This is a genomic window from Methylobacterium sp. 37f (assembly GCF_023093475.1).
GTDB lineage: Bacteria > Pseudomonadota > Alphaproteobacteria > Rhizobiales > Beijerinckiaceae > Methylobacterium.
The window spans coordinates 1-52968 of the sequence record NZ_JAGHKN010000016.1 but is presented as its reverse complement, the minus strand read 5'-3'; the positions used below and the strand labels follow the sequence as shown (position 1 = coordinate 52968).

General features: G+C 70.3%; 59 protein-coding genes and 1 tRNA gene (1 of these 60 only partly in view). 25 read left to right on the top strand and 35 right to left on the bottom strand.

Translation table 11 applies throughout. The annotated features are described in order from the left end of the window. Together J7U37_RS12915 and J7U37_RS12910 are read right to left on the bottom strand one after the other, a co-directional pair. Window positions 1-434, bottom strand: partial view of an AAA family ATPase gene (locus J7U37_RS12915; RefSeq protein ID WP_247635972.1) — the 5' portion only. It extends 577 nt beyond the left edge of the window; the window shows 434 of its 1011 coding nt (coding positions 1-434); it begins with the start codon at window positions 432-434; its stop codon lies beyond the left edge, outside the window. A gap of 323 nt (window positions 435-757) precedes the next feature. After that, window positions 758-1003 carry a hypothetical protein gene (locus J7U37_RS12910; protein ID WP_056187587.1) on the bottom strand — a complete coding sequence of 82 codons (246 nt, stop codon included), beginning with the start codon at window positions 1001-1003 and terminating at the stop codon, window positions 758-760. Between the two features lie 142 nt (window positions 1004-1145). Between J7U37_RS12910 and J7U37_RS12905 the strand changes: the two genes are divergently transcribed. From J7U37_RS12905 to J7U37_RS12885, 5 genes are all read left to right on the top strand, one after another. Continuing rightward, window positions 1146-2060: an alpha/beta hydrolase gene (locus J7U37_RS12905; RefSeq protein ID WP_247635971.1), complete on the top strand. Its 915-nt coding sequence runs from the start codon at window positions 1146-1148 to the stop codon at window positions 2058-2060. Between the two features lie 374 nt (window positions 2061-2434). Next, window positions 2435-4126 carry a methyl-accepting chemotaxis protein gene (locus J7U37_RS12900; RefSeq protein ID WP_247635970.1) on the top strand — a complete coding sequence of 564 codons (1692 nt, stop codon included), beginning with the start codon at window positions 2435-2437 and terminating at the stop codon, window positions 4124-4126. 165 nt (window positions 4127-4291) lie between these two features. Then, complete coding sequence (locus J7U37_RS12895; protein WP_056187596.1) at window positions 4292-4993, top strand: orotate phosphoribosyltransferase; 702 nt, start codon at window positions 4292-4294, stop codon at window positions 4991-4993. Between the two features lie 58 nt (window positions 4994-5051). Then, complete coding sequence (locus J7U37_RS12890) at window positions 5052-5768, top strand: MgtC/SapB family protein (RefSeq protein WP_247635969.1); 717 nt, start codon at window positions 5052-5054, stop codon at window positions 5766-5768. 139 nt (window positions 5769-5907) lie between these two features. Then, complete coding sequence (locus tag J7U37_RS12885; protein WP_247635968.1) at window positions 5908-6591, top strand: SDR family oxidoreductase; 684 nt, start codon at window positions 5908-5910, stop codon at window positions 6589-6591. A 15-nt stretch (window positions 6592-6606) separates the two neighbouring features. On the opposite strand, the gene J7U37_RS12880 is transcribed toward J7U37_RS12885, so the two are convergent. Then, window positions 6607-6969: a hypothetical protein gene (locus J7U37_RS12880; protein WP_247635967.1), complete on the bottom strand. Its 363-nt coding sequence runs from the start codon at window positions 6967-6969 to the stop codon at window positions 6607-6609. 271 nt (window positions 6970-7240) lie between these two features. Between J7U37_RS12880 and J7U37_RS12875 the strand changes: the two genes are divergently transcribed. After that, complete coding sequence (locus J7U37_RS12875; RefSeq protein ID WP_247636008.1) at window positions 7241-8104, top strand: C40 family peptidase; 864 nt, start codon at window positions 7241-7243, stop codon at window positions 8102-8104. Here J7U37_RS12875 and J7U37_RS12870 read toward each other — a convergent pair. From J7U37_RS12870 to J7U37_RS12855, 4 genes are read right to left on the bottom strand one after another with little or no spacing between them, the layout of a single operon-like run. Next, complete coding sequence (locus tag J7U37_RS12870) at window positions 8082-8543, bottom strand: low molecular weight phosphatase family protein (protein ID WP_056187609.1); 462 nt, start codon at window positions 8541-8543, stop codon at window positions 8082-8084. The genes J7U37_RS12875 and J7U37_RS12870 overlap by 23 nt on opposite strands. 56 nt (window positions 8544-8599) lie before the next feature. Then, on the bottom strand, window positions 8600-9097 hold the full coding sequence (locus J7U37_RS12865; protein ID WP_056187612.1) for a UPF0262 family protein: 498 nt from the start codon (window positions 9095-9097) through the stop codon (window positions 8600-8602). A gap of 7 nt (window positions 9098-9104) precedes the next feature. Continuing rightward, on the bottom strand, window positions 9105-10400 hold the full coding sequence (gene hisD, locus J7U37_RS12860; protein ID WP_247635966.1) for a histidinol dehydrogenase: 1296 nt from the start codon (window positions 10398-10400) through the stop codon (window positions 9105-9107). Then, window positions 10400-10894, bottom strand: a complete 495-nt coding sequence (locus J7U37_RS12855; protein WP_056485667.1) for a DUF2948 family protein — start codon at window positions 10892-10894, stop codon at window positions 10400-10402. The genes hisD and J7U37_RS12855 overlap by 1 nt, the downstream gene beginning before the upstream one ends. A 312-nt stretch (window positions 10895-11206) precedes the next feature. Here J7U37_RS12855 and J7U37_RS12850 point away from each other — a divergent pair, with 312 nt between their 5' ends. Continuing rightward, window positions 11207-12280 carry a glycosyltransferase family A protein gene (locus J7U37_RS12850; RefSeq protein ID WP_247636007.1) on the top strand — a complete coding sequence of 358 codons (1074 nt, stop codon included), beginning with the start codon at window positions 11207-11209 and terminating at the stop codon, window positions 12278-12280. A 99-nt stretch (window positions 12281-12379) separates the two neighbouring features. Continuing rightward, window positions 12380-12733: a hypothetical protein gene (locus tag J7U37_RS12845; protein WP_247635965.1), complete on the top strand. Its 354-nt coding sequence runs from the start codon at window positions 12380-12382 to the stop codon at window positions 12731-12733. A 43-nt stretch (window positions 12734-12776) separates the two neighbouring features. Here the strand turns inward: J7U37_RS12845 and murA are convergent, their stop codons facing one another. Together murA and J7U37_RS12835 are read right to left on the bottom strand one after the other, a co-directional pair. Then, window positions 12777-14066 carry a UDP-N-acetylglucosamine 1-carboxyvinyltransferase gene (gene murA / locus J7U37_RS12840; RefSeq protein ID WP_056187622.1) on the bottom strand — a complete coding sequence of 430 codons (1290 nt, stop codon included), beginning with the start codon at window positions 14064-14066 and terminating at the stop codon, window positions 12777-12779. A 158-nt stretch (window positions 14067-14224) separates the two neighbouring features. Beyond that, window positions 14225-14416: a hypothetical protein gene (locus J7U37_RS12835; protein ID WP_056485671.1), complete on the bottom strand. Its 192-nt coding sequence runs from the start codon at window positions 14414-14416 to the stop codon at window positions 14225-14227. Window positions 14417-14790: 374 nt separating this feature from the next. Between J7U37_RS12835 and hemA the strand changes: the two genes are divergently transcribed. Further along, on the top strand, window positions 14791-16185 hold the full coding sequence (hemA, locus tag J7U37_RS12830) for a 5-aminolevulinate synthase (protein WP_156634219.1): 1395 nt from the start codon (window positions 14791-14793) through the stop codon (window positions 16183-16185). A 10-nt stretch (window positions 16186-16195) separates the two neighbouring features. Here the strand turns inward: hemA and J7U37_RS12825 are convergent, their stop codons facing one another. After that, on the bottom strand, window positions 16196-16729 hold the full coding sequence (locus J7U37_RS12825) for a TspO/MBR family protein (RefSeq protein WP_247635964.1): 534 nt from the start codon (window positions 16727-16729) through the stop codon (window positions 16196-16198). Between the two features lie 144 nt (window positions 16730-16873). Between J7U37_RS12825 and J7U37_RS12820 the strand changes: the two genes are divergently transcribed. Together J7U37_RS12820 and J7U37_RS12815 are read left to right on the top strand one after the other, a co-directional pair. Next, window positions 16874-18055: an aminotransferase class I/II-fold pyridoxal phosphate-dependent enzyme gene (locus J7U37_RS12820; RefSeq protein WP_247635963.1), complete on the top strand. Its 1182-nt coding sequence runs from the start codon at window positions 16874-16876 to the stop codon at window positions 18053-18055. A gap of 71 nt (window positions 18056-18126) precedes the next feature. Then, window positions 18127-18549, top strand: coding sequence for a hypothetical protein (locus J7U37_RS12815; RefSeq protein WP_056187637.1), 423 nt, complete (start codon window positions 18127-18129; stop codon window positions 18547-18549). 4 nt (window positions 18550-18553) lie between these two features. Here J7U37_RS12815 and mdoH read toward each other — a convergent pair whose 3' ends face one another. Then, on the bottom strand, window positions 18554-20452 hold the full coding sequence (gene mdoH / locus J7U37_RS12810) for a glucans biosynthesis glucosyltransferase MdoH (RefSeq protein ID WP_247635962.1): 1899 nt from the start codon (window positions 20450-20452) through the stop codon (window positions 18554-18556). A 163-nt stretch (window positions 20453-20615) separates the two neighbouring features. Between mdoH and J7U37_RS12805 the strand changes: the two genes are divergently transcribed. Together J7U37_RS12805 and J7U37_RS12800 are read left to right on the top strand one after the other, a co-directional pair. Next, complete coding sequence (locus tag J7U37_RS12805; protein ID WP_247636006.1) at window positions 20616-22154, top strand: glucan biosynthesis protein; 1539 nt, start codon at window positions 20616-20618, stop codon at window positions 22152-22154. A gap of 75 nt (window positions 22155-22229) precedes the next feature. After that, on the top strand, window positions 22230-24629 hold the full coding sequence (locus J7U37_RS12800) for a Tex family protein (RefSeq protein ID WP_247635961.1): 2400 nt from the start codon (window positions 22230-22232) through the stop codon (window positions 24627-24629). A gap of 112 nt (window positions 24630-24741) precedes the next feature. Here the strand turns inward: J7U37_RS12800 and J7U37_RS12795 are convergent, their stop codons facing one another. From J7U37_RS12795 to J7U37_RS12770, 6 genes are all read right to left on the bottom strand, one after another. Then, complete coding sequence (locus tag J7U37_RS12795; protein WP_056187647.1) at window positions 24742-25302, bottom strand: DUF4337 domain-containing protein; 561 nt, start codon at window positions 25300-25302, stop codon at window positions 24742-24744. A gap of 71 nt (window positions 25303-25373) precedes the next feature. Further along, window positions 25374-26462, bottom strand: coding sequence for a sulfate/molybdate ABC transporter ATP-binding protein (locus tag J7U37_RS12790; RefSeq protein ID WP_247635960.1), 1089 nt, complete (start codon window positions 26460-26462; stop codon window positions 25374-25376). Further along, entirely contained in the window at window positions 26425-27309 is an 885-nt protein-coding gene (gene cysW, locus J7U37_RS12785; protein WP_056187653.1) for a sulfate ABC transporter permease subunit CysW, read from the bottom strand. Before cysW ends, J7U37_RS12790 begins: the two co-directional genes overlap by 38 nt. Further along, entirely contained in the window at window positions 27302-28174 is an 873-nt protein-coding gene (cysT, locus tag J7U37_RS12780; protein WP_247635959.1) for a sulfate ABC transporter permease subunit CysT, read from the bottom strand. The genes cysW and cysT overlap by 8 nt, the downstream gene beginning before the upstream one ends. Window positions 28175-28237: 63 nt before the next feature. Continuing rightward, the gene (locus tag J7U37_RS12775; RefSeq protein WP_244477024.1) at window positions 28238-29233 is read right to left on the bottom strand and encodes a sulfate ABC transporter substrate-binding protein; all 996 of its coding nucleotides are present in this window, start codon (window positions 29231-29233) and stop codon (window positions 28238-28240) included. Window positions 29234-30147: 914 nt separating this feature from the next. Continuing rightward, window positions 30148-30336: a hypothetical protein gene (locus tag J7U37_RS12770; protein ID WP_056485692.1), complete on the bottom strand. Its 189-nt coding sequence runs from the start codon at window positions 30334-30336 to the stop codon at window positions 30148-30150. Between the two features lie 428 nt (window positions 30337-30764). Here J7U37_RS12770 and J7U37_RS12765 point away from each other — a divergent pair, with 428 nt between their 5' ends. Next, window positions 30765-30992 (top strand): hypothetical protein, encoded by a 228-nt coding sequence (locus tag J7U37_RS12765; protein WP_056187662.1) that lies wholly within the window; start codon window positions 30765-30767, stop codon window positions 30990-30992. 215 nt (window positions 30993-31207) lie between these two features. Here the strand turns inward: J7U37_RS12765 and J7U37_RS12760 are convergent, their stop codons facing one another. The 4 genes from J7U37_RS12760 to zapE form a co-directional block, all read right to left on the bottom strand. Next, window positions 31208-31615, bottom strand: a complete 408-nt coding sequence (locus J7U37_RS12760) for a hypothetical protein (protein WP_056485695.1) — start codon at window positions 31613-31615, stop codon at window positions 31208-31210. A 284-nt stretch (window positions 31616-31899) separates the two neighbouring features. Beyond that, entirely contained in the window at window positions 31900-34263 is a 2364-nt protein-coding gene (locus J7U37_RS12755) for a xanthine dehydrogenase family protein molybdopterin-binding subunit (protein ID WP_247635958.1), read from the bottom strand. Further along, the gene (locus tag J7U37_RS12750; protein ID WP_056187671.1) at window positions 34260-34775 is read right to left on the bottom strand and encodes a (2Fe-2S)-binding protein; all 516 of its coding nucleotides are present in this window, start codon (window positions 34773-34775) and stop codon (window positions 34260-34262) included. The genes J7U37_RS12755 and J7U37_RS12750 overlap by 4 nt, the downstream gene beginning before the upstream one ends. 434 nt (window positions 34776-35209) lie before the next feature. Continuing rightward, window positions 35210-36400 (bottom strand): cell division protein ZapE, encoded by a 1191-nt coding sequence (gene zapE, locus J7U37_RS12745; protein ID WP_056486173.1) that lies wholly within the window; start codon window positions 36398-36400, stop codon window positions 35210-35212. 338 nt (window positions 36401-36738) lie between these two features. Here zapE and J7U37_RS12740 point away from each other — a divergent pair, with 338 nt between their 5' ends. The 3 genes from J7U37_RS12740 to J7U37_RS12730 all read left to right on the top strand — a co-directional run bounded on the left by J7U37_RS12740 (window position 36739) and on the right by J7U37_RS12730 (window position 38183). Continuing rightward, window positions 36739-37308 carry a GNAT family N-acetyltransferase gene (locus tag J7U37_RS12740; RefSeq protein ID WP_056187674.1) on the top strand — a complete coding sequence of 190 codons (570 nt, stop codon included), beginning with the start codon at window positions 36739-36741 and terminating at the stop codon, window positions 37306-37308. A gap of 123 nt (window positions 37309-37431) precedes the next feature. After that, on the top strand, window positions 37432-37764 hold the full coding sequence (locus J7U37_RS12735; RefSeq protein ID WP_247635957.1) for a hypothetical protein: 333 nt from the start codon (window positions 37432-37434) through the stop codon (window positions 37762-37764). Window positions 37765-37961: 197 nt separating this feature from the next. Continuing rightward, window positions 37962-38183, top strand: a complete 222-nt coding sequence (locus J7U37_RS12730) for a hypothetical protein (protein ID WP_056486176.1) — start codon at window positions 37962-37964, stop codon at window positions 38181-38183. Between the two features lie 6 nt (window positions 38184-38189). Here the strand turns inward: J7U37_RS12730 and J7U37_RS12725 are convergent, their stop codons facing one another. From J7U37_RS12725 to J7U37_RS12715, 3 genes are all read right to left on the bottom strand, one after another. Next, entirely contained in the window at window positions 38190-38867 is a 678-nt protein-coding gene (locus J7U37_RS12725) for a spermidine synthase (protein WP_056485707.1), read from the bottom strand. 109 nt (window positions 38868-38976) lie between these two features. Then, the gene (locus tag J7U37_RS12720; protein ID WP_056485710.1) at window positions 38977-40650 is read right to left on the bottom strand and encodes a formate--tetrahydrofolate ligase; all 1674 of its coding nucleotides are present in this window, start codon (window positions 40648-40650) and stop codon (window positions 38977-38979) included. A 228-nt stretch (window positions 40651-40878) separates the two neighbouring features. After that, window positions 40879-41100, bottom strand: coding sequence for a heavy-metal-associated domain-containing protein (locus J7U37_RS12715; protein WP_056187687.1), 222 nt, complete (start codon window positions 41098-41100; stop codon window positions 40879-40881). 299 nt (window positions 41101-41399) lie between these two features. On the opposite strand from J7U37_RS12715, the gene J7U37_RS12710 reads away from it, so the two are divergent. Together J7U37_RS12710 and J7U37_RS12705 are read left to right on the top strand one after the other, a co-directional pair. Next, window positions 41400-42863, top strand: coding sequence for an EAL domain-containing protein (locus J7U37_RS12710; RefSeq protein WP_247635956.1), 1464 nt, complete (start codon window positions 41400-41402; stop codon window positions 42861-42863). A gap of 161 nt (window positions 42864-43024) precedes the next feature. After that, entirely contained in the window at window positions 43025-43939 is a 915-nt protein-coding gene (locus J7U37_RS12705) for a TIGR01459 family HAD-type hydrolase (RefSeq protein ID WP_247635955.1), read from the top strand. Window positions 43940-43953: 14 nt separating this feature from the next. On the opposite strand, the gene J7U37_RS12700 is transcribed toward J7U37_RS12705, so the two are convergent. Together J7U37_RS12700 and J7U37_RS12695 are read right to left on the bottom strand one after the other, a co-directional pair. Continuing rightward, on the bottom strand, window positions 43954-44487 hold the full coding sequence (locus tag J7U37_RS12700; protein ID WP_056187692.1) for a protein phosphatase CheZ: 534 nt from the start codon (window positions 44485-44487) through the stop codon (window positions 43954-43956). A gap of 40 nt (window positions 44488-44527) precedes the next feature. Further along, entirely contained in the window at window positions 44528-44911 is a 384-nt protein-coding gene (locus J7U37_RS12695; protein ID WP_018046001.1) for a response regulator, read from the bottom strand. A 244-nt stretch (window positions 44912-45155) separates the two neighbouring features. On the opposite strand from J7U37_RS12695, the gene J7U37_RS12690 reads away from it, so the two are divergent. From J7U37_RS12690 to J7U37_RS12670, 5 genes are all read left to right on the top strand, one after another. After that, the gene (locus tag J7U37_RS12690) at window positions 45156-46346 is read left to right on the top strand and encodes an 8-amino-7-oxononanoate synthase (protein ID WP_247635954.1); all 1191 of its coding nucleotides are present in this window, start codon (window positions 45156-45158) and stop codon (window positions 46344-46346) included. Window positions 46347-46714: 368 nt separating this feature from the next. Next, window positions 46715-46790 (top strand) — tRNA-Ile (locus J7U37_RS12685). Window positions 46791-47042: 252 nt separating this feature from the next. Continuing rightward, entirely contained in the window at window positions 47043-47303 is a 261-nt protein-coding gene (locus J7U37_RS12680) for a hypothetical protein (protein ID WP_247635953.1), read from the top strand. Between the two features lie 117 nt (window positions 47304-47420). Beyond that, the gene (locus J7U37_RS12675; RefSeq protein ID WP_247635952.1) at window positions 47421-47948 is read left to right on the top strand and encodes a hypothetical protein; all 528 of its coding nucleotides are present in this window, start codon (window positions 47421-47423) and stop codon (window positions 47946-47948) included. A gap of 109 nt (window positions 47949-48057) precedes the next feature. Continuing rightward, window positions 48058-48414 carry a helix-turn-helix domain-containing protein gene (locus tag J7U37_RS12670; RefSeq protein ID WP_247635951.1) on the top strand — a complete coding sequence of 119 codons (357 nt, stop codon included), beginning with the start codon at window positions 48058-48060 and terminating at the stop codon, window positions 48412-48414. A 13-nt stretch (window positions 48415-48427) separates the two neighbouring features. On the opposite strand, the gene J7U37_RS12665 is transcribed toward J7U37_RS12670, so the two are convergent. From J7U37_RS12665 to J7U37_RS12625, 9 genes are all read right to left on the bottom strand, one after another. Next, window positions 48428-48934 (bottom strand): hypothetical protein, encoded by a 507-nt coding sequence (locus tag J7U37_RS12665; RefSeq protein WP_247635950.1) that lies wholly within the window; start codon window positions 48932-48934, stop codon window positions 48428-48430. Window positions 48935-48969: 35 nt separating this feature from the next. Then, the gene (locus J7U37_RS12660; protein ID WP_348772993.1) at window positions 48970-49161 is read right to left on the bottom strand and encodes a hypothetical protein; all 192 of its coding nucleotides are present in this window, start codon (window positions 49159-49161) and stop codon (window positions 48970-48972) included. An 81-nt stretch (window positions 49162-49242) separates the two neighbouring features. Continuing rightward, window positions 49243-49971 (bottom strand): phage terminase large subunit family protein, encoded by a 729-nt coding sequence (locus J7U37_RS12655; protein ID WP_247635948.1) that lies wholly within the window; start codon window positions 49969-49971, stop codon window positions 49243-49245. Continuing rightward, window positions 49968-50189: a hypothetical protein gene (locus tag J7U37_RS12650; protein WP_247635947.1), complete on the bottom strand. Its 222-nt coding sequence runs from the start codon at window positions 50187-50189 to the stop codon at window positions 49968-49970. Before J7U37_RS12650 ends, J7U37_RS12655 begins: the two co-directional genes overlap by 4 nt. After that, entirely contained in the window at window positions 50186-50551 is a 366-nt protein-coding gene (locus J7U37_RS12645; protein WP_247635946.1) for a hypothetical protein, read from the bottom strand. The genes J7U37_RS12650 and J7U37_RS12645 overlap by 4 nt, the downstream gene beginning before the upstream one ends. Further along, window positions 50548-51090 carry a hypothetical protein gene (locus J7U37_RS12640; RefSeq protein ID WP_247635945.1) on the bottom strand — a complete coding sequence of 181 codons (543 nt, stop codon included), beginning with the start codon at window positions 51088-51090 and terminating at the stop codon, window positions 50548-50550. The genes J7U37_RS12645 and J7U37_RS12640 overlap by 4 nt, the downstream gene beginning before the upstream one ends. Before the next feature lies 1 nt (window position 51091). After that, window positions 51092-51367, bottom strand: a complete 276-nt coding sequence (locus J7U37_RS12635) for a hypothetical protein (RefSeq protein ID WP_247635944.1) — start codon at window positions 51365-51367, stop codon at window positions 51092-51094. Then, a complete protein-coding gene (locus tag J7U37_RS12630) occupies window positions 51364-51711 on the bottom strand; it encodes a hypothetical protein (protein WP_247635943.1) in 348 nt (115 codons plus the stop codon). The genes J7U37_RS12635 and J7U37_RS12630 overlap by 4 nt, the downstream gene beginning before the upstream one ends. Continuing rightward, a complete protein-coding gene (locus J7U37_RS12625) occupies window positions 51708-52466 on the bottom strand; it encodes a hypothetical protein (protein ID WP_247635942.1) in 759 nt (252 codons plus the stop codon). The genes J7U37_RS12630 and J7U37_RS12625 overlap by 4 nt, the downstream gene beginning before the upstream one ends. A 188-nt stretch (window positions 52467-52654) precedes the next feature. Here J7U37_RS12625 and J7U37_RS12620 point away from each other — a divergent pair, with 188 nt between their 5' ends. After that, window positions 52655-52795, top strand: a complete 141-nt coding sequence (locus tag J7U37_RS12620; protein WP_247635941.1) for a hypothetical protein — start codon at window positions 52655-52657, stop codon at window positions 52793-52795. Window positions 52796-52968: the final 173 nt, after the last annotated feature.

Genomic DNA, 52968 nt, shown 5'->3' with positions numbered 1-52968 from the left:
ATCTGCCCCTCCGCCATCGCCTCGAGCAGGGCCGATTGCACCTTCGGGGGCGCGCGGTTCACCTCGTCGACGAGGACGAGAGAGTGGAACAGGGGGCCGGGCAGGAATTCGAAATCGCCGGCATCCTGGCGCCACACCGTGGTGCCGGTGAGATCGGCCGGCATCAGGTCGGGAGTGCACTGAATGCGGGCGAAGCTGCCGTCGAGCCCCTCCGACAGGCGTTTGACCGCGCGGGTCTTGGCAAGGCCGGGGGCGCCCTCGATGAGGAGATGACCGCCGGTGAGGAGGCCGATCAGCAGGCGCTCCACCATCGCGTCGGCGCCGATGAGCCCGTGCAGCAGGCCGTCGCGCAGGGCGAGGATGCGCCCGCGCAGGGCGGCATCCACGGGCGGAGCGCCGGACGCCGGACGCTCGGCGAGGATCGCGCCGCTCATGCGGACAACGCCGCTGGTGCGAGCAGGCTCGCGTCGATCGGACGAATCGCCCGGATCGTCTGGGGGGCAGGAACGGTGGGCCGATCCATGCGCGTCTCCTCGGTGGCTTTTTTGGATGCGAATTCTTGAGCGATCCGCAGTCTTCGGGTGTGCCCGCTGCGCGGGGCGGGCGTCAATCCCGCGCCGACCTCCACGAGGCCGCAGGCTTGCGCTGGGGTTGCCCGTTCGAACACCCCGTTTCGAGCACGATCCGGACCGGAGCCTCGCCCGCCCAGACTTGCCTGCCCAGACTTGCCAGCGGGGATTCGCCCGCCCGGGCTGGATCAGAGCTTCTTCGACATCGGGGCCATGCCGTGGCCGGCCATGCCTTCGCAGCAGCAGGCGGCCTTCTTGGCCCGGGACGGTTTCATGCCGCCCGCACGCAGATCCATCTTGTTGCTCTTGCCGCACATCATGCCGGCGCCGCCGCCGCAGCAACCCGCAGCCTGGGCGGGGACGAAGCTGGCGAGCGCGAGGCCGGCGGCCAGAACGAACGGAGTCAGACAGGTCGGCATCGAATAGGTCGGCATCGGCGAAAATCCTGTTGGTCAGCAGTGAAGCGGTGGATGGAACCGGAGAACCGCCTGCTTCTAACAGAATCGTCACCGGCCGTGACTGCGAACCGTTGGCTCGGGGCGCGCGTTCCCCCGGCCCCTGCCGGAGGCGCCGCCCGTGACCACGGATCTGTTCCCCACCTTCGCGTCCCGTTGGATCGACATCCCGGCCGGGCGCTTCTTCGCACGCGTCGGCGGGCCGGAGGAGGCGCGGCCGGTGCTGCTGCTCCACGGCTTTCCGCAGAGCCACGCCTGCTGGCATCGGATCGCCCCGGCGCTCGCCGAGCGCCGCCGCGTCATCTGCCTCGACCTCAAGGGCTACGGCTGGTCTAGCGCGCCCGAGGGCGATCCGCGTCACGAGGCCTACGCTAAGCGCACCCTCGGGGCCGAAATGGTGGCCGTGATGGAAGCCCTCGGCCACGTCCACTTCGCCCTCGTGGGGCACGACCGGGGCGCCCGCATCGGCTACCGTCTCGCCCTCGACGAACCCGGCCGGATCGCCCGGTTGGCGCTCCTCGACATCCTGCCGACCCTGGTCCAGTGGGAGCGGATCGAGGCCGACCCCCCGAAACCCTCGCCGCGTACATCCTCGCACTGGCACTTTCTGGCCGAGCCGGCACCGGGCCCCGAGCAGGCCATCGGCCGGGATCCGGACGCCTATTTCGAGGGGCTCCTGCGGGATTGGAGCGGGGACACATCCCTGCGGGCCTTCGCGCCCGCCGCCCTGCACCTCTACCGGCAGGCCTGGGGCGTGCCCGAGCGCATCCACGCCTTCTGCGAGGATTACCGGGCGGGAGCCACCCGTGACCGCGAGGCCGACCTCGCCGATCTCGCGGCCGGACGGGCTCTGGCCTGCCCGACTCTGATCCTCACCGGCGACGGCTATCTCGATCGCAGCACCGAGACGCCGCTCGCCGCCTGGCAGCGGACCTTCGCGCCGAAGGCCGTCGCGACCGAGATCGCCTCCGGCCACTTCCTGGCCGAGGAGAACCCCGCCGCGACCCTGGCCGCCCTCCAGACCTTCCTGGACTGAGGGCGCACGGGCGCGATGTCCGGCGACCAAGTGCCGGCCGATCAGGTGTCCGTCGGAACGAGATCGACGATTCAAAGTCGTCACAATAGCTCGAACCTCATCCCCAAATGTTCGGTCCTCGACCCGGCGCGAGATGAACGGAAACCCTCGGCAACATGGCAGGATAAGGAACCGGAAAAATCACGCTGCGTGATTGAGCAAGGTCTGAATGCTTCGGAGGTACAACCAAGCGGACGCATAAGATTCATCAAATGCATCGAATTTCGGTTTCGTTAACGCTTGTTTCAGCGAATTATCACAGAACCGTGAGAGGAGCGCCGCGTCACCGAGAGGCCGATCATGGTCCCGCGACGGCGTCATCCACGGGGGTTGCGATGCGCGCGTTCAACGATCTCAAGCTGATGGCAAAGCTCGCCATTCCCAGCTTGGTCCTCATCCTGGTGGCGGTGGGCCTGGTGGCCCTGGCGCGCTCCAGCCTGGCGACGTTGGACCAGAACACCACGCAGATCATCGAGGTGCGCGCCACGCGGCTCTTCCTGGCCCAGAAACTGGCCCTGGCCATCGACGAAGCGGTGATTGCGGAGAAGAACGCCATCATCGAGACCGACGAGACCCTGATGAAGACGGAGTTCCACCACTATCAGGCGAACCAGAAAACCGCTTCCGAGACCCTCGAGCGCCTGATCGCCCTGGCCGATACGCCGGAGCGCCGGACCATCCTCACGGGAGTTCGAGCCGACCTCCAGAGCTTCTTCACCGCCGCCGAGCGCTCGGTCACCCTGGGGCTCCGCAACGAGAACGAGGCCGCCGCCCGCATCTCAAAGCAGGAGGTCCGGCCGGCCCGGATCAAGCTCACCGAGAGCGTGGCGACGCGCGTCGCCTCCAACCTGCGCGATCTCGATGCCGCCAAGCAAGACGCGACCGAGACGGCGCAGAGCGCCACCCGCACCCTCATCCTCACCGCCACCATCGGCCTCGGCGTCGCGGTCGGCCTGCTGGCCCTCATCACGCTCTACGGCGTCACCCGCCCGCTCGCCGGCATGACGGCGGCGATGGAATGCCTGGCGGCTGGAGACCTCGCGGTGGCGGTGGCGGGCCTCGAACGGCGGGACGAGGTCGGCCTCCTCGCCCGGTCGCTCCAGGTGTTCAAGGACAATGCCGTGGAGGCCCGGCGTCTCGCGGCCGCGCAGGCGGCGGAGGACGAGGCCAAGATGCGCCGGGCCCAGCGCCTCGACGCCCTCACCCAGGCCTTCGAGCGCAACGTCTCGACCCTGACCCAGGGGCTGGCGGGCGCCGCCACCGAGATGGAGGCCACCGCGCAATCCATGAGCAGCGTCGCCGGCCAGACCAACCAGCAGACCGTGATCGTCGCCGGCGCCGCCGAGGAGACCTCCGCCAACGTCCAGACCGTGGCCGCCGCCAGCGAGGAGATGTCGGCCTCGGTGCAGGAGATCGTGCAGCAGGTGAGCCTGTCGGCGCGCATCGCCAGTCAGGCGGTGGAGAACGCCCAGCGCACCGACGCGACCGTGCGGCGGCTGGCCGGCACCACGGAGCGGATCGGCGCCTTCGTCGACGTGATCTCCAGCATCGCGGCCCAGACCAACCTGCTGGCGCTGAACGCCACCATCGAGGCGGCGCGGGCCGGCGAGGCCGGGCGCGGCTTCGCGGTGGTCGCCTCCGAGGTGAAGGAACTGGCCGGCCAGACCGCCAAGGCCACGGGGGAGATCGGCGAGCGCATCACAGAGATCCGCAGTGCGACCCATGAGGCGGTGGCCGACATCGAGACGATCAGCCGGATCATCGCCGAGATGTCGACCTATGCCGGCTCCATCGCCGCCGCCATGGAGGAGCAGGGGGCCGCGACCCAGGAGATCACCCGCAACGTCCAGGAGGCGGCGCGCGGCACCGAGGAGGTGACCGTCAACATCGCGGGCGTGCGCGACGGGGCCGGCCAGACCGGTGCGGCCGCCTCCCAGGTGCTCAGCGCCGCCCAGGAACTGGCGCGGCACTCGGAGAGCCTGACCCGCGAGGTCGGCGGCTTCCTGGCCGACGTGAAGGCGGCCTGACGGCACCTCCAGGGCGTCACCCCTCTCCGGAGGCGGCGTACATCTCCAGGGTTGACGCCCTTGGCGGTTGGCGGGAAGGAGAACCCATCCTTCAGACGGATGCGCGGCCCCGCCCGGAGGCGGGACGGGGCCGCGCCCGCCGCCCGCACGAGAGCGAACCCGCGCATGACGACCTCCTTCCTGCCGATCGACCGCGCCGTGATCGCCCGCGAGGCGGCCAAGATGCTGCTCGAGATCAAGGCGGTGCATTTCTACCAGGACACGCCCTTCACCTTCACGTCGGGCTGGGCGAGCCCGGTCTACATCGACTGCCGCAAGATCATCTCGTATCCGCGCCTGCGCTCGACGCTGAACGATTTCGCCGCCGCCACCATCGTGCGCGACATCGGCTACGAGTCGATCACCCACGTGGCCGGCGGCGAGACCGCCGGCATCCCGTTCGCGGCCTGGATCTCCGACCGGCTGATGCTGCCGATGCAGTACGTGCGCAAGAAGGCCAAGGGTTTCGGCCGCAACGCCCAGATCGAGGGCGAGGTGGTGGAGGGCGCCCGGACCCTGCTGGTGGAGGATCTGGCCACCGACGGGCGCAGCAAGGCGCTATTCTGCAAGGCCCTGCGCGACGCGGGCGCCCAGGTCGACCACTGCTTCGTGATGTTCTTCTACGACATCTTCCCCAACAGCCGGCAGGCGATGGCCGATCTCGGCATCCAGCTGCACTACCTCACCACCTGGTGGGACGTGCTGGCGGTGGCCAAGGAGAGCGGCCACTTCGACCCGAAGGTGCTGGCCGAGGTCGAGAGCTTCCTGCACGAGCCGGCGAAGTGGTCGGCGGCGCATGGGGGTATCTCGGACTATCCGCAGGCGTGATCCGCCGGCCGGATCGCCTTGTCATGGTGCCGTCACGGGACACCGTCAGGGCAGCGCGATGAGTTCCATCCTGTCCGGGCCGCTGCCCGAAGCGGTCAATTCGGCGATCAGCCTCATCGTGGCCTTCGGGCTCGGCACCCTGATCGGGGCCGAGCGGCAATATCGCCAGCGCACGGCGGGCCTGCGCACCAACGTCCTGGTGGCGGTGGGGGCGGCGGCCTTCGTCGATCTCGGCATGCGTCTCGAAGGGGCCGCCGGCGGCACCCGCACTGTGGCCTACGTGATCTCGGGCGTCGGCTTCCTCGGCGCCGGCGTGATCATGAAGGAGGGCATGAACGTCCGCGGGCTCAACACCGCCGCGACCCTGTGGTGCTCGGCGGCCGTGGGCGCCTTCGCGGGCGCCGACTTCCCCCTCGAGGCGGCCTTCGTCACGGCGGCCGTGCTCGCCGGCAACACCCTGCTGCGGCCCCTCGTCAACGCCATCAATCGCGCGCCCATCGACGAGAGCCAGACCGAGGCCACCTACGAGGTCCAGGTGACCGTGGCGGCGGACGGTGCCGGCCCGGCCCGCGACCTGCTGGTCGAGCGCCTGGAAGCGGCAAAGTACCCGGTCGGCGGCATCGAGGTGGTGGAGCGCGGCGAGGACACCGTCGAGGTGGTGGCGACCCTGGTGGCGACGGCGGTGACGTCCGCCGAACTCGACGCCGTGGTGGCGGCCCTGGCGCGGATGCCCGGCATCGAGCACGCCACCTGGTCGGTGCAGACGGCGGATTGACCGCTCAGGTGCGCCGGCACACCTCGGCGCGGGCGGCCCGGATTGCCGGAACCGCTCATCCGTCCAACCTCCTCCGCTGAGGGTCGGGCGGCCCGGCCCGAGGGCGGCGCGCCCGTCCGCGAACCAGGGACACGATCACATGGCATCCCAGAAGAACGCGCTCATCGTCGGGGCCTCGCGCGGCCTCGGCCTCGGCCTCGTCGAAACCTTCCTGCAGCGGGGCTGGCGGGTGACCGCGACTCAGCGCTCCGCTTCCCCGGGCCTCGCGGCGCTGGCCGACGAGGCTCTGACGATCGAGACCGCGGACATCGACGACGATGCCGCCGTGGCGGCCCTGCATGACCGCCTCGCCGGCCAGAGCTTCGACCTGGTCTTCGTGGTGGCGGGCGTGGCGACGCAGGCGCACGATCCGGCCCATGCCGTGCCGCGTGACGTGGCCGCCCAGGTCTACCTGACCAACGCGATCAGCCCGGTGCGCTTCGCCGAAGTCTTCCTCGACCGGCTGGCTCCGAAGGGTCTCGTCGCCTTCATGAGCTCGATCCTCGGCAGCGTCGGCCTCAACGATTCCGGTGGCTGGGAGACCTACCGGGCGAGCAAGGCCGCCCTCAACACCCTGGCGCGCAGCTTCGAGATCCGCCATCGCGAAACGGGGTTCGGCGTGCTGCTGCTGCATCCGGGCTGGGTCCGCACCGAGATGGGCGGAGCCGATGCCGACATCGACGTCGCCACCAGCGTCACCGGCATGGCCGACGTGATCGCGGCCCGGCTCGGCCGAACCGGGACGGCCTATCTCGACTACGCCGGCAAGACGCTCGACTGGTAGCCTCTCACGCCGCGATCAGGGGCGTCCGATCGGCGGACGCCCGCGACGCTCGATGATGACCGGCGGCCGGCGGCGCTCGACGATGACGGTGCGGGGGGCCCGGTTCGGGCTCGCCGCCGTGAAGATGCGCTCCGGCATCCGCTCGGGCATCCGTTCCACCTTGGCCTGGGCTGCGGCGACCACGTGCTCGCGCACCGCGTCGAGGGGCAGGCCGATCAGGCCGGCGGCGATCTCGACCTGCTGTTCGATGTCGTCGGCGAGATCCTGCGCGGCGGCGACCGCCTCGGGAATCGTCGGCGGCTCGCGCCGCACGCGGATCGGCGGCAGATCCTGGAAGGATTTCGAGGTCTTCTTCACGGCGCGACTCGCTAGGGGCATGCGCCGACTGTAATCCCGATTTGCCGGTTTGTGCAGTGCACACATTTGCGGGCGCCCCGTGCGTTTCCGGCAGTGGGACCCATCGCGCGGCAGCCGGATGGATTTTCGATCAGGGATCCGGGTTCGGCGCAGACGGAGCGGCCTCCCGAGACGCAGGTTGCCGACCGGACAGGCAGTTTCCAGCGTCACCATGACGCAGACGGGGTGATCGCCGCGTCGGCGGTTGCGACGGGTCGAACCCCGGGAGATAGTCGCGCCCATGCCGACCGCCCTGCTCGACCTGTCCGACCCGCGCCTCGTCCCGGCCCGGCCCGAGATCGCCGATATCCGCCTGCAAGGCCGCGTCGACGCCGCCCGCTACGTGGTCGGCGAAGCGCGCAGCGTCGTTGTGCCGGCCGCGCCGCTGACGCGGGCGCCGCGCTTCGATGCCGGTCTCGAGACCGAGGCCGTGATGGGCGACGCGGTCACCTTCTACGGGGCCGACGAGGGCTTCGCCTTCGTCCAGCTCGACCATGACGGCTATGTCGGCTACCTGCCGGAGGCGGCCCTCGGACCCGTCGGGGGGCCGACCCACCGCGTCACCGCCCTGCGCAGCTTCCTGTATCCCGGACCCGACCTGAAGCTGCCCGCCACCGGCTACCTGACGCTCGGCGCCCGCGTCCAGGTCCAGGACTCGGTCGGCGACTACCATCGCCTCGCGACCGGGGGCTTCGTGTTCGCCGGACATTGCACGGCAGCCGATGTCCTGGAGCCCGACTACGCCGGCACCGCCGAGCGCCTCGTCGGCACGCCCTATCTCTGGGGCGGACGCACCAGCCTCGGACTCGACTGCTCGGGCCTCGTCCAGCTCTGCCTGGCGCTGGCGGGGATCGCGGCGCCGCGTGACGCCGACCAGCAGGAGCGCGGGCTCGGCGAGCCGCTCGCCCCGGACGTCGACGGGCTCCGGCGCGGCGACGTCGTGTTCTGGCGCGGCCATGTGGGGCTGATGCTCGACGCCACCCGCCTCATCCACGCCAACGGCCACCACATGGCGGTGGCGGTGGAGCCCCTCGCCGAGGCCGTCGCCCGCATCCGGGAGAAGAGTTTCGGGCCGGTGACGTCGATCCGGCGGCTCAACCCTTCAGCCGCATCTTGATCCGGTAGACCAGGCCGTCGCGGACGTCGCGGTAGGCGTCGAGGCGCTGCTCGCGGGTGCCGTCCTGGATGTGGGTCGGGTCGGGGGTCGGCCAGTACTCGACCTCGACCGCGTTGGTACGGGTCAGTTCCAGGGCGGCGTGGTGGGCTTCGGGCGCCAGGGTGATGATGAGGTCGAAGTTCAGGCCCTCCCATTCCTCGAGCTGGGCCAGGGTGCGCGGCTTGTGGCGCGCGGCATCGATGCCGATCTCGTCCAGCGCCGCCACCATGAACGGGTCGGCGGGCTCGCCCGAGCGGACGCCGGCCGATTGCACGTAGATCGACTTGCCGAAGTAGTGGCGTGCGATGGCTTCCGCCGCGAGCGAACGCACGGCGTTGAAGTTGCACATGAACAGGGCCGACTGCACGCGCGTCTTCTTCGGGCCGGTCGCGTCCGCCATCCGGTCTTCTTCTCAGCCTCGCGCTTCGAGAGGGGGCGCCGCTCGGGCCTCGCGGGTCACGACTTCCAGTGCAAGGCGAAGACCAGGGTGAACAGGCGCCGCGCGGTATCGTGGTCGAGGTCGACCTTGCCCTCGAGGCGCTGCCGCAGCAGGTCGGAGGCCTCGTTGTGCAGGCCGCGCCGGCCCATGTCGATCGCCTCGATCTGGGTCGGCGAGGCGGTGCGGATGGCGTTGTAATAGCTCTCGCAGATCATCTCGTAGTCGCGGATCACCCGGCGGAACGGGGTCAGCGACAGCAGGTGGGTCATCACGGGCTCGCCGTCCTCGCGCTTGATGACGAGGGCGAGCTTGCTCTCCACCAGGCCGAGGGTGAGGGCGTAGGGGCCCTCGCGCCCGGGAATCGTGAAGCTGTTGTCCTCCAGGATGTCGAAGATCGCGATGGCGCGCTCATGCTCCTGATCCGGGTTGCCCCGGCCGATCGACTCCTCGTCGAGGGTCACCACCGCGAGGCGGTGAGGCGATTGGGGCTCGCTGGATTTGGCCGCACCGGACATCGCACCCTCACAGGTTCAGGCGGATCGCCACCGAGCGGGCGTGACCCTCCAGGCCCTCCGACCGTCCGAGGGCGATGGCCGCAGGCCCCAGCGCCCGGAGGGCCGCCGGGTCACAGCGCAGGATCGTGGTGCGCTTCATGAAGTCGAGCACGCCGAGCCCGGAGGAGAACCGCGCCGAGCGGGCGGTGGGCAGGACGTGGTTGGGGCCGCCGACATAGTCGCCGATGGCCTCCGGGGTGTGCGAGCCGAGGAAGATCGCGCCCGCGTTGCGCACCTTGGCGGCGAGCCCCTCGGCATCCTGCGTCTCGATCTCGAGGTGCTCGGGGGCGAGCCGGTCGACCAGCGGCACCGCCTCGTCGAAGTCCCGCACCACCACGATCGCGCCGTAATCGCGCCAGCTGGCCCGCGCGATGTCGGCCCGCGGCAGGGTTCCAAGCGCCCGCTCCACCGCCTCGGCGACGTCGCCGGCGAGCGTCTCCGAATCCGTGATCAGGATCGATTGGGCCGCGGTGTCGTGCTCGGCCTGGGCCAGGAGATCGGCCGCCACCCAATCGGGATTGGCGTGCGCGTCGGCCAGGATCAGCACCTCGGAGGGACCGGCGATCATGTCGATGCCGACCTGCCCGAACACCCGGCGCTTGGCCGCCGCCACCCAGGCATTCCCGGGGCCGACGATCTTGGCCACGGGGGCGATGGTCTCGGTGCCGTAGGCGAGCGCCGCCACGGCCTGGGCGCCGCCGACCCGGTAGACTTCGTCGACGCCGGCGAGCTGCGCGGCGGCGAGCACCAGCGGGTTCATCGTGCCCTCCGGCATCGGCACCACCATGACGACGCGCGGCACCCCGGCGACGCGGGCGGGAATCGCGTTCATCAGCACCGAGGAGGGATAGCTCGCGGTGCCACCAGGGACGTAGAGGCCGACGGATTCCAGTGCCGTCCAGCGCCAGCCGGCGGTGACCCCCAGGCTGTCGGTGGCGCTGTGGTCGGCGGGCACCTGGGCGGTGTGGAACGCCTCGATCCGGGCGGCGGCGAAGCGCAGGGCCTCCAGGGCCTCGGGCGGGCAGGCCGCGACGGCGGCCTCGATCTCGGCCGGGGTGACGCGCAGGGACGCGACGGTGAAGTCCTCGCCGAGCCGGTCGAAACGGCGGGTGTAGTCGACGAGCGCATCGTCGCCGCCCGCGACCACGCCCGCGATGATGCCGCGCACGGTCTCGTCGACATCCTCCGAGATCTCGCGCTTGACGCTGAGCAGACGCGCGAAGGCGGCGGCGAAGTCGCCGTCGCGGGAATCGAGACGGACCATCAGGTGTTTCCTTCTCGGGCCTGTCCCGCTGGAGCCTGTCCCGCGATCGCGGCGCGCCCGGCGACCACGGCTTCGTGGTCGGGACGCCCCTCGACCTCCCAGACCGGACCGAGATCCTTCAACTGGACCTCGATGCATTCGAGTTCGAGCTGGATTGCCGCGCCGCCGGCGAAGACCAGGGTGGCGATGCCGGACGGCGCCTCGGTCGGCGCGAAGGTGATGGCGAGGAGTTCGAGGGGCGTCTCGGCATCCGCACCGGGCGTGATGCCGCGGGTGCGCACCTTCAGCACCCGCTCGAAATGGATGCCGGTCAGGCGGCGGCGCGGCGGCGCACCGTCCTCCGCCGACCAGTCGAAGCGGCGCGCCACCAGGACGAACCGATGCTGCGCGCTGAGATAGGCAAGGTCGCTCCCCTTCAGGATCGCGTCCTGCAGGTGGGCGGAGATGACGCCCAGATCTTCGGCGTCGAGGGCAGCGAGCCTGAGAAGCTCCATGATCGGGTGTCGCGCTCCTGTCGGTGGGCCGGCCCGGTGCGGGTTCGGCCGCTCGCGGTGTGGGAGCCGTAGGTAGCGAGGCGACCCGCCCACGGCAACTGGCGGCTCGGAACTCTGCCATTGTCCCGCTTGCCGGACCTGCTAGGGACGCGTCGCTGCCCCGGCTCCGTGTCGGTGTCGGCGAACGGAGTTTTGACCGTGTCTCTTCCCCCTCTGACCGAGGCCGCCGGCACCCCGGGTCAAGCCAAACTTTCCGGGCAAGCCGAACCTTCCGGGCAAGCCGAACCTTCCGGGCACTTCACCGGTCCCGCCCTGGTAGCGCCGGGTGCGGTCATCGCCATCCCGGTGCGCAACGAGGCCGAGCGCATCGCGGCCTGCCTGCGGGCCATCGACGCTCAGACCGGCATCCCATCGGGAAGCCTCGGCGTCGTGCTGTTTCTCAACAACTGCACCGATGCCACGGAGGCGATCGTGGCCGATCTCGTGCCGCGGATGTCGATGCCGGTCCGCGTCACCCATGTGACGTATGCGGGCGCCCATGCGGGCTGGGCGCGGCGCGAGGCGATGAACCGGGCGGCCGATTGGCTCGGGGCGGACGGCATGATCCTCTCGACCGATGCCGACAGCCGGGTTCCGCCGGACTGGGTCGCGCGCAACCGGGCCGCCCTCGACCGGGGCGCCGATGCGGTGGCGGGCCGCATCGCGCTCGATGCGGACGAGCGCGCCCTGCTGCCGCCCTCCCTGCATTGGCGCGGAGACCGGGAGGACATCTACAGCGATCTCCTCACCGAGGCCGAGGCGCGCATCGACCCCGATCCGCACGATCCCTGGCCCTGCCACCGCACCACCATCGGCGCCACCTTGAGCGTCAGCGTCGCGGCCTACCGGGCGGTGGGGGGCATGCCGGCGATCGCGCTCGGCGAGGATGGCGCCTTCGTGGCGCTGCTGCTCGCCCAGGGGCTGCATGTCCGGCACGATCCGGCCATTCTGGTCACGGTCTCGGGGCGCCTCGTGGGACGGGCGCCGGGCGGCGTCGCCGACACCATCCGGGCGCGCTGCGAGAAGCCCGACAGCCTGTGCGACGCCCGCCTCGAATCGGTGCCGCGGGCCCTGTTCCGCTACGCCTGGCGCCGCCGGCTGCGCCGGCTGCACGCGGCGGGCCGGCTCGGCACCGAGCACGGCTGGGCCAAGGCCCTGCGGATCACCGAGGCGGAGGCCGCCCGCGTCGCGGCCCATCCCCTGGCGGGCCACGCGGTGGCCGAGGCCGAGCGTACCAGCCCGCGCCTGGTCCACCGGCCCCTCGGCCCGCGGCAATTGCCCGGCCAGATCCGGCTCGCCCGGGCGGTGCTCCCGGCGGTGCGCCTGGTCACCCGGTTCCTCGGCTGACATGCCCCTTTTCCGATCACCGCAGGTCCTCAGGCGGCGTTCAGCCCGGGGTCGCTAGATCAGGGAGCAACGAGACGGCCCATCCGAGGGGATCACGCCATGACCCGCAAGACCATCCAGACGCGCAAGATCCTCCAGACGACGATCCTCGCCCTCGCCACCGCGGCGACGTTCGGCCCGGGCCTCGGGATCGTCGCGGCGCAGGCGCAATATTACGGCGACCACGATCGCCCCCATCGCTACGAGCGCCGCTACGACGAGGATCGCTACGAGCGCCGGCGCTACGACGAGGACCGTTACGACCGGCGACCGCGCGGCTACGGCGGCGAGGGCTTCGGACGCCTCTGCCTGACCCAGCGCGGCAACTGCATCACCCGCCCGCAGCCCTACGGCTCCCGCTGCGGCTGCGACATCCCCGGTTTCGGGCGCAAGCACGGCGAGATCGGCGGCTGATCCGCCCGGCTCTCCGCCCCGAGCGGGCGGCGAGCCGGTCCCGTCAGCTGCGGACGCGGGTGATCTCCGCGCCGCAGCGGGCGAGCTTGGCCTCCAGGGCCTCGAAGCCGCGGTCGAGGTGGTAGACCCGGTTGATGCTGGTCTCGCCCTCGGCCGCGAGCCCTGCGATCACGAGGGAGACCGAGGCGCGCAGATCGGTCGCCATCACGGGCGCGCCCTTCAGGCGCTCGACGCCCTCGACGATGGCCAGATCGCCCTCGAGGCGGATCTTGGCGCCGAGGCGGGCCAGCTCCTGCACGTGCATGAAGCGGTTCTCGAAGATGGTCTCGCGGATGTTCGACTGGCCCTTGGCCAGCGTCATCAGCGCCATGAACTGCGCCTGCAGGTCCGTGGGGAAGCCCGGGAACGGATCGGTGGTGATGTCGACGGCGGCGATGCCGCCACCGTTGCGGCGGATGCGGATCGTGTCGGTGCCGGAGGTGATCTCGGCGCCCGTGGTCGAGAGCACGTCGAGGGCCGAATGCAGCAGATCGGCGCGGGTGTTCTCCAGGGTGACGTCACCCCCGGTCATCGCCACCGCCATGGCGTAGGTGCCGGTCTCGATGCGGTCTGGCAACACGTCGTGGCGGGCGCCGTGCAGGCGCGAGACGCCCTCGATGGTGATGCGCGGCGTGCCGGCGCCCTCGATGCGGGCGCCCATCTTGGTGAGGCAGGCCGCCAGATCGACAACCTCGGGCTCGCGCGCGGCGTTCTCGATCAGGGTCGAGCCGTTGGCGAGCGCCGCCGCCATCAGGGCCACGTGGGTGCCGCCGACCGTGACCTTGGGGAAGTGGATCTCGCCCCCGCGCAGGCCATTCTTGGCCTTGGCGACGACGTAGCCGCCATCGACCTCGACGGTGGCGCCGAGGCGCTCCAGCGCCATCAGCAACAGGTCGACCGGGCGCGTCCCGATGGCGCAGCCGCCCGGCATCGAGACCCGCGCTTCGCCGAAGCGGGCCAGCAGCGGCGCGATCACCCAGAAGCTTGCCCGCATGGTCGAGACCAGCTCGTAGGGCGCCGTGGTGTCGATGACGTTGGAGGCGGTGAGGCGGATGGTCTGGCCGGTCTCGGTGGTCTGGCCCGGGCGCTTGCCCACCACCATGTGGTCGACGCCGTGATTGCCGAGAATGCGCAGGAGCGCGTTGATGTCGGCGAGCCGCGGCACGTTGCCGAGTTCCAGGGTCTCGCCCGTCATCAGGCTGGCGATCATCAGGGGCAAAGCGGCGTTCTTGGCACCCGAGATCGGGATCACGCCGTGCAGCGGGCGGCCGCCGATGATGTTGATGCGGTCCATCGTGTCTACAACCTTGCCTAAATCTTGCCCTCCGGGGGCGCAGGTCGCGCCTCTGATCGGAGACATCGAACGTGAAACCGGGCGGGACGCGCGCCGTCCGCGTGGAAACAGCACCGTTATAGCCAAGTTTTGTCGAAAAGGAGGTTCTGCGCGTCCGATTATGCTTCGCCGCCGGACTCGGGTGTTTCCTCGGGTCCGGAACCGAGCGAACGCCCGCGCACCTGTGCCTTCCGGCGGCGCAGGTTGTCGCGCAGGGCCGCCTTCAGGCGCTCGGCCCGTTGCTCGGCCGCGTTGCGCGGGGTCTTTTTCGTGGCGGCCTGCGTGTCGGCCTGGGATTCGTCGTCCGTCATGCGTCGCAGGGATCCGGTGGAGCGAGATCGGGCGGGGAGGGGCCTAGCGTGGTCCGCGACGCGCCGGGAGGCCCCGCGCGACCCATCGTCGCCACGTCGCTGTGTCGGCTTTGCATCCCCTGGTCGATGGATGCAAACCAGGAATGCGGATGTCGACTTGAACCAATTCCAAGTTCACCTGTATCGTCGCGACCGCGTCGGGGAAACCCGAAGTCAGGGCGAGCGTCGTCAGCAACTCCTTCATGGAGCGTGCGCCAAGCTCGCCACCGAGACCGATTGCATCAAGGGCCCCCCGCACGAGGGTCCGCGTGGAAACGATCCCGCCAGAGGCCGCGATTCCACCGCCGGCCCCTCAGCCCAAGCGTGAAGGACGGATGCCCGTGAACCGCATGCCCGCGACGATCAAGATCAGCGACACCAAGCAGGGAGCGGGCCAGCAGGGAGCGGGCCAGGGAGCGGGCTGTGAGTCCAAGCCCGCGATCACGTCTGCAATTAAGGCTGCGATCACGACGGGGTCCATCGGTCAGGGCCGGATCGACTACGAGTCGCATTTCCGCACCGCCCTCGACCGCCTGCACAGCGAGCGCCGCTACCGGGTGTTCGCCGATATCGAGCGCATCGCCGGCCGCTTCCCGACCGCGCATTGGCGCAAACCCGATGGCGGCACTTCCGAGATCACGGTCTGGTGTTCCAACGACTATCTCGGCATGGGCCAGCATCCGGACGTGGTCGGCGCCATGACCCGCACGGCCGCCCGTTGCGGCGTCGGCGCCGGCGGCACCCGCAACATCGCCGGCAACAACTCGCCGCTGGTCGACTTGGAGCGCGAGCTGGCCGACCTGCACGGCAAGGAGGCCGGCCTCGTCTTCACCTCGGGCTACGTCTCGAACCAGTCCGGCATCTCCACGATCGCCAAGCTGATCCCGAACTGCCTGATCCTGTCGGATGCCTTCAACCACAACTCGATGATCGAGGGCGTGCGCCATTCGGGCTGCGAGAAGCGGGTCTTCCGCCACAACGACCTCAAGCACCTCGAGGAACTGCTGATCGCGGCGGGCGACCGCCCGAAGCTGATCGCCTTCGAGAGCGTCTATTCCATGGACGGCGACGTCTCCGACATCGGCGCGATCTGCGATCTCGCCGACCGCTACGGCGCCATGACCTATCTCGACGAGGTCCATGCGGTCGGCCTCTACGGCCCGCGCGGCGGCGGCATCTCCGAGCGCGACGGGGTGATGCACCGGGTCGACGTGATCGAGGGCACGCTGGCCAAGGGCTTCGGCTGCGTCGGCGGCTACATCACGGGATCTGCGGTCCTGTGCGACGCGGTCCGCAGCCACGCCCCGGGCTTCATCTTCACCACCGCCCTGCCGCCCGCCATCGCGGCGGCCGCCATTGCCTCGGTGCGCTACCTGAAGCGCTCGACCGTCGAGCGCGAGGCGCACCAGCGCCAGGCTGCCCGGACCAAGACCGCCCTGGAGGCCGCCGGCCTGCCGGTGCTGCACACCGACACCCACATCGTGCCCGTGATGGTGGGCGACGCCGAGCTGTGCAAGGCGGCGGCCGATCACCTGCTGGAGCACCACGGCATCTATATCCAGCCGATCAACTACCCCACCGTGCCGCGCGGTACCGAGCGCCTGCGGATCACGCCTTCGCCCTTCCACGACGATGCCCGAATCGCCAAGCTGACGGCGGCGTTGACCGAGACCTGGGACACCCTCGACCTCCCGCGCGCCGGGACGGTGTTCGTCGAAGCGGCCGAGTAGCCGCCGCGCTTCAGTTCAGGCGCCAGATCGCGCCGGTGAGCACGGTCGCGAAGCCGACCCAGGCGGCGTAGGGCACCAGCAGCCACGCCGCGGCCCGGTCGAAGCGCCAGGACAGGCGGATCGTCCAGAGGATCATCACCCACATCGCGGCCGAGACCACCAGGGCGGCGCCCAGGGCATGTGCGGCGAAGAAGGTCGGGGTCCAGGCGGCGTTGAGGGCGAGCTGCACCGCGAAGGCGACCAGCGCCAGCCGCCACGCGCCCCGGGTCGGACCCGTGCGGGGTTTCGCCCCGAGGAGCCGGAAGGCCGAGAGCGCGATCATCCCGTAGAGGATGGTCCAGGCCACCGGGAACGCCCAGTTCGGCGGGTTGAAGGACGGCTTCGTCAGCCCGGCATACCATCCGTCGATATTCGCACCGGTGGCGGACGAGCCGAGCACGGCCGTCAGCACCACCGGCAGGATCGCCACCGCCAGCCGCCACGGCAGGGCAAGGGCGGGCTCGGTGGGAATATGGATCGGCGACGATGCGGGCGCACGGGACATGACGAACGGGATTCCTTGCCTTCGGCGGGGTTCTCGCCCTGAGATGGGGAGAACGCCTTGGAGAGAGACAGACCGCCTTGCCCGCGGTCCGTGCACCGGTCCGCGCCGGCCGGTCAACACAACCCTGACGGACGGACACGCCCCATGTCGGAACCGAACGCACCGAAGCCGCCTTCGGATGCCCCGCCCGCCTTCGCGAAGCGCAGCCTCGCCGCCCAGGCCCTGGGCCGTGTCGACCCGGTGACCCGGGCCGTGGTGGCGCCCCTGCACGTGGCCACCACCTTCCTGCGCGATCCCGACAACGGCTATCGCTCGGGCTTCTCCTACGCCCGCCCCGACAACGCCACGGTGCGGGAGGCGGAGGCCGTGCTGGCGATGCTGGAGGATGCGGCGGCCGGCGCCCTGCTGTTCGGCTCCGGCATGGCGGCGGCCACCGCCGTGTTCACCGCCCTGGAGCCCGGCGACCACGTGGTGGCGCCCCGGGTGATGTACTGGGGCCTGAAGCGCTGGCTCAACGCCGAGATGCCGCGCCGGTGCATCGCGGTCGATTTCGTCGACATGGACGATCTAACGGCCCTGGAGCGGGCGATCCGGCCCGGCGCCACGAAGCTCGTCTGGATCGAGACCCCCGGCAACCCGCTCTGGACCATCACCGACATCGCCGGGGCCGCCCGCCTCGCGCACGCGGCGGGTGCCCGGCTCGCCGTCGATTCCACCGCCGCCTCGCCGATCCACACCCGGCCGCTGACGCTCGGCGCCGACATCGTGATGCACTCGGCCACCAAGATCCTCAACGGCCATTCCGACGTGGTGGCGGGGGTGCTCGCCGGGGCGGTCGCGGACACGTTCTGGGAGCGTCTCGCCGCGATCCGCTCGGGCGGCGGTGCGATTCTCGGCCCGTTCGAGGCCTACCTGCTGATGCGCTCGCTGCGGACCCTTCCCCTGCGGGCGGCGGCGCAGGCCGCCGCGGCGGCCGAACTCGCGCGCCGGCTCCAGGCTCATCCCTGCGTCTCGCACGTGCTCTATCCCGGCCTGCCGGACGATCCCGGCCACGCGGTGGCGGCCCGGCAGATGGAGGGCGGCTTCGGCTTCATGCTGTCGATCCGGGTGCGGGACGGCGAGGGGGCGGCCATTGCGACCGCGGCGCGGGTGCGGCTGTGGAAGCGGGCGACGTCGCTCGGCGGCGTCGAGAGCCTGATCGAGCACCGGGCCTCGGTCGAGGGGCCGGATTCCCCGTGCCCACCGGATCTCCTGCGGCTGTCCACGGGGATCGAGGCGGTGGACGACCTGTTCGCCGACCTCGACGGGGCCCTCAGGAACACCTGATATTTTCGCGTGGTGCGGGGAACGGGATTCGCGCGTTGGTGCGCAGGATCATCCCGAGAGACCGCTCCACCATGCCGAAGCCTGCCCTCCTCACCGGAGCCTTCGCGCTCCTCCTCCTCGGCGCGCCCGCCCGGGCCGAGACCGGACCGCCCGAGCTGAACATCGAGAAGACCTGCCGGTCGGCAGCCTCCGCGAGCGTGAGCGACAATGCCAGCCAGGAAGGCTGCCTGCGCTCCGAGCGGGCCTCGCATGACGAGGTCAAGCGCCGCTGGAACGAGTTCACGCCCGCCGCCAAGCGGCAGTGCGAGAAGCAGTTCGAGGCCGGCGGCTTCCCGTCCTACGTCGAGATGGTCACCTGCCTCGAACTGGCCAGCGGCACCGGCCTGCCGCGACAGGCCGACGATGCCCGCGCCGGCCAGGGCACCAGCAGCGCCACGAAGGAGCCGAGCCCGGCCCAGCGCACCGACCCGATCAAGGTGCTGGAGAAGCAGTAACGCCTCAGCTCGAGGAGGCCGGAACCTCGTCCGCGAGCCAGGTCGGCTCGACCCAGCCACGACCGGCCTCGGCCGCCCCGCCTCGGCTCTGCGCCAGGGCGGTGAGCTCGGGCGCGCGGGCCGTGTCGTCCACGGTCAGGAACAGGCGCCGGGCCTGCGAGATCCGGCCAAGTCGGGCGCTGCTGGTCAGAACGCTCTGGGCCGGGCTCGACAGCAGGCCGAGGGCGACCGGCGCCATCCAGAGGGCGAGCCAGGGATCGCCGGCCCAGGCGAGGCCGGCCGTCAGCAGGGCACCCGCCACGAGGGTGTCGACCTGGAGCCGGCACGCCTCCGTCCACGGCACGCGGCGGTCGTCGCGCACCTGCGCGTCCCAGCGCACCACGCGGCCGACGAAGGTGGCGGCGACGGCGCCTGCGGCGAACAGCGTCATCACCGGCCAGAGCAGGACCCAGATCGCCTGTTCGAGGATGGCGCTCTTGAGGAGCGAGGCGGTGCCGCCGAAGGCCGCCCGCCGCTCGGCCGAGGCGAGGACGTGGCCGAGACTGAGCAGCTTCGGCACGGCCAGGATCGTGACCACCAGGGCGGCCAGCGCGTGGGCGGCAGCCCCCATTCCCGTGAGGCCGTAGCCGAGCAGGCCGAGCTCGCCGGTCCGGGACGCCTGAAGCGTGCCGAGGACGAGGAACAGCACCCAGAGCGGGCAGGCCATGTAGGACAGGATGCCGACGGCGAGGTGCCAGCGGCTGGCGGGGCGCAGGCCCGGCATGGCCGTGACGCGCAGGTGCTGCATGTTGCCCTGGCACCAGCGGCGCTCGCGCCCGAGGAGGTCGACGAGATTCGTCGGCATCTCTTCCCAGGTGCCGCCCATCTCCGGCAGCAGGCGAACCTCCCAGCCGGCCCGGCGCAGGAGCGCACCCTCGACGATGTCGTGGCACAGGATCTCGCCGCCCAGCGGCGCCTTGCCGGGCAGCACCGGCAGCTCGGCATTGTTGGCGAAGGCCGCGACCCGCACGATCGCGTTGTGGCCCCAGTAGCTCCCGTCCGGCCCCTGCCAGGTCTCCAGGCATCGGATGGAGAGCGGCGCGTAGAGCCGCACGGCGAATTGCTGGATGCGGGCGAACAGGGTGTCGCGCCCGGTGGCGTAGGACACGGTCTGGATCAGGCCGACCCGGGGGCTCTCCTCCATCAGCCGGGCGAGGCGGCGCATGGCGCTGCCGGTCATCAGGCTGTCGGCGTCGAGCACGATCATGAAGTCGTACTCGGACCCGTAGGTCTTGCAGAACTCGGCGATGTTGCCGGCCTTGCGGCCGGCATTGTCGCGGCGCCGGCGATAGCGGACCCGCGGCAGGCCGGGTCCGTTCTGGCGGGTCCAGGCCTCGATGCGGGCGAATTCGTGCTCTTCCACCGCCGCGATGGCGCCGTCCCGCGTATCGGACAGGACGAAGATGTCGATGTCGCCGCCGGTGCCCCCGGCCTGCTGCAGCGAGCGGGCCATGACCCGCAGGGCTGCGAACACCGCCACGGCGTCCTCGGCGTGGATCGCCACCACGGCGGCGGTGCGGCTCAGGCCCGAGGCCTCCGCCGGGATCGTGAGGGAGCGCCGCTCCAGGGCGGATTTCGCCCGGTCGCCGAAGGCCGTGGCGACGAGGCCGTAGACGTACTGCCAGGCCACGAAGGCCTGCCACGTCATCACGAGGGCGAACAGCCCGAGCACCGCACCGGCGAGGAGGCCGGATGGCGTCCCATAGGCGCCGAGCGCCAGGGCGGTGACAAGGGCACCGAGAGCCAGCGGCGGCAGGGCCAGCAGCAGGCGGCGGCCCAGAAAGGCGGCCGGCGCTTCCGGCCCGATTTCCACCGGCCCCGGGATTTCAGCCGCCGGGGCGTCGTGCGACAACCTGTGGGACATGGGGCGCGGGAAACTCGAAGGAGGGACACCGCGATCCACCACCGGGCACGATGCCGGCAAAGGGGAAGCGATGCGCGATGGCGAGGGTCTCGAAGGATGCGGGGACACCGAGTCCTTCTCGCGGCGGCAGGCCCTGCGAACCACGCTCGGCGTGGCCGTTGGGATGATCCTGCCTACCGCGCATGATCTGAATGCGGGCCGAACGCGCGCCGAGTCCCCGGACTCCCGATCATTTGATGCGGTGAAGGCCAAAGCGCGCGCGCTCGCGGCCAGCCCGTACCAAGCCCAGCCGGGCGATCTGCCGCCGCCGCTCGCCGGCCTGTCCTACGACGGCTACCGCGCCATCACCTTCCGGCCGGAGGCGAGCCTGCCCCTCGGCCGCCGCTTCTCGGCCCAGCTGTTCCATCGCGGCTTCCTGCAGCGCAAGCGCGTCGCCCTGTACCGGCAGCCGCGCAACGGCCCGGCCCAACCGATTCCCTACGCCTCCGACCTGTTCGACCTCGGGCCGGCCCTGAGAGGACAGAGCTTCGCCCCCGATCTCGGCTTCGCGGGCTTCCGGCTGCACTACGCCTTCGGTGCCGATCGGCCGGGGGACCAGGAGGAGGTCCTGGTCTTTCTCGGCGCCTCCTACTTCCGGCTGCGCGGGTTCGGCCAGGAATACGGGCTCTCGGCCCGGGGTGCCGCGATCCGCACCGGGGGGCCGGGCACGGAGGAATTTCCGGATTTCACGGCCTTCTGGATCTGCGAGCCGGAGACCGATGCCCGCACCCTCGAGATCTGGGCCCTGCTCGATTCGCCGAGCCTCGCCGGAGCCTACCGCTTCCGCGTGGCGCCGGGCGATCCGTCGGTGATGGACGTCGAGGCGTCGCTCCATCCCCGCACCGCCCTGGAGCATCTCGGGCTCGCCCCCCTCACCAGCATGTTCCTGCACGGAGCGAACGGGCCGGGCGCACGGGGCGCCGAGCCCTTCGACGATTTCCGTCCGCAGGTGCATGATTCCGACGGGCTCGCGGTGGTGACGCGTGGGGAGCGCTTGTGGCGGCCCCTGGTCAACGGCCGGGCCCAGCCGCAGATCTCCGCCTTCGGCGCCGATCCGCTGGAGGGTTTCGGCCTGCTCCAGCGCACGCGCGACTTTCCTGCCTATCTCGACGTCCAGGCCCGGCACGAGGCCCGGCCCGGGCTCTGGGTCACGCCCGGAGCGGGATTCGGCGCCGGTGCGGTCCGCCTGTTCGAGATCCCGTCCCGCGAGGAGTACATGGACAACATCGTGGCCGCCTTCGTGCCCGGCGCGCCCGTGCCGGCCGGGACCGAGCGCGCCGTGTCCTACCGCCTCACGACGGTGGGGGCCGAGCCGGCGAGCGTCGTGCCCGGCACCCTCGGCCGCGTGGTCTCGACCCGGGTGGGCTCGGCCGAGCGCCTGCGCCCGACCACCCCGCCGAGCCCGGGCCGGCGCCTCTACGTCGTGGATTTCGAAGGGCCGGGCCTGCCGGCCGACCGGGGCGCGACACCGACCGCGGACGTCTCCGCCAGCGCCGGCACGATGGTCGATCCCGTGGTGGAGTTCGTGCCCCAGACCGGCGGCTGGCGGCTCTACGTGGAGTGGCGCCCACCGACGCCGCTGCCGCCGGGCGACGCGATCCTGCGCGCCCGCCTCGTCCAGGACGGCCGGGCCGTGACCGAGACCTGGGACATGCCGGCCTGAACCGGCGGAGGGGTGGCGGGTTTGACCGGTCCGCACGCAGCCCTGTAGACACCCGGCCCCACCCGGAGATGCCTCATGGCCGCCATCAACACGAGTCTCGCCGCCGAACTCGGCGTCGCGGAATGGCAGGTGAAGGCCGCCGTCGACCTGCTCGACGGCGGCGCGACGGTGCCGTTCATCGCGCGCTACCGCAAGGAGGTCACCGGCACCCTCGACGACACCCAGCTGCGCAATCTGGAGGAGCGTCTCGGCTACCTGCGCGATCTCGAAGCGCGCCGGGCGGCGGTGCTGGAGGCGATCGATGCCCAGGGCAAGCTCGAGGCCGGGCTGAAGGCGCGGATCCTGGCCGCCGACACCAAGGCCCGTCTGGAAGACCTCTACCTGCCGTTCAAGGTCAAGCGCCGGACGAAGGCGCAGCTCGCCCGCGAGGCCGGGCTCGAACCCCTCGCCGACGCCGTGCTGGCCCGGCCCGACCTGTCTCCCGAGGCGGCGGCCCGGACCTACGTGGACGCGGCCAAGGGCGTGGCCGATGCCGAGGCCGCGCTGGAGGGGGCGCGTGCCATCCTGATCGAGCGCTTCAGCGAGGACCCGGAACTGGTCGGGAGTCTGCGCGAGACCGGCTGGCTGCGCGGCCGGATGGTCGCCACGGTGAAGGCCGGCCAAGCGGCATCGGGCGAGAAATTCTCGGATTATTTCGACTTCTCGGAAGCCCTCGTGAAGCTGCCCTCGCATCGCATCCTCGCCCTGTTCCGGGGAGAGAAGGAAGAGGTGCTCGACCTCGCCATCGCGGATGCGGTCGGCGACACGCCGGCCAAGGGCCAGCCCGGATCGCAGGAACTGCGCATCGCGAAAGCCTTCGGCATCCGCGACCAGGGGCGGCCGGGCGACGCCTTCCTGATGGAGACGGTGCGGCGGGCCTGGCGCACCCGCCTGAAGCCCGCCACCGATACGGACCTGCGCGCCCGGCTCTGGGCCGTGGCCGAGGCCGGCGCCGTCTCGGTGTTCGCCGGCAACTTGCGCGACCTCCTGCTCGCGGCGCCCGCCGGGGCGCGCCCGACCCTCGGGCTCGATCCGGGTTTCCGCACCGGCGTGAAGGTCGCGGTGGTCGACGCCACCGGCAAGGTGGTGGCCACCGACACCATCTACCCGCACGAGCCGCGCCGCGACTGGAACGGCGCGCTGGTCGCCCTGGCCAAGCTCTGCCGGGCTCACAAGGTCGAGCTCGTCGCCATCGGCAACGGCACCGCCTCGCGCGAGACCGACAGGCTCGCCGCCGAACTCATCGCCAAGCAGCCGGACCTGACGCTCACCAAGGTGATGGTCTCGGAGGCCGGCGCCTCGGTCTACTCGGCCTCCGCCTATGCCAGCGCGGAACTGCCCGAGCTCGACGTCTCGATCCGCGGCGCGGTCTCCATCGCCCGGCGCCTGCAGGACCCGCTGGCCGAACTCGTCAAGATCGAGCCGAAGGCGATCGGCGTCGGCCAGTACCAGCACGATCTGGCCGAGGGGAAGCTGGCGCGCTCCCTCGACGCGGTGGTGGAGGATTGCGTGAACGGCGTCGGCGTCGACGTGAACACCGCGTCGGCGCCGCTCCTGGCCCGGGTCTCGGGCCTGACCGCGCGGGTCGCCTCCAACATCATCGTGCACCGGGATGCCAACGGCCCGTTCCGCAGCCGCGTCAGCCTGAAGAAGGTGGCGGGGCTCGGCCTCAAGGCCTACGAACTCGCCGCCGGCTTCCTGCGCATCCGCGACGGGAGCGACCCCCTCGACGCCTCGGGCGTCCACCCGGAGGCCTATCCGGTGGTGCGCCGCATCCTCACCGCCACCGGCCAGCCGATCCAGGCGCTGATCGGCAATGCGGGCGCCCTGCGCAGCCTGGACCCCCAACAATTCACCGACGCGACCTTCGGCCTGCCCACGGTCACCGACATCCTGTCGGAGCTGGAGAAGCCGGGCCGCGACCCGCGCCCGGCCTTCCGCACCGCGACCTTCCAGGAGGGCGTGGAAAAGATCTCCGACCTGAAGCCCGGCATGCGGCTGGAGGGCGTGGTCACCAACGTGGCGGCCTTCGGCGCTTTCGTGGATGTCGGCGTGCACCAGGACGGCCTGGTCCACATCTCGATGCTGGCCGACCGCTTCGTGAAGGACCCGCGCGACGTGGTGAAGCCCGGCGACGTCGTGCAGGTGCGGGTGGTCGAGGTCGATCCCAACCGCAAGCGCATCGCCCTCACCATGCGCTCGGACGAGCCCGGCGCGCCGCGCCGTGACGGGCGGGAGGCCGCCCCCGCGCGGGGACCGTCCTCGGCACCGCGGCCGTCCTCCGCACCGAGGCCGTCTTCGACGCCGAAGCCGGCGGCGACCCCCAAACCCGGCGGCGCTCCTGTGGAGCCCGGTGGCGCCCTTGTCGAGCCCGGCGGCGCCCTGGCCGAGGCCCTGCGCCGGGCCGCTCTGGCGAAGGGGATGCCGAAGCACTGAGCGGCCGGCAGCGCTGAACGGTCGACGGGAGGCCTGCCTCCCGCCAGTCGCTCTTAAAAGTCCTCCGTTTGTCGTGTCGGGATAACCGGTTTCCACTGATCCCTGACAAACTCTAGTGGAAGAACGGCAGCGCGTGCGGCGCGTAGAGGCCGAAACCCAGGAGGGCCAGGCCCGCGATGCCGAGGACCCCGCCACCGACAACCAGGGCGAAGATGCCGGTGATGACCTCGGCCGAGGCGAGCACGATGCCGATCTGGAAGGCGGCCGAGGCGAACTCGTAATGGTGGTAGCGGTGGAGGGCGAGGTCGCGCACCTCCTGCGAGTGCCGCGCCTTCTCGGCCAGCTCCTTGCGGCCCTCGCCGGTGGCGGGTTCGCTGTCCCAGCGGGCCAGGGTCTTGGCCCACTCGGCGCGCTTGGCCTTCACCGCCTCGGAATTCGCGACGTCCGGCGGCAGCAGCGCCAGGGTCTCGTCGGCGGTCTTGAGGACGGTGCCCCGGATGGTGCGGGCCTGGAAATAAGCCCATTGGTTGGAGGCCTCGACGTTGGCCCCGAGGGCGTCGGTCTGGGCGCCCTTCGCCAGGGTCTCGGCAAGCGCCAGGAACAGCGCCAGCACCGAGATCAGCAGCGCCACGCGCTTGTTCGAACTTCCCCCCGCCCCGTGACCACCCGACATGCCGACCCCGCTGAGATTTGGACGGCGGCAGTCACACCCGATCGCGTCCGCGGGCGCAAGGCGATTTTTCGTCAGTTCGGAAACACGTGGCCGCCGATGATCCGCAGGCCCACGGGGCTTCCGGCCGCGAAGCGGTTGGTGTCGGCGGCCTCCACCACCACGGTCTTGCCCTCGGGCCGGTCGACCTCGATGCGCTGGCGCCCCTGCGTCCGGTAGGACGAGCGCACGACGCCTTCGAGATGGACCTGATCGCCCTCGGCGAACTGGAGCTGCCAAGGCCGGGCGTAGAGCTTGATCGGACCGACCAGGCCCTCGGGCGCCCTGACCGGGGTGAGGCGGCCGTTGACCCGGACCTCGCCTCCTTGCGCGATTGCCTCGACCTCGATGGTGTCGCCGAGAAACTTCAGCACCGTGGCGGAGACCGGGGCCTCCTGCACCTCGTCGGGGGTGCCGACCTGCTCGAGGCGGCCTTTGTCGAGCACGGCGACGCGGTCGGATAGCTCCAGGGCCTCGTCCTGGTCGTGGGTGACGAAGATCGTGGTCTGGCCGGTGCGGTCGTGGATCTCGCGCAGCCAGCGGCGCAGGTCCTTTCGGACCTGGGCGTCGAGGGCGCCGAACGGCTCGTCGAGGAGAAGCACGCGCGGCTCCACCGCGAGCGCCCGGGCCAGCGCGATGCGCTGGCGCTGGCCGCCCGAGAGCTGGCTCGGATAGCGGTCGGCGAAGCCGGACAGCTTGATCAGGTCGAGCAGGTCGCCGACCCGGCGCTTGATCTCGGCCTTGGCCGGGCGCTCGGACCGCTTCCGGGCATTGAGGCCGTAGGCGATGTTCTCGGCGACGCTCATGTGCTTGAACAGGGCGTAGTGCTGGAACACGAAGCCCACCGCGCGCTGCTGCACGGGCAACCGCGTCGCGTCCTCGGCCCCGAAGACGATGCGGCCCGCATCGGGAAAGTCGAGGCCGGCGATGATGCGCAGCAGCGTGGTCTTGCCCGAGCCCGAGGGGCCGAGCAGGGCCAGCAGCTCGCCTGCCCGCACGTCCAGGGAGAAGTCGTGCAGCACCGCGGCCGTGTCGAAGGTCTTCGACAGCGCCTCGACCCGGATGGCGGTGGAGCCGCCCGCCCGCTCAGTGCCCACGGGCGCCCGCGGCGATCTCGTCGGCATAGCGCCATTCGAGGACGGATTTGACGCAGAGGGTGACGAGGGCGAGGCCGGCCAGGAGGGAGGCGACGGCGAAAGCGGCAACGAAGTTGTACTCATTGTAGAGGATCTCCACGTGGAGCGGCAGCGTGTTGGTGAGGCCCCGGATGTGGCCGGAGACCACCGAGACCGCACCGAACTCGCCCATCGCGCGGGCATTGCAGAGGAGCACGCTGTAGAGGAGGCCCCAGCGGATGTTGGGCAGCGTCACCGTCCGGAAGGCGTGCCAGCCGGAGGCTCCGAGGGTCAGGGCCGCTTCCTCCTCCGCCGTGCCCTGTTCCTGCATCAGGGGGATGAGCTGGCGGGCGACGAACGGGAAGGTGACGAAGATGGTCGCCAGCACGATGCCGGGCACCGCGAAGATGATCTGGATGTCGTGATCGAGCAGCCAGGGGCCGAGCAGCCCCTGCGCCCCGAAGACCAGCACGTAGATCAGGCCCGAGACCACGGGCGAGACCGAGAACGGCAGGTCGATCAGGGTCACCAGCAGGTTCTTGCCCCAGAACTCGAACTTGGCGATGGCCCAGGAGGCCATAATCCCGAAGACCAGGTTGAACGGCACCGCGATGGCGGCGGTCAGCAGGGTCAGCCGGATTGCCGCGTGGGCGTCGGCCTCGGTGAAGGCGGCCAGATACGCCTCAATCCCCTTGGCGAAGGCCTGGGCGAACACGGTGAGGAGCGGCAGCACCAGGAACAGGGCCAGGAACAGGATCGCGACGGCGATCAGCAGCCAGCGGATCCAGCGGCCCTCGGTGACGACGCTGGCCGGACGCGCCTCGGCCAGGGCGACGGGGGCGAAGGTCTCAGACATAGCCGAATCTCCGCCGGCTCCAGGCCTGGATCAGGTTGATGGCGAGCAGGGTGAGGAACGAGATGCCGAGCATGAGGGTGGCGATGGCGCAGGCGCCGCCGTAATCGTACTCGGACAGCTTGATGACGATGAGGAGGGGCGCGATCTCGGAGACGTAGGGCAGGTTCCCGGCGATGAAGATGATCGAGCCGTACTCGCCGACGCCGCGCGCGAAGGCGAGGGCGAATCCGGTGAGCACCGCCGGGATCAGCGGCGGCAGCACCACCCGCACCAGGGTGTGAACGCGGCCCGCCCCGAGGGTGGCGGAGGCCTCCTCGATCTCCTTGTCGATCTCGGCGATCAGGGGCTGCACCGTGCGCACCGCGAAGGGCAGGCCGATGAACACCATGGCGATGTAGATGCCGACCGGCGTGTAGGCGGCCTCGATCCCGATCCGGGCGAGCTGCGCTCCGACGAGGCCGTTGGGCGCATAGAGGGCGGCCAGGGCGATGCCGGCGACGGCGGTCGGCAGCGCGAAGGGCAGGTCCACCACCGCGTCCACGATCTTGCGGCCCGGAAAGCGATAGCGCGTCAGCACCCAGGCGATGAGGAAGCCGAACACCGAGGCGGTGAGAGCGGCCAGCAGCGAGACGCCGAAGCTGACGCGCAGCGCGCTGGCGACACGCGGGTCGGTGGCGACCTCCCAGATTCCCGAAAGCCCGAGCCCCGAGGCGCGCGTCACCAGGGCCGCCAACGGCAGCAGCACGATCAGGCCGAGGCAGGTCAGGGTGTAGCCGAAGGCGAGCCCGAAACCGGGGATCACGCTCGGGCGGAGGAAGCGCCGCTTCGCCCGGGTGGGCGGGTTGGCGCGCGGAGGCTGGGCCATGGCGGTGTCCTGCTCAAGTCTCGGGCTCCGCCCGGGCGGGGGCGGGGATCAGGGCGCGGCGGCTCAGCGCCCCGCCTTGCTCAACTGGTCGAACAGGCCCCCGTTGTCGAAATTCTTCTTCTGGATCGCGTCCCAGTCGCCCTGCAGGTCCTCGATCTTGAACAGCTTCAGCTCGGGCAGCTGCGCCAGATCTTCGGGCTTCGCGGCCGCCCGATTCAACGGACGATAATGGTGCTTGGCGAAGATGGCCTGGGCCTGGTCGGAATAGAGGAATTGAAGATAAGCCTCGGCCTGCTTGCGGGTTCCCTTCTTGTCGACGTTCGCATCGACCAGGGCGACCGGCGGTTCGGCGTAGATCGAGGTCGGCGGCACCACCACGTCGAACTTGTCGCGGCCGAACTCCTCGAACACCAGATAGGCCTCGTTCTCCCAGGTCGGCAGCACGTCGCCGAGGCCGCGCTGGGCGAAGGTCACGGTGGAGCCGCGGGCGCCCGTGTCGAGCACGGGGACGTTCTTGTAGACCTCGCCCACGAAGGCGTTGGCCTTGTCGGCGTTCTTGCCCTCTTTTTCGTAGGCGTAGCCCCAGGCTGCGAGGAAGTTCCAGCGGCCGCCCGCGGAGGTCTTCGGGTTCGGGGTGATGACCTTGATGTCGGGCTTCACGAGGTCGCCCCAGTCCTTCACGGCCTTCGGGTTGCCCTTCCGCACGAGGAACACCACGGTCGAGGTGTAGGGCAGGCCCTGGTTCGGCAGCTTGGTGCGCCAGTCCGCCGGGATCTTCTTCGAGATGCGGCTGATGGCGTCGATGTCGGAGGGGATGCCGAGTGTGACCACGTCGGCCGGAATGCCGTCGATCACCGTGCGGGCCTGCGAGCCCGAGCCGCCATGCGCTGCGCGCACCGTGACGGTCTCGCCGGTCTTGGCCTTCCACGCCTCGCTGAACGCCGCGTTGATCTCGCGATAGAGTTCGCGCGTGGGATCGTAGGAGACGTTCAGCAGCTCGGTCTGGGCACACGCGAGGGTGGGCGCGAGCACGGCCGCGGCGAGGCCGGCGCCGAGCAGGACCGCGTGGCGGCGGGTGCGTCCGGTGGTCCGGGAAGGGGTCTCGCTCACGGGAATCTCCGAAATCTGCTGGTACGGCCCGACCTGGAGCGGTGACGCGACCCAGGTCAGACGACGCTGGTTTCGTTCGTTTTAACGAACGTTGTCAAGCGCTGCGGTGCGGCAGGAAAGAGGATCGGGAACAGAATTGTTCCGCCGGCCTCGCGCTGCTCGCTGAGCAATTTCCCGAAAAGGAAAGGTCCCTCTCGACTGGCCTCCGGTGCGAGAAGAAAATGCTACCTTGACGGGGGTTCTATAGAAAGGACGTTTTTTCGATCAACGTCGCGCAGAGCGGATCGCCGGAAAGCCCCGGTCGGGCCGGAACCGTCCGAGGACGCGAGGGCAGAGCCTGCTCGTGGGAAAGCCCGGTGCCGGAGCCATGCTCCAGACGGCGCCCGGGCGCGAATCCGTGACAGCCTCGGTCAAACGGAGGCGGCGCGAATCAGCCTACGGCCGAGGAAGGCCCCCGGTCGACGGTGTTCGGATTGTGCGGCGTGGGGGAGGGGTCGGCTTGTGGGCGGGTGACGAACGGGCGCGAAGCGGGCCGGGTGCGGGGCCCCGGCGCGAGCCGGTCGCGCGTTCAGTCGGCCGCGACGGCGATGAGCGAGAACAGGGACGCCAGCAGAATGTTGCCGACGACGACGAGAGCGAGCGTGATCATGGATCTGCTTTGCGTACGAGCGCGGCGGAGTGCAGGCGCTCATCTGATGCAGGGTCCCTAGCCGTTCCTGCCTGAACTGTCCGTGAATTCCCGCACCCGCAGGGGAAACATCCGGAAACGCGGTAAACCCGTCACACCCGATCCGGCCGGGGTTTCGGGGCAGAGCTGGTTCGGGGCAGGGCTGGTTCGGTCGAGGTTCTCTGGGGGGCAGCCCTCAGCCCTTTGCCTTCCCGAGGCGAGCGATCAGTGCTTCCAGGCGGGTGCCCGGCGGGTCCGCCAGCATGCCGGCGTAGAAGGTCCGCAGGCTCTGGCCGAGATGGCGCCGGATGCCGGGGCTGAGCGACGGGGCGGCGGCCCGCGCAGCCTCCGGGGCGGGAGAGCACTCGCTTCGGGTCTTGGGCATGGATCGCACCCCGGACATCTGCGGCTCGCATCCTGTCGAAGCCAAGGAAGGCCTCCGCGGCGGACGGCCGACGCGTGACCATGCCAGGGATCGGTTAAGGATACGCTCATGCAGAGATCGGGCCGTACAGGCCAGGCCGCGCAGATCGAGCCGCGCCCTGCGCGGGACCACACCGCCGAGGGCTGTCAACTCCCTAAGCTAAAGCGTGGGCGTTAAAAAAAAGCTCCGCGCTTGGCCTCACGGGGAAACGGCGCGCGCACAACGACTTGGCCGCTCGCAGGCGGTTCGTCGCAATGCGGAAACGGCTAACGGAGGGTTTCAGGTTGTGGACGAATCTGCCGGGATTCGCTTACAACATCCAAGCTCACGGCGCCGCAGAGTGGTTGTTTCTCGAACTCCCGCAACCAACACCGGGAATTATATTTGGCATGCAGAATATTACCATTACCGAACGAGAACGTGATGCTGTATTAGCTGCGCTCCGCTATTATCAATTCTATCGGTTGCAGGGTCATCCCTTCAGCCCTCACCAGGATCACTTGATCGATGCAATCGCCAGCGGTTCCGGCGAGGCCCTCGATCTCGCTGAGATCGACGATCTCTGCGCCGGCCTGAACGGCAACGACCACGCTCTCGCGTCCCTCGCCAGCGCCTGACGCCCGCTTGGTTGGCCAAGACGCCCGCTTGGTTGGCTAAGACGCCCGCTTGGCCAAGGGCGCTTCGGACGCCGACCCGCACGCCACACGCGCCGGCCCCGGATGATGGGGCCAGCGCCCACCGGGTCAGCCCGAGCGGAGGTCCGTCGGGCCGATCCAAGACCTGAGACGCCAGAAACTCCTGAGATCCTAGATCCCTCAGAGACCGTCCGGCCTCAGGGCGCGGTGTCCACCTGCTTCTGGGCCCGATCGACCGCCGCGGCGCAGGCCTGGGCATCGCCCTTCTGGTCGGCCGTCCGCGCCTCGTCGAGGGCCACCTTCGCCTGCATCGCCTTGTCGCCGCCCTGACCGGCCTCAGCCGATTTCTCGGGCGGTGCGGCCTCCGCCGAGGCGCTGCCGCCGCTTCCGGTGACGCCCTGTCCGGCGCGGGCGCTGGCCGCGGCCTTGCCGCTGGTATTGGCCGAGATCGCCTCCTTCGCCAGATCCTTCACGGGTCCTTCGAGCTTGGCGATCCGGTCGCCGCACGGCGTGGCGAGGGCCGGCGCCGCACCCGCGGCGAGAAACCCGGCGGCCAGAGCCCCGCTGGCGAGAAACCCGGCGGCAAGCCTCACGAAACGCGTCATCGATTGCTGTCCTTGATTCGGTGAGGAAGGCCGGCCCTGAGAGGGCCGCACCCTGTCGGGTTCAACCGTCCGAAACGGACCCGGGCTCCCTCAAACCATGGGAAAACCGCGCGACGGGGAGTCGGACGGAGCCATTGGGTCTTCGGTTCGAGGCACACACAGGAAAACCCCGGCGCATAAAAACCTATGCGCATGAAAAAGCCCCCGGCCCGGGGGACCGGGCCGGAGGCTGCGCCGTCACGGCGATGCGTGGCGGCGATGCGTGGTGGTGATTCCCGGCGCGATCAGGCGCTCAGCTGGTCGCGAATCGGCAATTGCCGGATGCGCCGGCCGGTGGCGGCGAAGATCGCGTTGGCGATCGCCGGGGCCACGGGCGGCACACCGGGCTCGCCGACGCCGCCGAGGGGGCGGCTGTAGTCCGGGTTCGGCAGCAGGTGGACGTGGATCTCCTTCGGCGCCGCATCGATGCGGGTGATCTCGTAGCCGTCGAAGTTGTTCTGCTGCGCGCGTCCGTCCTTGAAGGTGATCTCGGCCGAGAGCGCGAGGCCCATGCCCATGACGACCGCGCCCTCCATCTGCGAACGGATCCGCTCCGGATTGACCTGCGGCCCGCAATCGACGGCGATGTCGACGCGCTTGACCTGCACCTCGCCCTTCGGGCCGACCGCCACCTCCGCCGCCACCGCCGTGTGGGTGACGAAGCTGTAATGGCCGGCGATGCCGAGGCCGGTGCCCTTCTCCATCTTGCGGCCCCAGCCGATGCCCTTGGCGGCGGCCTCGATGACCTTGCGCAGGCGCGCCGTCTCGATTGGGTAGCGGGCCGGGTCCTCGCCGTAGTTCCAGACGTCGCTGATGCTCGTCGGGTCGATGACGCGGTCGGGACCGATCAGCGCCAGCAGGTACTCCTTCGGGTCCCGTCCTGCCGCGTGGGCGAGTTCGGACACGAAGGACTGGATCGCGAAGGCGTGCGGGATGTTCGAGACCGAGCGGAACCAGCCGATGCGCACGTGGGCGTCCGCCGCCGGGTTCTCGAGGCGGATGTTGGGCACGGCGAACGGCGTGTTGGTCAGGCCCATGCCGAGCTCGAACGGCAGTTCGTGCTTCGGATCGGGGGCGAAGATCGACCCGATGGTGGGCGCCGCCGAGCGGTGCAGCCAGGCGATCGGCATGCCCCTGTCGTCGAGCCCGGCTTCCAGCCGCTCCACCGAGATGGTGTGATAGTAGCCGTGGTGGAGGTCGTCCTCGCGGGTCCAGATCAGCTTGACCGGCGCGCCGTCCACGGCCTGGCTGCACAGGGCCGCTTCCAGCACGTAATCGGGCTTCGACTTGCGGCCGAAGCCGCCGCCGAGCAGCGTCACGTGGACCTTCACCTTGTCGGCGGGGAGGTTCAGCTTCTTGGCGAGGCGGTCATGCGTCGCCTGGGGCGCCTGGGTGTTGGCCCAGGCTTCGCAGAACCCGTCCTTGATCCGCACGGTGGCGGCCGGCGGCTCCATCGGAGCCTGGACGAGGTGGGGCACGAAGTACTCGGCCTCGAGCTTCGTCTTGGCCTTGGCCATGGCGCCGGCGACGTCGCCCTGGTCGCGCACGACCTTGCCGGGCGCCCGCGCCGCCTTTTCCAGCTCGCCCCGGAAGGCGACGGAATCGTAGGAGGCGTTCGGGCCGTCGTCCCAGGTGATCTTGAGGGCCTCGCGAGCCTTCATCGCCGCCCAGGTGTTTTTCGCAATCACCGCCACGCCGCCGATCGGCTGGAACTCGGACGGGATCTCGGGGGCGTCGATCTTGAAGATCTTGACGACGCCCGCGACCTTCTTGGCCTCGCTGTCGTCGAAGTTCACCACTTTGCCGCCGTAGACGGGCGGGCGGGCGATGAGGCCGTAGAGCATTCCGTCGAGGCGGGTGTCGATGCCGTACATCGCCGTGCCGACGGTGAAGTCGTGGTTGTCGATCAGGCCGATCTTGCCCTTGCCGATGTAGCGGAAAGCGTCCTGCTTCTTGAGCACGACGCTCTCGCGGGCTGGCACCGGGAGATCGGCGGCGGCGGCGGCGATCTCGCCGTAGCTCACGGTGCGCTTCGACTTGGCGTGGGTGACGACCGAGTTCTCGGCCTTCACCTCGCCTGCAGGCACGCCCCACTGCTTGGCGGCGGCCTGGACCAGCATGGCGCGGGCCGCGGCGCCGGCATGGCGCAGGTGCGGGAAGAAGTGGCGCAGCGAGCGCGAGCCGTCGGTGTCCTGGTTGCCGAAGCGGGTCTCGTCACCCCAGGCCTGCGCGACCTTCACCTTCGCCCAGTCGGCTTCCAGCTCGTCGGCCACCACCAGAGCGATGGAGGTGCGGACACCCTGGCCCATCTCCGAGCGATGGCAGGTCACCGTCACGGTGCCGTCGGGCGCGATGGCGATGAAGACCTTCGGGTCGTCCTGCCAGCCATGTGGCATGGCATCGGCGCCATATTTCTTGGGCTCGTCCTTCTTGTCCTCGGCCTGGGCCGGCTCACGCCAGGACAGGGCGAGCACCAGGGCGCCCATGCCACCGAGCATGGCGCGACGGCTGACATTGGCGAGGGCGCTGGGACCGGACACGGTCTCGGCGGGGGCGAGGTCGGTCGGCGCGGTGGCGCGGTCCGCCATGGTCTGAGCTTCGTGGATCACAGGCGCTCTCCCTTATTCGCGGCGGGCTTCTGGCCGGCACCGGACGTTTGACCGGCACCGGACGGTTGGCCGGCAGCCTGGTGAATCGCGGCGCGGATGCGCGGATAGGTGCCGCAGCGGCACAGGTTTCCGCTCATCGCCTCGTCGATCTGCGCATCGGTGGGCTTCGGGGTGTCGGTCAGGAGCGAGGCGGCCTGCATCATCTGCCCGCACTGGCAGTAGCCGCATTGCGACACGTTGAGGTCGCGCCAGGCGACCTGGACCGGATGGTTGCCGTCGGGGGACAAGCCCTCGATGGTGACGACGGCCTGCCCCTCGGCGGCCGAGACGGGGGTGACGCAGCCGCGCACGGCGGTACCGCCCACGTGGATGGTGCAGGCGCCGCACAGGGCCTGCCCGCAGCCGAACTTGGTTCCGGTGAGCCCGACCTCATCGCGCAGATACCACAGCAGCGGCATGTCGGGATCGCCGTCGAAGCTGCGTTCAGCTCCGTTCACGGTCAGTTTGATCATCGGTGTATCCTGTCATGGATCAGGCCACGGGCCGGTGGGGATCGGCGTCACGCCAATCCGTCAACCGGCGGGAAGCCGTCAGGGTCACATGTCGGGCGTCGGGTGAGGCGACATCGGTCGCCGTCCCGCAGAAGAGTCCTGAGATGCGGCGGCGGATCCGGCTGCTCGATCACGAGAGCCGTCGCAGCGCGTGAAGCGCCCACGCCCCGCACCTCGGAATGAATACAATTAAACGCTGGGGCTGTTGCAGCGCAACCGGACGGAGGCGTCGTCATCCGTCTCGGATTCGGTGATCCGCCCCGCATGTGCCGTTGCGCACGGTGTGAAGACAGGGGCGTGATCCGAGGGCCGGTTCCGGATGTTGTCTCGTCCGGCTTGCGCCCCGATCGCGAAAAACCGACGGGCCTCGGTAAAATCCGGCTCCTGTCCCGGTGTCAGGTCTCGACCAGCCCGGAACTCGATCCCGACGCCTCGGAATCGCCCGCCCCATGCGGCAGGGCCAGATAGTCTGACGAGCGCATCTCGATCAGGCGCGACACGGTGCGGTCGAACTCGAAGGCCTCGCGCCCCTCGGTGGCGGTGTAAAGGTTGTGCGGCTCGGCCGCCGCCGAGGCGATGAGCTTCACATGCGCGTCGTAGAGGGTGTCCACCAGGGTGATGAAGCGCTTGGCCTCGTTGCGGTTGTCCGGCCCCATCACGGGGATGTCGGAGAGGATGACCGTGTGGAAGGCGCGGGCCACCGCCATGTAGTCGGAGGCGCCGAGGGGCAGGGCGCAGAGATCCGCGAAGCCGAAGCGGGCGACGCCGCCGGTCTCCTCGGGCACGGCGACGTCGTGGCCCTTCACCCGCAAGGTGGCGGGGCGGCCCTTCGCCTTGCCGGTGAGGCCCTTGAAGGCGGCTGCCAGGGCCGCCCCCGCCTCGGCATCTGCCGGCACGTGATAGACCGAGGCGCCGCCGAGCTTTTCCAGGCGGAAATCCGTGCGGGAATCGAGGCGCAGCACCTCGACCCGCTCCTGGAGCTCGGCAATGAAGGGCAGGAACAGGGCGCGGTTGAGCCCACCCTCGTAGAGCCGGTCGGGCTCGACGTTGGAAGTCGCCACCACGGTGACGCCGCGCTTGAAGAGGGCGCCGAACAGGCGGCCCAGGATCATCGCGTCGGCGATGTCGGTGACGGTGAACTCGTCGAAGCAGAGCAGAGTCGCCTCGTCGGCCAGGGCATCGGCCACCACGGGAATCGGGTCGTCGCCCTTGGCCGTGCCGGCCTTGAGGGCCTGGCGATGGGCATGGATGCGCTCATGCGCGTCGGCGAGGAAGCCATGGAAATGCACCCGGCGCTTCGGCTCCGGGGCGGCTTCATGGAACAGGTCCATCAGCATGGTTTTGCCGCGCCCGACCGAGCCCCAGATGTAGAGCCCCTTCGGCGGCGTCGCGGCGTCGTCCCGGCGTCCGAACAGCCAGCCGAGCGCGCTGCCCTTGCGGGCGCGCTTGCGCCGGCCGAGTTCCAGAACCAGCCGGTCGAGGGCGCGCACGAGGTGGACCTGCGCGGGATCGCGCTCGATGGCCCCCGCATGCACCAGCGCCTCGTAGCGGTCGGAGACCGGACCGGGGGACACGGCGCCGGCGATGGCCTGGTTCGACGGCCTCGGACCGGATGAGGAGGGGGCGTTCACGGTGCAGTCGACCTGTTCGCGGAGAGATCGGAATCGGGAGACGGGCGGCCGGTGGAATCGCATGCCCGGCGGTCTGCCGGTCTGACGCGGCCCTTCAGCCGGATCAAGCCCCGACAGGGTTATGCCTCGACCAGGGTATGGCCCACCCGGGGGACGGCGCCGGACGCACGGCAGCGGGGCGTTTTGCTGCATTGCACAAACGTGGCCGCGATGCCACATCGACGGAGCCTTGAGGGAGGCTACGCCCGGACCCGGCGCGCCCTGCGCGCCCCGAACCCGGAGACCGGCACCCGATGCCTGAGACGCGTCCGACCTTCCAACCGATCATCCGTCGCCTGTGGCCCAACGATGGCCCGGCGGTGGAAGCTTATTTCCTGCGGCTCGACCCTGAGACCCGCGCCAACCGCTTCATGGGGGCCCTGAGCGACACGGCCGCCCTCCGCTATGCCCGCACCGCCATGAGTGCCGAGGGCCTGATGTTCGGTGGCTTCGTCGACGGCACCCTGCGGGGGCTCGGCGAGTTGCGCCCTGCCTCCGCCCCGCCGCCCGGCTTCGTCCTCGGCGCGGAGGCGGAGGCCGCCTTCGCGGTGGAGACGCCGTTCCGCCGCAACGGCCTCGGCCAGGCCCTGTTCCGCCGCATCGCCGCCGCTGCCCGCAATCGCGGCGTCCGCGACCTGCACGTGCGCTGCCTGGCCTGGAACCGGCCAATGCAGGGCCTGGCCAACAAGGTCGGGGCGGACCTGCGCATCACCGGCGGCGAGGCGGACGGCGCCCTGCATCTGCCACGTCCGACTCCGGTCTCCCTGTGGCAGGAGGGCGTGACCGAGGCGGTCGATTTCACCCTGGCTCTCACGGCGGCGTGAGCGCGGGCTTTCCCGGACGCGGGCCGCGGAGTATCGAGAGACGAGGGTATCAAAGGACAACGAAGCCGCCGGGCTGGTTCGACCGACGGCCGGGAGGTCACCCACGATGACGGATGGATCTCGATGACCGATGCCTCTCGCCAAAGCCTTTTCGCGCTCCTCGTCTGCGCCCCGCTCCTCGTCTGCGCCGCGCTCCTGCCGGGGGCAGCCTCGGCGCAGACGCGCCCCGACGTCACCGCCATGACCTGCGCCGAGGCCTCGGCGCTGGTCACGCGGGCCGGCGCCATCGTGCTGACCACGGGGCCGATCACCTATTCGCGCTTCGTGCGCGATGTCGGGTTCTGTCCTCTACCGGAAACGACGCGCCCCTCCTGGGAGATGACGCGCGACAATCCGAAATGCTTCGTCGGCTACATCTGCCGCGACAAGTTCAACGAGGGTCAGAGCCGCGATTGAGCCATGGGCTCGAGGATCCCTCGAGATGGGGATCGCGGGTCAGGCCTGTGTCTCCACCCCCGCAAAGGCTTAAGGCCAAGCTGCCTTGTTGTCGCCCTGCGCCCTGCCGATGCTCGGCACGAAGACATCGCCCCCGAGAGGCCGAGCGCCCAACGAGAGGTCGAGTCCCCAGGGGCCGAGTCATGAACCAGCTCGAGATGAGTCTTCTCACGAACGCATCGGGGCTGCCCGTCGGCGCAACGAGCCGCCCGGCCGAGGCGTTGCTCGAACGTTCGGTGGCCGATGCTTTGCGGATCATCGCGGCGGCCTGCGCCGAGCGGAACGCAGCGCCGGTCAAGGCTGCCCGGCGCCAGCTCGCGGAAGTCTACGGCGCGACCCGTCTCAGCCGCCGGCGCGAACGCCAAGGCGCCTCGGCCTGACTGCCGTCACCGCGCCGGGCGCTCGGCCAGCCAGATGGTGTGGCGCGCGCCCCGCGACCGCCCGGCTCGGACGCCGACCGCCTCCACCCGGAAGCCGCCGCGCGCGAGGCGCTGGGTGAAAGCCGGGTCGGGATGGGCCGACCACACCGCCAGCACGCCGCCGGGGCGCAGGGCCGCCCGCGCCGCCGCGAGACCCGCGGCGTCGTAGAGCCGGTCGTTGGCGCTGCGGGTCAGGCCGTCGGGGCCGTTGTCGACGTCGAGCAGGATGGCGTCGTAGGCGCCGCGCCCGGCCCGGATCACCTCCGAGACATCGGCCACCCGCGCTTCGACCCGCGGGTCCGCCAAGGCTTCGGAGGAGATGGGCGCCAGCGGGCCGCGCCCCCAATCCAGCACGGCGGGCACCAGTTCGGCCATCACGATCCGGGCCTTCGCGTCGAGGGTGTCGAGGGCGGCCCGCAGCGTAAAGCCCATGCCGTAGCCGCCGATCAGCCAGCACGGATTCGCCCGGATGCCCAGGCGTTCGGCGGTCAAGGTCGCCAGCGCCTCCTCCGAACCGCTGAGCCGGCTGTTCATCAGCTCGTTGGGGCCGAGCTGGATCGAGAACTCGGTGCCTCGCTGCCGCAGGCGCAGAGGCTCCGACCCGCCGGGCACGGGGGCGGTGTCGAGGACGACCCAGGGAATCATGGGCGGGGCCCGGCGATGAAGACGGTCATGCCATCCCGCTAGCACGGGCCGTGCGCCGGATCACGCCGGGGCCATCCTCCCCCGCCGACGGGGGAGGGGGCTTCCCGTGCTAGAACAGGCCTTCGATCTGCCCGTTGGCATCGAGGTGGATGCCTTCCGAGGCCGGGACCTTGGGCAGGCCCGGCATGGTCATGATCTCACCGCAGATCACCACGACGAAGCCCGCACCCGCCGAGAGGCGCACGTCCCGCACCGCGATGAGGTGGCCGGAGGGGGCGCCCATCAGGTTCGGGTCGGTGGAGAACGAGTACTGTGTCTTGGCCATGCAAACCGGCAGGTGGCCGTAGCCGTCCTTCTCGAACTGCGCGAGCTTGGTGGCGGCCTTCGATTCCACCTGGATGTCGCCGGCTCCGTAGAGCTTGGTGGCGATGGCGAGGATCTTGTCGGTGAGCTTGGTCTCTGTCTCGTAGGCGAAGGTCAGCGGCTTCTGCTCGCCCTCGGCCAGCTTGACCACCGCATGGGCGAGCTCCTCGGCGCCGGCGCCGCCCTCCGCCCAATGCTTGCAGGTGATGGCCTCGACCTGGAGCTGGTCGCGGCACAGCTCCTTGAGCTTGGCATGCTCGGCATCGGTATCGGCGTAGAAGTGGTTGACGCCGACGACCACGGGCAGGCCGAAGCTGCGCACGTTGCTGACGTGGCGGGCCAGGTTGGCGAAGCCCTTCTCCAGGGCGCCGAGGTTCTCGGAGCCGAGTTCCTTCTTCGAGACGCCGCCATGCATCTTGAGGGCGCGCACGGTGGCGACGATGACCACGGCCGAAGGCTTCAGGCCGGCCTGGCGGCACTTGATGTCGATGAACTTCTCCGCGCCGAGATCGGCGCCGAATCCCGCCTCGGTGACCACGTAGTCGCCGAGCTTGAGGCCGGCGCGGGTGGCGATCACCGAGTTGCAGCCATGGGCGATGTTGGCGAAGGGGCCGCCGTGGATGAGGGCCGGGTTGCCCTCGAGGGTCTGCACCAGGTTCGGCTGCAGGGCGTCCTTGAGCAGCACCGTCATGGCGCCCGTGGCCTTGACGTCCTTGAGCGTCACCGGCTTGCGGTCGCGGGTCTCGGCGATGACGATGCGGCCGAGGCGCGCCTCGAGGTCGTCCAGATCCTTGGCGAGGCAGAACACCGCCATGACCTCGGAGGCCACGGTGATGTCGAAGCCGTCCTCGCGCGGGAAGCCGTTGGCGACGCCGCCGAGCGACTGGGTGATGGCGCGCAGCGCCCGGTCGTTCATGTCGACCACGCGGCGCCAGTGGATGCGGCGCACGTCGATGTTGAGCTCGTTGGCCCAGTAGACGTGGTTGTCGATGAGCGCGGCCGCCAGGCTGTGCGCCGAGGTGATGGCGTGGAAGTCGCCGGTGAAGTGCAGGTTGATCTGCTCCATCGGCACGACCTGGGCCTTGCCGCCGCCGGCCGCACCCCCCTTCATGCCGAAGCAGGGTCCGAGGGAGGGTTCGCGCAGGCACATCACGGTCTTCTGGCCGATGCGGTTGAGCGCATCGCCGAGGCCGACCGTGGTGGTGGTCTTGCCCTCGCCGGCCGGCGTCGGGCTGATCGCCGTCACGAGCACGAGCTTGCCCTCGGGCTTGGCTTCGAGCGACGTGATGAAGGCGTGGTCGATCTTGGCGATGTGCCGACCGTAATGGTGAAGCGCCTCGTCCGGAATCCCGATCTTGGCGGCAACCTCGGTGATCGGCTGTAGCGTGGCGGCGCGCGCGATCTCGATATCTGAGGGCATACTGCGTTTCTCCCGGATTGTTCTTGCGCGGTTGGGCCCGGCGCGGGGCCGGATCCATCCGCTGGCGTGTGTCGTCTGCCGAGAGACCGGATCCGTCGACGTTGGGCCGTACGGATCGGCCGAACGGCCACACAGGATCGATCGCATCAATTTGCGCGAAGGGACAAGCAAAAGCGCGTCGGAAATTTTGAATTCGCAGGCAAAATTTTGTTTGGGATCAGGTGCGTGTCATCCCGTGATGGCACTGGCCGTGTATCCGGCCTCCGACAGCGCCTCCGCGATGCTTGAGGCCTGAGCCGTGGTCGTGACCGCGATGCAGCCGTGATCGAGGTCGACCGCGACCTTGGCTTCCGGGTCGAGGCGCCGGATCGCCCGGCACACCGCCGCCACGCAGCCGTCGCAGGTCATGCCCTCCACCTGTATCAGGAGGTCCGATGGCGTCGCGTCCATGAGGTGCGCTCCGGGCTTCTCGTGCCGTCGGCCGCATTGTGATGCGGCGGCGGGCCGATGCAAGTTGCTGGACCGCGGTGCCGGAACTGGTGCGCCAACCCGGGGCCGGAACGCGGTCTTGCCGGGGAACGCCCGCCTGAACGGCGCGCACACAACGCGCCAAGCCACACTCCACCGGAAATTCGTTCCCGGCGGGCGGCGGTCCCTTGTGGGCCGGCGGCGTCTCGGCAACAAATGGCTGCGTGCGGGCGCGGGCCGGCACGCGCCCTGGTTTCATGTTTCGAGGATCGAAGACCCCGATGGCCCGGATCGTTGGCCGGCGTACGAGCCTGTGGGCCTTCTCCCTGCTCGGGCTCAGCCTCCTCGGGCCGCTGGCGGTGTTCAGCCCGCTCGAGGCGAGCCTCGGGCTCGCCGGGATCGGCCTCGTGGCGGCGCTCACCGCGCATCGGCGCGCCAGCACGCTGACGGCGCGCTGCGAGAAGCTGTCCGGCGAGGTCAACGTGCTGTCGCAGCGCCTGGTGCGCCTGGAGACGGTCACCCGGGCCCTGGCCGAGCAGCAGGTCCGCGCCGTCGAGGCCGGGCTTCCCGCGAGCGCTGCGCCTCCCGGCCTCGACAGCCCGCATTTCCTCGACAGCCAGGATCTGAACGCAGGGCTCGAAGAGGTCACGGCCGAGATCGGCCTGCTCAGCGGGATCGTGCGGGAACTGGCGGCGGTGGTCGCGGCCCAGGATGGGGAGATCGCCGGGCTCAAGGCGGCCCCACCGGTTCCCCCCGTTCCCCCGGCTCCGTCGCGAGGCATCGCCCCCGATTTCGAACCCGACTTGCGCCCGGCGACCCGCGTCGCCGAGGCGGAGCCGGCCCGCCGGCCTGCCGCCGTCCCGGCAACCCCCTGGACCCCGCGCGCCCTGGGCCGGGTCGAACCGACCGGGGACGCGGCCCTGGTCGCGGCCTACGACGGCGACGGGCTCGAGGTTCATCTCCAGCCCATCGTGTCGCTGCCGCAGCGCAAGGTGGTGTCCTACGAAGCCGTGGCGCGCCTGCGCCTCGCGGGAGAATCCCTGGGAGCCGAGGCCTTCGTGCCGGTTCTGGAGCGCCATGGCCGCACCACCGATCTCGACCGCCGCATGCTCCAGCGCGTCGCCACCATCGCGCGCCATCTCGCCGGGCGCGGCAGCTTGGCGGCGGTGGCCTACGGGCTGTCGCCGCGCTCGCTGTTCGAGCCGGGTTTCCTGCGCTCCCTGGGCCGCCTCGTCGAGGGCGAGCCGGACCTGTCGGGGCGGGTGATGCTGGCCCTGCCGCAGCTGAGCTGGCGCAGCCTCGACGCGGAGCAGGCCGGGGCGCTGGCGGACCTGCGCGGCCGCATCGGCTTCATCCTGGACCGGCCCCTCGACCTGCGCCTCGACCCCCTGGCCCTGGCCGACCGGGGCGTCTCCCAGGTGAAGGTGCCGGTCGACCTGCTGCTGCGGCCGGGCACCCACCAGGCGATGCCCGACATCGCCCTCGAGGATCTCGTGGCGTCGCTGGCACGGGCGGGCATCCGCCTCGTCGCCGAGCAGGTGGAGCGCGAGACCGACGTGCCCGATCTGATCGAACTCGATGTGCCGCTGGCGCAGGGGATCGTCTTCGCCCCCGCCCGGGTGGTGCGCGCCGAGGTGCTCAACGCCCCGCCCGAAGCGCCGGAGCCTGCGCCGCCGCCGAACGAGGACCCGGAGCCGCCGCCGCAGCGCCGCCCGTTTCGCGATTTCCTGCGCCGGGCCGGCTAAAGCGCGCCTGGACGCCGGGCCCTTCGGGAGCGATCGGCGCCGGGAAGGCCGGGGATCGGAGATCGAGACCGGCGAACCGCGGGCGGCGTTGATTTCCGGGGATGTCCCGCCTAACCGGACGGCGCTCCCTCCACGCCCGCCGCCAGGACAGGTCCGCCCGCATGACCGAGACGCCCGCACGTTCCGCTGCCTCCCGGCCCGTTCCGACCCTGGACGGTCTTGCGGGGATCGCGGAGCGCTACGACCTGATTCTCTGCGATGTCTGGGGCGTGCTGCATGACGGCACCAACGCCCATCCGGGGGCGAGCGACGCGCTGATGCGCTTTCGCGCCTTGCCGGAGGCGGGGCGGCCACGCCGGGTGGTGCTGGTCTCGAACGCGCCGCGCCCCTGGGCCGGCGTACAGGCGATCCTCGACGGGTTCGGCGTGCCCCGCGCCGCCTACGACGCCATCCTGACCTCCGGCGACCTCACCCGCAGCCTGATCGCGGCCCATCCGGGCGAGCGCCTGCACCATCTCGGGCCGGAGCGCGACGCCACGATCTTCGACGGGCTCGACGTGAAGCTGGTCGACGTGGCGGCGGCCGACCGCGTGGTCTGCACCGGCCTGTTCGACGACACCTGCGAGACCGCCGAGGATTACCGCGCGACGCTGGAGGCCATGCGGGCGCGGGCGGTGCCGATGATCTGCGCCAATCCCGATCTCGTGGTCGAGCGCCGGGGTGAGCTCGTCCCCTGCGCGGGCCTGATCGCGGAAGCCTATGAAGGCCTCGGCGGCGCCGTCACCTACGCGGGCAAGCCCCATCGTCCCGTCTACGAGGCGGCCCTGACGCTGGCGGGCGGCCTCGACGGGCGCGTGCCGCCGGAGCCTGCCCGCGTGCTCGCGGTCGGCGACGCGCTGCGCACCGACATCGCGGGGGCGGCGGCCTACGGCATTCCCAGCCTGCTGGTGGCGCGCGGCATCCATGCGGAGGAGCTTGGGGTCTCGGCCGCGCACGCGAGCCTCGGCGACATCGCCGACTGGCTCGATCGTCAGGCTGTCCGGCCGGATGCGGTGATCGAGCGCCTGGTCTGGTGATCCTGGTCTGGTGATCAGGCGAACAGGGCGTCGATCTCGTCCTGGGCGACGGCCGGGCCGTTGATCTGCGGTCCGTTGAGGATGAGGAGTTCGCGGCGGACCCGGCGCTCCACCTCCTCCGGATCGATGCCGCCCTTGTCCTTGGCCTTGACGGCGCTGGCGAAGCGCGAGAGCCGGCTCTCGAGCTGATGCAGAGCCTCCACCACCTTGGCGATGCGCTGGCCGGTGATGTCCTGGAAGGTGCAGGCCTCGAAAATGTCGTTCATGCGCGCCTCGACGGTGGCGCGGTAGTTCTTGTCGTCGGGCAGGCCGAGGATCTCCTCGGCCGTGTTCATGATGGAATTGGTGGCGCCCGCCGTGGCGGCCACCACGCTGCCGAGTTCCTCATGGGCCATCGGCAAGCGGTCGCGGGTGAGTTCGTTGGCCCGGAGCGCGGCGATCTCGTTGCGCAGGTGCGCGATGTAATCCGCGATTTCGACCAGTTCGCGGATCAGGGATGGCTTGTCCGGCGAGGAATTCGCTTTGCGCGCCTGCTTGGCGAGTGGCATGGTCCCTTGCTCCCCCCTTACGGTGTGCGTCGGCGATCGATCAGGCGCCGCAGACCGCTTCGATCTTGCTCTTCAGCGTGGCGGCGTTGAACGGCTTGACGATGTAGTTGTTCACGCCGGCCTTCTTGGCGGCGATGACGTTCTCGGTCTTCGACTCGGCGGTGACCATGATGAACGGCGTGGTGCGCAGGGCTTCGTCGGCACGGACGTGGCGCAGCAGCTCGTAGCCCGTCATCGGCTCCATGTTCCAATCGGAGATGACGAGGCCGTATTTGCGGTTCTTCAGGCGGGCCAGGGCGGCGGTGCCGTCGGAGGCGTCGTCGACCTCTTCGAAGCCGAGCTGCTTGAGCAGGTTGCGGATGATACGGACCATCGTCTGATAATCGTCGACGACGAGGATCGGCATGCCGAGATCGAGGGCCATGAGTCGGTGTGCTCCGTCAGGGGAGGGCCGGCGCGGGGCACGGAACTCCGAGAATGTGCCGGAACGCCAAGCTTAGGGCGCTCCTTGGCGAGCAAACTACGCAGCATCGCATTGCGAAGCGGTTAACTGCCCGCGCGTCGTATCTTGTCGTCCGGCTTCGTCGTGGCCCCGAGCTGCTCTGCGGCGCTGCGATAGACCGGGCTGTCCTTGACAAGGCCGTCCCGCTCGCCCCCATGCGGGCGGCATGTCCGCCCCTCCGTCCGATACCGATTCCCCGCCGTCCAGCCTCGACGCGTTCGCCCGCGAGACCCTGGCCGATCTCGAGGCCCGCGCCCTGCGCCGCCGGCTGATCGACACCGCGCGCGGCCCCGGCGTCACCGCCCGACGGAGCGGCCGGACCCTGGTGTCGTTTTCCTGCAACGATTATCTCGGGCTCTCCGACGACCCCCGGGTGATCGCCGCCGGCCAGGCGGCCCTGGCGCGCTACGGGGCCGGGGCCGGGGCCTCGCGCCTCGTCACCGGCAACCACCCCGTGCTGGGCGCGCTGGAAGCCCGGCTCGCCGCCCACAAGGGCAAGGCCGCCGCCCTGGTCTTCGGCAGCGGGTACATGGCCAATCTCGGCATCGTGCCGGCCCTGGCGGGCGCCCGGGACCTGGTCCTGATCGATGCGCTCGGCCATTCCTGCCTGTTCGCGGGGGCGCAGGTCTCGGGTGCCACGATGCTGCGCTTCCGCCACAACGACATCGGCCACCTGCGGGACATCCTGGCCGCGCGGAGGGGCCGCCACGGGCGCGCGCTGATCCTCACCGAGCGGGTGTTCAGCATGGACGGCGACCGGGCTCCCCTGGACGCTCTCCTGGAGGTCGCCGCGGCCCACGATGCCTGGACGCTGGTGGACGATGCCCACGGCCTCGGCGTGGTGGAGGCGGGCGCCCGTGCGCCCCTGGAAATGGGCACCCTGTCCAAGGCGCTGGGCTCCTATGGCGGCTATCTCTGCGCCTCGCGCGAGGTCATCGACCTCATGACGAGCCGGGCCCGCAGCTTCGTCTACACCACCGGCCTGCCGCCCGCCTCGGCCGCGGCCGCCCTGTGCGCGCTGGACATCATCGAGGCGGAGCCCGAGCGTGCCGCCCGACCCCTGGTCCTGGCCCGCCGCTTCACGGCGCGGCTCGGACTGCCCGAGGCGACGAGCCCGATCGTGCCCGTCCATGTCGGGACGGCGGAAGCGGCGCTTGCCCTCTCGGCCGCCCTGGAGGCGCGCGGCTTCCTCGTCGTCGCGATCCGGCCGCCGACGGTGCCGGCCGGCACCGCCCGGCTGCGCGTGGCCTTCTCGGCCGCGCATGACACGGCGCAGGTCGACGCCCTCGCGGATGCTCTCGCCGAGGCTCTCGCGGATGCCCAACTCGGCCTCGCGCCCGACCGGCCGCCGGCCTGAGGCGTCCGGCCGAACCCTGCAGCGGGGCTTCGGCAAGGCCCGCCGCGCCGGAAACGCCATCGGCCTGTCGCGCTGGCCTCGTGCTCGACGCCGATCCCCGGCAGCCTGCCAGGGGGCACCATCGAGAGCCGGCTGACGCCCTATGCCTGCCCCGCCGTGCCGGTCTCGGGAATTACGGCGCCGGCCCTTGCCGTCCAAACCTTTCCGTCGATGAGCCCGCCTTGCCGCGTCTTCCACCGTGGCACGCCCCGGGCGCCGGAAGCCTTGCCGCCGCTGACGGATCGCGCTAGGCAAACCCGGCGTGTCCGGTGCGGGTGCGGTCCTGGAGATCGTCTCGGACACCGAAACGCAAGCTGTCCCAACGGTTTGGGCCTGTAGCTCAATGGTTAGAGCCGACCGCTCATAACGGTCTGGTTGCAGGTTCGAGTCCTGCCGGGCCCACCACATTTCCCCTCTGTAGGGGCACATCGAGAGAACCTCCCCCGATCTAGGGGGACAGTTATGGGGACAGATACGCGCGTTTAGACCCCACTCGGACGGTGTCCGGCGGGGTGGTCGGCGACGCGGGATCGGGGCTCGAAGCCCTGTCCGTGCTGGTCACGATTCGACGATCTCACGCGGCGTTGTCACTCCCAAGCCGGATGTCGAGAACCGCGTGGCTCGCGCGAATGATGGGTTGTCACCAGGAGACAGCCCATGTCGCGCAATGCCTACCTCGGCCTCACGTCCCTCTCGGGCACACGCCCGTTCGCCGTGCCTGACGATGTCCGCGGGTATCGCCGCGAGGATCCCGCCGGGCGCTGCGCAGCCTGCCGGCATCACGCCCGCATCGATGGTCCCGCCTCGGCGACCCGTCACACGGGACAGGCCGCCATCGCCGACGTGTGCCTGTCCTACCGGCGCGAGCTCCTCATCGCTCGGCCGACCACTCGATCGTGCGGGCGGTTCGAGGCCTAAGAGCGTTACCCCTCAATGCGCTATTATTTTTACAAGCAGGCCCTTGACCCATGCCCAGGTCGCTTGTATATCTACAAGCAAGGAAGAGATGCACTCCTCCGCCACGGGAACCAGACCATGAACACCACCACCGACCGTTTCTCCCGCATCGCCGAGAGGACCTCACACTTCCTGCGGATCGGCATGCCCCCCGACCGCGCTGCGGCCCAGGCCGAGGCTTGGGTCGCCGAAGAAGAAGCCACTAAGCGCCGCGACGAGATGGACGCGCACATGAGCGCGGAGCAGGCCCGCATCGAGGCCGAGGGCAAGGCCGAGCGTGATGCGGTGGAACAGGCCGGGGAGCGCGCCTACGCAGCCTCGCTCTTGGCCCAGAGCGAGGCCGGCCGGATCCATGCCGAGGGCCTGGCCAACGGCTTGTACGAGGACGCGGACTGCACGCAGCCGATCGAGAACGATGCCACGCTGCCGTCGATCTTCTACCAACGCTCGGGTGATGCCCTGACGCGCTACTGGTACACCCAGCCGCACAGCTACGACGTGCACGAATTCCGTGAGAATTTCGGCGAAGGGATCTGGTACGGGCTCGGCAGCGCGGCCATCGACGATGACATGACCGCCGAGGAATTCATGGACAGCCAGGGCTGATGCCCGCCTCGGGGGAGGTGTCAGAGACCTCCCTCGCACGGGCCTCAGCTGGCGCGCATCCCTCGGGATTCCCCGGCCCCGCACGCTATCCCACCCGACAGGAAGCCCCATGACCGAGTCCCCGCCCAAGCCCCGCCGAGAGGTCAAGGTCGACATCAGCGGCCTCTCCTCCGACCAGGTCCTCATTCGGCGCGCCGTGATCCTGCTCGGCGAGCGGGCGTTCGGGCCGCGCTGGCAGTCCGATCTGGCGGCCGCCCTGTCGATCGAGGCGAACCGCAGGATCACGCAGGCCCAGGTCTCGCAGTGGATCTCCGGGCAGCGTCCCGTGCCGGAGGGGCTCGTCGATCCCCTGCAGCGGCTCGCCCTGCGGAAGGCGTCTGAGATGGAGTCGATGGCCGCCGAACTCCGGGCGGACTGGGCGCCTACGCCGCCAGCCGAGGACATCGCCGCGATCGAGGTCGCCTGAATTGATCAGGGTCTCAAGGCGCCAGGTCCCCGAGCGACGCCTCGTCATCGGGGTTCGGCGGCTCAGGCAGTTCCGGGATTCCCAGGATTTCCAGCAGCCTGATCACCGCGCGCTCCCGAGCCCGGTCCATGTCGACCCTGTACCCGCCGCCTTCGAACACGCTGAGCGCCCGGCAGGGTTTGAGGATCTTCGCCTTGGCCAGCGCCAGGTGGCGGTGGTCCCCGCCCGGGCCGTCGCTGAGGACGATGTGCAGGCCGACCCGGCGCTCGTCCGCCCAGATCTCGTGGACCCGCTCGGCCATGCGGAGCACCGACCGGCGCGTGATCGCCGTCATGTCGGCCGCCTCGAAGATCGGATCCTTGGCCAGGTTCTCGATGGGGAACGCCCCGAAGGCAATCTTCGCGTCGGGCGCCTCCTCCCCCCGGTACCGGCGGACATGGAACAGGACCCGCTCGGTCGCGAGGTCGACGTCGATTTCGCGGGGCGATGCAGGCATGGCAGGCTCGGGCATGCCCGCCATGATGCCGGCCGCCGGTTAAGCCTTCGATTCCGCCGCTACCGGGCCCCCTCACGCGCCCGGCGTTCCCGCCCGAGCTTCCTGGCCAAGTCGGCCGGGCGCTGGGCCCGCACGAAGTCGCGGCTGACCTGTCCGGACAGGGAGGCCATCTCCACCAACGCATCCCCGAGCGCCCGGCGCAGGGCGTCCCGCGCGTCGCCGTCGGCGGCCTCCATGTACGCGCGTTCCATCTCGTCCACGATCGTCTCCACCGTCTCGTCCATGAGAACGAATAGAGAACAAATCGGCGGGGGAGTCGATCCCTGGACGCGTCAATTCGCGTCGGTTTCGCCGCGGTTGCCGAGGGCGTAACGAGCCGCCTCATCGATGAGGGAGAGGGTGTGCCCGACCTGCGAAGGCATCCGGAAGACAACCTTCTCGATCGGCTCATCGCCCAAGCGCTTCAGCAGGTCGACGAGGTACGGTGTGCGGTCGGTGCTGAACCGGCGGTCACCGAGCTCCACCTTGGTGGCGGTCCAGTCCGGCAAGCCGCGAACCACCGCTTCGCTCGGGATGCGACGGATCACCGAGGCGTCCCAATCGAGGTACCCGCCGATGATCTCGGTACCGTCGAAGCTGATGCTTTCGCGCTCCGCCTCGCTGACCGGGATCTCGCCTTCCGCGCCAAGGGTGGTGCAGTCGATGGTCCGGATCGGCTTTCCTTCGCGGAAGGTCCTGAGGCGAGCGAGATCCCCGACGCCTCTCCACGCCCTCAGGAATCCGGCGCCGGGCGCGCCCATGGGCCATTCCCAGAAGTCGATGACGAGGCCATCCGGCGAACGGATCTCGTCGATGTAGTCGAGCTCGCCGACGTCGTAGAAGTAGGAGACCTGCCAGCCCTCGGCGGTCGTAAGGGTCAGGTCGGACCCCTCGTTGGGGATGCAGTCAGGCGGGTTGGTGCGCTCGACGATTTCGAGCAGCGTCCACACATCTGGGATGCGGGAGCGTATGGCCTCGTAGGCGATGGCCTTCTCGACCTCGGTCTTCCCTCTCCACGTCATGCGGCCTCGGCGTACTGCCGCTCCTTGTCTTCGAGGTACCGTTCCACCGCGAGCATCCTGGTGGACTGGATGAAGCCGCGGGCGCGGAACCACGTCGGCAAGTCGCCGACCATGCCGGCCGCGCCGGCGATCGCCTCCCACAGGGAGATCGTCGCCTGTTCCATGGGGGTCCGGAACGCGAGGACGGCCATCTCCCACTTGAGCTTCCGATCGGTCATGCGTGCTCCTTCTCCAGCAGTTCATGGAGACGCTTGTCGATGCAGGTCAGGCAGACGTACCCGCCCATGTCGTCGACCCTGAGCGGGGTGTGCTTGCGCTCGCCGCAGCCGGCGCAGCGCGTGGCCTGCTCGTGCCGGAAGCGGGCGGAACGAAGCTCGGAGACGGCCTCGTTCCGCTCCTGCTCGGCGATCAAGACCCGCTTGCCCAGCAGGTCCATTGAGGCGGCAGCGTCTTCAACGATCGCCTCGCAGGACATCACACCTTCGAGGCGAGTGCCACGATCGTTCAGCCGCTCGTCCTGCTCCGCGACATCGACCCTCAAGGCGTAGAGATCGCGAATAGCCTGTCCGATTGCGCTCATGCCCGCTTCCTCCCCTTGGCCTCGGCTGCCCGGCGCTGCCCGCGGTTGGCCCCGCGGAACGGATGCCTCACCTCAGGCGCCGGCGCCGGATCGCGGCCCATCATGAACTCGACGCCTGAGACGATCGCGTTCGTCACGGTCGAGAGCCTCCGCTCCTCGAAGGGCCGGGTCGGAGCGCCGGGCCGCGGCACGGTTCCGAACTTCAGCATCCTCTGCAGGCGGTCGACCTTCGCGGCGAGCAGGTCGACCTCGGCTTGCTGCTCGGCCAAGGATTCCTCAGGGGATCGGGCCGGCATCGCCCGAAGGAGCTCGGCCTGCTCCGGGGTAGCGACGAAGACCGCGATGCCACCGATCGAAGCCTGCCCGCCCGGGGCGTAGGCCATCTCGGGCTCGTTCTCCCAGGCCGATCGGCGCAAGGCGGCGAACGTCTCCTGGTCCTCGCAATAGATGCCGAGGGGGAGCGCCCACACGGCAGGGGTGTCGAAAGGTGCAACGAGATCGCCCGGCCACCAGCGGTCCTTGTGCCAGATGGTTGGCATGTCAGCCCCTCCTCTCGAACCCGGCCTCGCGGAGGAAGATCACGCCGGCGCTGAGGCCAGCGCCGCGCTGGACGATGACGATTGCCTCGGCGAGGACCGCCTCGTCCGGCATCGCGGTGACGTGCATGCCCCGCTCGCGGTCAAGCCGCTCGGCCTCCCGCGCCGCGGCGGCCGCCTTCCCGGCGTCGGCCGCCTTGAACCGGCGGACCCAGTCCTCGTGCGCCGAGATCTGCTCGGGGGTCATCCCACGGTAGAGCCGCTCCCGGTCCTCGGTCATGCCCGCCTCCCCAGGATCGCCAGGGGCGACATGTCCACCCGGACCCCGACGGCCGGCACGACCGGCGCTGGGATCTCGACCTTCTCGTTGGCCTTGAGCCAGGCGAGCTGCTCGGCCGATGCGACGTTCATCATCAGGCCGGCCAGAGGTATTCCCGCGACCTTCGACACGCCGACCTTCCGGATGACGTCCAGCCCGGGCCGGAAGCTCCTCGCCCGCAGGCGCTCCCAGTCCTTGATGCTCTCGGCGTAGATGCCCGGCGGGATCGCGCCCGGCAGGGGACCGCCCGTGATGGGCGACGTCTCGGACGGCCAGAGGCGGTCCTTGTGCCAGAGGGTCGTCATGTCAGGCTCCCCAACGATTCCAGGTCCTCGTCCGGCACGGCGGCCGCCGGCGCGGTCCGGACGTTGCGGGCCAAGTCCCCGAGCCCCCGCACCCACCACTTTTGGTCCACCAGGTGCATCCCGTGGTGGGCGGTCTCGACGGTGGTGCGCGCGTCGCTGACCAGGACCGCGAGGCCCCGGAGCTTGCCGAACTGCTCGGGGTAGCGGGTGAGCCAGCCGTCCGGGAAGGCCGCCCCGCCGGCGCACAGGCGCCCGACGAGCTCGCGGACCTTCTCGTCCAGGCTCGCCGCATGCCGCACGCGATAGGCCTCGCGCTGCGCGGCGCCGCGCTTGCTGCCCTCGACGATCCGACGCCAGCTCCCGGATCCCGTCCGCTCGAACAGCGGCTCACGGCGGACCAGGCGGAAGGCCCGGCCTCCGGTGATCGAGATCTCCTCCAGCACGCCGAGGCTCAGGCCATGGCCGACGACGTTGCCGACGACGTCGTGGAGGAAGGCACCCACCCAGTTGCGGCCGTGGCCGAAGAAGGTCGGGTCGGCGGCGCGGACCCGCTCGTGCGCGGCCACGAGGTCCTCGTAGCGGAGCACGTCGGCGTCGCCCCACATGGCGACGGCCCGGGCGTGGAACTGGGCCATCAGGCCGAGTTGATGGATCTCCCCATAGGTGGGGTACGCGATCGCGCGCTTGAGGGCTTCCTCCTCGGTGCGATCCTTCAGATGGCCATAGTCGGCCTTCGGCTGCCGGTACCAGGGCATCGGCCTCTCCCTCACCAGAAGCTTGCCACCGCCGGCAGACCGCCCGCCGGGGCCTGCTCCGCATCCGTCCGCGCTTGCCTCGCCAGCGGGACGGCCTCAGAATCTTGGGCATGCCCGACGCCCACGACCCCGCCCCTTCTGTCCGCAGGTCTCTGCGGGAGGACATACGCCAGGGCACGCTGCGGCGAATGGAACGCGCCCTCATCGAGGCGGAGACGACCCTCAAGGGGTTGCTCGACGGCGGCTGCCCGCCGGGTGACGCGCGGGTCCAGGAGGCCTCTATGGCGCGAGGTCGCTTGATCGCCTCGATCGAGGAAGTTGGCGGCTAGAGGCCAGCGGATCGCTTCGCTCACGCCCGGCCCTCCGAGATCAGGCCGTGGGCGACCAGGATCGCGTAGACGCCGCCGGCAAGCTGGCGGTCATCGAGGCCGTCCGCCCGACCCTGTTCGAGGACCTCGCGGATGAGCTCCCACGGCGCCGGGCGCGGGGCGGGCTCGGGGAC

What these genes read in the sequence shown, in the direction of transcription:
- J7U37_RS12910 (WP_056187587.1), bottom strand. Translation starts at nt 1,003, where the DNA reads ATGCCGACCTATTCGATGCCGACCTGTCTGACTCCGTTCGTTCTGGCC.
- J7U37_RS12900 (WP_247635970.1), top strand. Translation starts at nt 2,435, where the DNA reads ATGCGCGCGTTCAACGATCTCAAGCTGATGGCAAAGCTCGCCATTCCC.
- J7U37_RS12895 (WP_056187596.1), top strand. Translation starts at nt 4,292, where the DNA reads ATGACGACCTCCTTCCTGCCGATCGACCGCGCCGTGATCGCCCGCGAG.
- J7U37_RS12890 (WP_247635969.1), top strand. Translation starts at nt 5,052, where the DNA reads ATGAGTTCCATCCTGTCCGGGCCGCTGCCCGAAGCGGTCAATTCGGCG.
- J7U37_RS12885 (WP_247635968.1), top strand. Translation starts at nt 5,908, where the DNA reads ATGGCATCCCAGAAGAACGCGCTCATCGTCGGGGCCTCGCGCGGCCTC.
- J7U37_RS12880 (WP_247635967.1), bottom strand. Translation starts at nt 6,969, where the DNA reads ATGCCCCTAGCGAGTCGCGCCGTGAAGAAGACCTCGAAATCCTTCCAG.
- J7U37_RS12870 (WP_056187609.1), bottom strand. Translation starts at nt 8,543, where the DNA reads ATGGCGGACGCGACCGGCCCGAAGAAGACGCGCGTGCAGTCGGCCCTG.
- J7U37_RS12865 (WP_056187612.1), bottom strand. Translation starts at nt 9,097, where the DNA reads ATGTCCGGTGCGGCCAAATCCAGCGAGCCCCAATCGCCTCACCGCCTC.
- hisD (WP_247635966.1), bottom strand. Translation starts at nt 10,400, where the DNA reads ATGGTCCGTCTCGATTCCCGCGACGGCGACTTCGCCGCCGCCTTCGCG.
- J7U37_RS12855 (WP_056485667.1), bottom strand. Translation starts at nt 10,894, where the DNA reads ATGGAGCTTCTCAGGCTCGCTGCCCTCGACGCCGAAGATCTGGGCGTC.
- J7U37_RS12845 (WP_247635965.1), top strand. Translation starts at nt 12,380, where the DNA reads ATGACCCGCAAGACCATCCAGACGCGCAAGATCCTCCAGACGACGATC.
- murA (WP_056187622.1), bottom strand. Translation starts at nt 14,066, where the DNA reads ATGGACCGCATCAACATCATCGGCGGCCGCCCGCTGCACGGCGTGATC.
- J7U37_RS12835 (WP_056485671.1), bottom strand. Translation starts at nt 14,416, where the DNA reads ATGACGGACGACGAATCCCAGGCCGACACGCAGGCCGCCACGAAAAAG.
- hemA (WP_156634219.1), top strand. Translation starts at nt 14,791, where the DNA reads ATGCCCGTGAACCGCATGCCCGCGACGATCAAGATCAGCGACACCAAG.
- J7U37_RS12825 (WP_247635964.1), bottom strand. Translation starts at nt 16,729, where the DNA reads ATGTCCCGTGCGCCCGCATCGTCGCCGATCCATATTCCCACCGAGCCC.
- J7U37_RS12820 (WP_247635963.1), top strand. Translation starts at nt 16,874, where the DNA reads ATGTCGGAACCGAACGCACCGAAGCCGCCTTCGGATGCCCCGCCCGCC.
- J7U37_RS12815 (WP_056187637.1), top strand. Translation starts at nt 18,127, where the DNA reads ATGCCGAAGCCTGCCCTCCTCACCGGAGCCTTCGCGCTCCTCCTCCTC.
- mdoH (WP_247635962.1), bottom strand. Translation starts at nt 20,452, where the DNA reads ATGTCCCACAGGTTGTCGCACGACGCCCCGGCGGCTGAAATCCCGGGG.
- J7U37_RS12805 (WP_247636006.1), top strand. Translation starts at nt 20,616, where the DNA reads ATGATCCTGCCTACCGCGCATGATCTGAATGCGGGCCGAACGCGCGCC.
- J7U37_RS12800 (WP_247635961.1), top strand. Translation starts at nt 22,230, where the DNA reads ATGGCCGCCATCAACACGAGTCTCGCCGCCGAACTCGGCGTCGCGGAA.
- J7U37_RS12795 (WP_056187647.1), bottom strand. Translation starts at nt 25,302, where the DNA reads ATGTCGGGTGGTCACGGGGCGGGGGGAAGTTCGAACAAGCGCGTGGCG.
- J7U37_RS12790 (WP_247635960.1), bottom strand. Translation starts at nt 26,462, where the DNA reads ATGCCGACGAGATCGCCGCGGGCGCCCGTGGGCACTGAGCGGGCGGGC.
- cysW (WP_056187653.1), bottom strand. Translation starts at nt 27,309, where the DNA reads ATGTCTGAGACCTTCGCCCCCGTCGCCCTGGCCGAGGCGCGTCCGGCC.
- cysT (WP_247635959.1), bottom strand. Translation starts at nt 28,174, where the DNA reads ATGGCCCAGCCTCCGCGCGCCAACCCGCCCACCCGGGCGAAGCGGCGC.
- J7U37_RS12770 (WP_056485692.1), bottom strand. Translation starts at nt 30,336, where the DNA reads ATGCCCAAGACCCGAAGCGAGTGCTCTCCCGCCCCGGAGGCTGCGCGG.
- J7U37_RS12765 (WP_056187662.1), top strand. Translation starts at nt 30,765, where the DNA reads ATGCAGAATATTACCATTACCGAACGAGAACGTGATGCTGTATTAGCT.
- J7U37_RS12760 (WP_056485695.1), bottom strand. Translation starts at nt 31,615, where the DNA reads ATGACGCGTTTCGTGAGGCTTGCCGCCGGGTTTCTCGCCAGCGGGGCT.
- J7U37_RS12750 (WP_056187671.1), bottom strand. Translation starts at nt 34,775, where the DNA reads ATGATCAAACTGACCGTGAACGGAGCTGAACGCAGCTTCGACGGCGAT.
- J7U37_RS12740 (WP_056187674.1), top strand. Translation starts at nt 36,739, where the DNA reads ATGCCTGAGACGCGTCCGACCTTCCAACCGATCATCCGTCGCCTGTGG.
- J7U37_RS12735 (WP_247635957.1), top strand. Translation starts at nt 37,432, where the DNA reads ATGACCGATGCCTCTCGCCAAAGCCTTTTCGCGCTCCTCGTCTGCGCC.
- J7U37_RS12730 (WP_056486176.1), top strand. Translation starts at nt 37,962, where the DNA reads ATGAGTCTTCTCACGAACGCATCGGGGCTGCCCGTCGGCGCAACGAGC.
- J7U37_RS12725 (WP_056485707.1), bottom strand. Translation starts at nt 38,867, where the DNA reads ATGATTCCCTGGGTCGTCCTCGACACCGCCCCCGTGCCCGGCGGGTCG.
- J7U37_RS12720 (WP_056485710.1), bottom strand. Translation starts at nt 40,650, where the DNA reads ATGCCCTCAGATATCGAGATCGCGCGCGCCGCCACGCTACAGCCGATC.
- J7U37_RS12715 (WP_056187687.1), bottom strand. Translation starts at nt 41,100, where the DNA reads ATGGACGCGACGCCATCGGACCTCCTGATACAGGTGGAGGGCATGACC.
- J7U37_RS12710 (WP_247635956.1), top strand. Translation starts at nt 41,400, where the DNA reads ATGGCCCGGATCGTTGGCCGGCGTACGAGCCTGTGGGCCTTCTCCCTG.
- J7U37_RS12705 (WP_247635955.1), top strand. Translation starts at nt 43,025, where the DNA reads ATGACCGAGACGCCCGCACGTTCCGCTGCCTCCCGGCCCGTTCCGACC.
- J7U37_RS12700 (WP_056187692.1), bottom strand. Translation starts at nt 44,487, where the DNA reads ATGCCACTCGCCAAGCAGGCGCGCAAAGCGAATTCCTCGCCGGACAAG.
- J7U37_RS12695 (WP_018046001.1), bottom strand. Translation starts at nt 44,911, where the DNA reads ATGGCCCTCGATCTCGGCATGCCGATCCTCGTCGTCGACGATTATCAG.
- J7U37_RS12690 (WP_247635954.1), top strand. Translation starts at nt 45,156, where the DNA reads ATGTCCGCCCCTCCGTCCGATACCGATTCCCCGCCGTCCAGCCTCGAC.
- J7U37_RS12680 (WP_247635953.1), top strand. Translation starts at nt 47,043, where the DNA reads ATGTCGCGCAATGCCTACCTCGGCCTCACGTCCCTCTCGGGCACACGC.
- J7U37_RS12675 (WP_247635952.1), top strand. Translation starts at nt 47,421, where the DNA reads ATGAACACCACCACCGACCGTTTCTCCCGCATCGCCGAGAGGACCTCA.
- J7U37_RS12670 (WP_247635951.1), top strand. Translation starts at nt 48,058, where the DNA reads ATGACCGAGTCCCCGCCCAAGCCCCGCCGAGAGGTCAAGGTCGACATC.
- J7U37_RS12665 (WP_247635950.1), bottom strand. Translation starts at nt 48,934, where the DNA reads ATGGCGGGCATGCCCGAGCCTGCCATGCCTGCATCGCCCCGCGAAATC.
- J7U37_RS12660 (WP_348772993.1), bottom strand. Translation starts at nt 49,161, where the DNA reads ATGGAACGCGCGTACATGGAGGCCGCCGACGGCGACGCGCGGGACGCC.
- J7U37_RS12655 (WP_247635948.1), bottom strand. Translation starts at nt 49,971, where the DNA reads ATGACGTGGAGAGGGAAGACCGAGGTCGAGAAGGCCATCGCCTACGAG.
- J7U37_RS12650 (WP_247635947.1), bottom strand. Translation starts at nt 50,189, where the DNA reads ATGACCGATCGGAAGCTCAAGTGGGAGATGGCCGTCCTCGCGTTCCGG.
- J7U37_RS12645 (WP_247635946.1), bottom strand. Translation starts at nt 50,551, where the DNA reads ATGAGCGCAATCGGACAGGCTATTCGCGATCTCTACGCCTTGAGGGTC.
- J7U37_RS12640 (WP_247635945.1), bottom strand. Translation starts at nt 51,090, where the DNA reads ATGCCAACCATCTGGCACAAGGACCGCTGGTGGCCGGGCGATCTCGTT.
- J7U37_RS12635 (WP_247635944.1), bottom strand. Translation starts at nt 51,367, where the DNA reads ATGACCGAGGACCGGGAGCGGCTCTACCGTGGGATGACCCCCGAGCAG.
- J7U37_RS12630 (WP_247635943.1), bottom strand. Translation starts at nt 51,711, where the DNA reads ATGACGACCCTCTGGCACAAGGACCGCCTCTGGCCGTCCGAGACGTCG.
- J7U37_RS12625 (WP_247635942.1), bottom strand. Translation starts at nt 52,466, where the DNA reads ATGCCCTGGTACCGGCAGCCGAAGGCCGACTATGGCCATCTGAAGGAT.
- J7U37_RS12620 (WP_247635941.1), top strand. Translation starts at nt 52,655, where the DNA reads ATGGAACGCGCCCTCATCGAGGCGGAGACGACCCTCAAGGGGTTGCTC.